Source organism: Dactylosporangium sp. CA-152071, assembly GCF_050936335.1.
GTDB lineage: Bacteria > Actinomycetota > Actinomycetes > Mycobacteriales > Micromonosporaceae > Dactylosporangium > Dactylosporangium maewongense.
In genome coordinates this window covers 6,303,771-6,361,441 of sequence record NZ_JBNJMZ010000001.1, presented here as the reverse complement: position 1 = coordinate 6,361,441, position 57,671 = coordinate 6,303,771, and the positions used below count along the sequence as shown (strand labels likewise).

Here is a 57,671-nt window from a genome sequence, read left to right as displayed (position 1 = left end):
CCGCGGCCAGCTCGAGGTCCGCCCGGCGGCCGACGACCGCTTCGACCCCGGCGTCCTCGTCGACGGCATCCGGCACGCCATCCGGGACGCCCGCGCCGCGGGCTTCCAGGGGCTGCGCCTCACCGGCGAGATGAGCTGGGCCCTGCCCGACACCGTCCGCCTGCACGAGTACGAGTCGGGTGTCGCCTCGACCGTCACCGGCTCCGACGGCGTCGCGGCGGTCTGCCAGTACGACGAGCGCCTCTTCGACAAGGCGGACTTCTCCGGTCTCGTCGCCCGGCACCTCGGGGTGATGACCATCGACCCGCTGCACGACGACCGCCGGCTCCGCATCGTGCCCACGTTCGCACCCCGCGGCCTGCGCGTCATCGGCACCGTCGACGACTCGACCGCCGGGCCGTTCGCCGAGGCGCTCGCCCACACCGCGGGATGGCCCGAGCCGATCGTCGTGATCGACCTCGCCGAGCTGCGCTTCATCGACGTCGCCGGCATCCGCGCCCTGGTCCGCGCCGCCGAGGCGCTGCCACCGGACCGGGTCCTGGAGGTGCGCCACCTCGCGCCGACCCTGCGCAACGTGCTGCGCATCGTCGGCTGGGACACCACCCCGGGCCTCACCATCGGGGACGCGGGGGTGCGGGCGTCGTGACGGGCCTGAAGCGCCGCGAACGGCGCCGGAGCACAACGGGGGCGACGTCGTGACCCTGATCCACCAGGCGCTGCTGTTCGACTCGCCCGAACAGTTCCTCGCGGCGGCCGTGCCGTTCATCGTCGAGGGCGTGCACCGCGGCGACACCGTCCTGGCCGTGACCTCCACCCGCAACACCGGCCTCCTGCACGAGCGGCTCGACGCCGCCGCCGACCGGGTCACCTTCCTCGAGCCGTCCGGCTGGTTCGACTCCCCCGGGCGCACCCTCGACGCCCACCACCGCCGCATCGACGCCCTCGCCGGCGACAGCGCCGTCCTGCGGGTCATCGGCGAGCCGGTCTGGGCGGGCCGCGACGACCTCGAGACGTCGGAGTGGGGCCGGTACGAGTCGGTGGTCAACGTCGCGCTCGCCGACTCCCGCGCCTGGGTCATGTGCGGCTACGACAGCAGCGCCCTCGCCAGCACCATCGTCGACGACGCCCGCCGCACCCACCCGCGGCTCGCGGTCGGCACCGCCAGCGAGATCAGCGCCGACTTCGCCGAGCCGGCCTCCTACTACGCCGCCCACAACACGCCGCTCACGCCGTGCCCGGCCACCGGTGTCGAATGGATCCCGGTCCACCCCGACCTGGCCCCGGTCCGGCAGTTCGTCGCCGACCACGCCCCGCGCCTCGGCGTCGCGAACGACCGGGTCGACGACTATGTGCTCGCCGTCAACGAGATCGCCACCAACGTCCTGCGGCACGGCGGCGGCACGGGCGAGGCCCGCATGTGGGCGACCGACCGCCGGGTCATCTGCGAGATCACCGACTCCGGCACCGCCACCGGCAACTTCCTGGGTTTCCTGCGCGCCGGCCCGCACTCGGAGCGCGGCCACGGGCTGTGGATCGCCCGGCAGATCTGCGACCTGCTGGAGATGCGCACCGGCACCGCCGGCACCACCGTCCGCCTCCACATGCGGCGGGCGGTCTTCTGAGGGCGCAGCGGCGCGCCCCTGGTTGGATGGACACCGTGACCGCTTCCTTCTTCGCCGCCGAAGGTCCGCCGGAGGCGGAGTTCCACCCCGGCATCGCCCGGCGGATGGCCCACAAGACGGTCGCCGCCGGCGCCCTGATCAGGGACCCCGCCGGCCGGATCCTCTTCGTCGTGCCCAACTACAAGCCGTACCTCGACCTGCCCGGCGGCATCGTGGAGACGGGCGAGCCGCCGAGCGCCGCCTGCCGCCGCGAGGTCCTCGAGGAGCTCGGCCTCGACCGGCCCACCGGCCGCCTGCTGGTCGTCGACTGGACGCCCGGTCGCGGCCCCTGGAGCGACCAGGTCCAGTTCGTCTTCGACGGCGGCGTCCTCGACCCCGCCACCGACCTGCGCCCCGCCGCCGACGAGCTCACCGGCGTCCGGTGGCTCCCGCTGGAGGACGCCGCCATCCGCGCGTCCCTGCACCGCCGCCTGTCATTGGCATTGACGGCGCTCACCACCGGCGAGCCGATCCACGCCGAGATGGGCCACCGCCACCAGTAGCGTTACTCAACCCCGGGCACGCCCTACTCGCCCCCGAACGGGGGAAGCTGACCAGCGCAGGACCGGAACCGTTCGCATGCTGACGACTTCGTGTCCGGCCGCGCACACTCTGTTGCGTGACACGGTTCATTGAGGAAGCAGCATGATCGGCCACACGCCCCGCCACCGGGAGCCCGGCCCGACCGTCAAGATGCTGCGCAAGGTGCGCTGGCTCCGGGTGATGCACCCGCGCCTGCCGGCACCGTCGGTGGTCGCCATGGACGCGGGTCTGGACCCCACCTGCGTCTCCCGGCCGTCGGCACTCGCGCTCCCCACCCACATCACATAACCCGCCGACCGCGGGGAGGCCGACCTGTGCGACGGCCCGCCTTCCCCGGTCAGCGGCCGGCACGAAAAACGGCGCCCCTGGTGTCAGAGGCGCCGTTTGCCGGGTGTGTCAGTCGTCGAGCCAGTCCAGCGAGCGCCGGTTGCCGCCGTTGCCGCCGTTGGCGCCGCCGCGAGGGGCGCCCTGCGGGTCGCCGTAGCCGCCGCGCTGCTCGTAGTTGTCGTTGCCGGCCCGTGGGGGCTCGGGAACGCGCTCGTAGCCGTCGCGCTCGTAGCCGGCGGCGGGCTCGTAACCGCCGCGCTGCTCGTAGCCGCCGCGGCCGGCGTACGGGCCGTCGTAGTCGGCCTGGCCGTTGTAGCCGTTGCCGGCGCTCGGGCTGTAGCCACCGCCGGCGCTCGGGTAGCCGTCGCCACCGCCGCCGGGGCCGTAGCCGCCCTGGCCGCTACCGGCCGACGGGCCGTAGCCACCCTGGCCACCGCCCGGGCCGTAGCCGCCCTGGTCGCCGCCGTACCCGTTGGCGCCATTGCCGTTGTAGCCGCCGCCGGACGAGGGGCCGTAGCCGTTCTGACCGCCGTCCGCGCCGTAGCCGTTCTGACCGCCGTCCGCGCCGTAGCCGTTCTGACCGCCGTCCGCGCCGTAGCCGTTCTGACCGCCGTCCGCGCCGTAGCCGTTGGCACCGCCGGAGCCGGGGCCGTAGCCGCCGCCCTGGCCGCCCGCGTAGCCGTTGCCGGCGCTCGGCTCCCAGCGCTGGGTGGAGTCCGCGTACCCGCCGCCACCGCCGCCACCGCCCGAGGGGCCGTAGCCGGCCTGGTCGTTGTAGCCGTTGCCGCCGCCCGCGCCGTATTCGGGGCTGTAGGGGTCGACCGCCGGGCGGGACGAGGGGCCGTAGCCCGCCGAGGGGGCGCCCTGCGCGTAGCCGTCCTGGTCGTTGTACCCGCCGCCGTTCGCCGCGCCGTAGCCCGCACCGGCGGCCGCGGCACCGTAGCCGGAGCCCGCCCGCGGCAGGGGCGCGCCGTACGGGTCCGGCGGCACGTCGTAGTCGCTGGCGCGGCCCGGGCGCACGATCGCGGTCGCGTCGTTCGCGGAGCCACGGTTGATCATCGTGGGCGAGCCGCCCATCGCGCTGACCATCGTCGGGTCGGCCTGGGCCTGGCGGTAGCCGGGGCGCTGGCCTCCGCCTCCGCCGCCGCGCCGCGGGGCCGGCTCCTCCTCGAGGTCCTCTTCGTCGTCGTCACCGCGGCGACGCAGGAGCAGCACGATCGCGACGATGCCGAAGATGACCAGGAGCGCGCCGAGCGCGATCAGGATGTACGAGGAATTGCTGCCGCCCCCGCTGGATGTGTTGGTCGTGTTCTGCGCGCCCGGGGCCGCGGCCGACTGCGAGTCCGCGCCGGCGGGCGTGGTCTCCTCCATGGACGGCGGCGCGATCGGGGAGGCGGTCGAGCCGATCGGCACCAGGGCGATCCTGTTGCCGGTGCTCCCCTTGCCCGCCTGCACGTTGATGTTCTTCAAACCGGCGTCGTACCCGTTCATGGTGACCGAGATCGAGATGCCGCCGGGGGCGATGGGGTTGCTCTCGGTGCCGAGCCAGCGGTAGGCGCCGGCGTCGTTGGTGGTCGTCGAGCGGCTCTTGCCGGCGCCGTCCTCCATGGTGACGGTCGCGCCCTTGAGCGGCTTGCCGGTGGTCGAGTCGTTGACCGTGCCTGAGACCTCGGTCACCGTCTGCGTCGCCGGCGCGGTCGCCGCGGCCGCCTTCAGGGTCACCTTGATCGAGCCGTTCCCGCCGCCCTGGATCTTGAGCTGCCCGTTGACGTCACGCGACTGGCCGGCCGGGATCGAGCTCTGTGCGGGCGGGCTGAAGGAGACGGTGAAGCTCTTCGAGCCCTCCGCCGGCAGGTCGCCCGGCGCGACCGTGCACTCGAAGCCCGTCGAGGTGTTCGAGCACCCACCGGGCGTGTTCATCGAGATGCCCTGGTCACCGACCGGGATGTCGACGCTGAACTTGACGTCGTTGTTCGGAGGGGCGTCGCCGGTGTTCCGAACCGTGATCGTCGAGGATCCCGCGCCGCCACCGACGGTGATCGTCGCGCTGCTCGCACTGATGTTGAGGTTCGCCGCCGCGAACGCCGGCGCGGCTGTCGTGCCGACTAGAGCGCCCGTCACCAGTACGGCCGCCGCCCCCGAGCGGAGCAGCAAGGCTCGTAGGTGGGTAGTCACGTCCACACCCCTCCGGATCTTGACTTCACCCGAGCGTCTCTGCCGAGCATGTCTGTCGATGGTCCATCATGCGAGCGGGGCTCGCTTTGCATGGTGCGCCGCAGCAAACTATGCCTTGTCCACAGGGGTCGGCGAAAGGCGCAGGGTGTTGCGACCGGCCCACAGGCGGTCGTATCGTCCCGTCATGTCCACTCCGCACCGATATTCCGACACGGTGCAGACCGTCCTTGATGCGATGGATGCCGGGCTCGTTCCGGACCGGTTCGCGCTGCGTGACGCTGTGCGCGAGCTTCTGGCTGACCTGCGGTCCCGTGTTCCCGGCCGTTCGGTGGAGGTGCGGGTTCCTCCATACGGTGCGATTCAATGTGTCGAGGGTCCGCGTCACACGAGAGGTACGCCACCCAACGTCGTGGAGACCGATCCAGCCACCTGGCTGGAGATCGCCACGGGTCGGAAATCGTGGCATGAAGCAGTCACCACCGGGAAGATCCGCGCGAGCGGAGTTCGGGCTGATTTATCGGCCTATCTACCCTTGTAACTGCGCAATTCGTACGTGACACTGGTTACGAACCGCGCGTGAACTGTGGCTGTGCGTCATGCCGAATTCCTCGCGTACACTTTGGGGCGCGAAGGCGACCGAATTGCGGCGCCTATCAGGTCGGATTCCCCTCGACCCACACCGCCGACGAACCCCGACGAACTGCGACGACAGGAGCGGCAACGTGCCCCGAGGCGATGGCCGGTTGAGCCACGAGCTCGACCCCCAGCGTCCAGGTCCTCAGGACAAGTGCGGTGTGTTCGGCGTCTGGGCGCCGGGCGAAGAGGTCGCGAAGATGACCTACTACGGGCTGTATGCATTGCAGCACCGTGGCCAGGAAGCGGCCGGCATCGCGGTTTCCGACGGCTCGGGCGTGGTGGTGTACAAGGACCTCGGCCTCGTGTCGCAGGTCTTCGACGAGCCGACCCTGGCGAGCCTGCGCGGCCACATCGCGATCGGCCACGCCCGCTATTCGACCACCGGCGGATCCAACTGGGAGAACGCGCAGCCCACGCTGCGCTCCACCGCCCCCGGCGAGGACCGCGGCGGCACCACGATCGCCCTGGCGCACAACGGCAACCTGGTCAACACGGCCGAGCTGGCCCGCCGCGTCGCCGAGCTCGGCGAGCGCGACCAGATGAACTCGACCAACGACACCGCTCTGGTGACGGCGCTGCTCGCGGCCCGCCCGGACCTGTCGGTGGAGGCCGCGGCGCTGGAGGTGCTGCCGACCCTGCGCGGCGCGTTCAGCTTCGTGTTCATGGACGAGGACACCCTGTATGCGGCCCGCGACGTCAACGGCGTCCGCCCGCTGGTGCTCGGCCGCCTGGAGCGCGGCTGGGTGGTGGCCAGTGAGACCGCCGCGCTGGACATCGTCGGCGCCAGCATCGTGCGCGAGATCGAGCCCGGCGAGCTGATCGCCATCGACGAGCACGGCCTGCGCTCCACCCGCTTCGGCACCCCCGACCCCAAGGGCTGCCTGTTCGAGTACGTCTACCTGGCCCGCCCCGACACCACGATCGTCGGGCGCAACGTGCACGCCGCGCGCGTGGCGATCGGCCGCACGCTCGCCAAGGAGCACCCGGTCGAGGCCGACATGGTCATGCCGGTGCCGGAGTCGGGCACCCCGGCCGCGATCGGCTACGCGACGGAGTCCGGCATCCCGTTCGGCCACGGCCTGGTCAAGAACGCCTATGTCGGGCGCACCTTCATCCAGCCGTCCCAGACGATCCGCCAGCTGGGCATCCGGCTCAAGCTCAACCCGCTGCGCGACAACGTGCGGGGCAAGCGCCTCGTCGTCGTCGACGACTCTGTCGTGCGCGGCAACACTCAACGTGCGATCGTGCGTATGCTGCGAGAAGCTGGTGCGGTCGAAGTGCACGTCCGCATCTCGTCGCCGCCGGTCAAGTGGCCGTGCTTCTACGGCATCGACTTCGCCACCCGGGCGGAGCTGCTCGCCAACGGGCTCGACCTGGAGGGGATCCGCCGGTCGATCGGCGCCGACTCGCTCGGCTACGTGTCGCTGCCCGGCCTGATCGCGGCGACCGAGCAGCCGGCCAACCGGCTGTGCAGCGCGTGCTTCGACGGTCAGTACCCGATCGAGCTGCCGGCCGACAACGTGATCGGCAAGCACGTCCTGGAAGGTGTGGCGCGCGCTGCGGGGGCCGCTTCCACCACGACCGACGGTGGCGCGGTCAGCGTCGCCGCCAGTCCGGGCGGCTCGGGCGCACTGCTGCGCCCGTGACCCGCCCACCCGTAGCACCATGCGGTGGCCGCCGCCAAGGCAATCAAAGGGGAGAAAGTGACGCACGTGGATGAGCGCGCCGAGAAGGCCGGTGAGACCGGCCAGGGCAGCACCCCCGAGCGGCAGTTGTGGACCGCCGGTAACGGCAGGGGCCGCAGGCGCACCGTGACGTACGCCGACGCGGGCGTGTCGATCCACGCCGGCGAGAAGGCCGTCGAGCTGCTCCGCACCAAGGTGCACCGCACGCACCGGCCCGAGGTCATGGGTGACATCGGCGGGTTCGCGGGCCTGTTCCGGCTCGACCTCAAGAAGTACAAGAGCCCGATCCTCGCCTCGTCCACCGACGGCGTCGGCACGAAGCTCGCCATCGCCCAGGCCATGGGCATCCACGACACGGTCGGCATCGACCTCGTCGCGATGGTCGTCGACGACCTGGTGGCCTGCGGCGCCGAGCCGCTGTTCCTGCTCGACTACATCGCCTGCGGCGAGGTCGTGCCGGACCGGGTCGCCGAGATCGGCGCCGGTATCGCCGACGGCTGCCGCTACGCGGGCTGCGCCCTGCTCGGTGGCGAGACGGCCGAGCACCCCGGCGTGATGCGCCCGGACGAGTACGACATCTCCGGCACCGGCGTCGGCGTCGTCGAGGAGGACAAGATCCTCGGCCGCGACCGGGTCGAGGTCGGTGACGTCGTCATCGCCCTGCGCTCCTCGGGCCTGCACTCCAACGGCTACTCCCTGGTCCGGCACGTGCTGCTCGGCGCGGGCCGCATGCGCCTGGACAGCGTCATCGACGAGTTCGGCTCGCAGCGCACCCTCGGTGAGGAGCTGCTCACGCCGACCCGGATCTACGCAAAGGACTGCCTCGACCTCATCACCGAGAGCGAGGTCCACGCGTATGCCCACGTCACCGGCGGCGGTATCCCGGGCAACCTGGTCCGAGTCCTGCCGGAGAACGTGGACGCCGTCGTCGACCGCGCGACCTGGCGGCCGCAGCCCATCTTCGACCTCGTGCGCACCAAGGGGCGCATCGAGGACATGGAGATGGAGAGCACGTTCAACATGGGCATCGGCATGCTGACCGTCGTCTCCGCCGAGGACGCGGACCGCACCCTGGCGTTCCTCGCCGGTCGCGGCCTGGACGCCTGGCAGGTCGGCGAGGTCATCGAGGGCACCGGCCAGGTGCAGATGGTCGGCTCGCACACGCGAGGCTGACCGTCCCCCTGGGGATGCCGGAAGCTGTCGGAATAGGCGGGATTGGGGAAGTCTCGCCTATTCCGATCTCCAGGTCTTACCGCGGAGGGGCAAGAGACCTAGGCTGAAGCGACACGTCCCTACACCCAAAAGGAGGACGGGGCGGTGTCGTGGAGCGGCATGCGCGGCATCTCGCCGGTGCCAGGCTACGTCGTGATGCAGCCCACGACGTTGTGCAACCTTGACTGCACGTACTGCTACCTGCCGTTCCGGTCCCGCAACGACCGGATGAGCCCCGCCGTCGCGGGCGCGGTCGCCGCGTCGGTCAACGGGTGGGCCGCCGGCAACGACCGCTTCTCCGTGGTGTGGCACGGCGGCGAGCCGCTGACCGCCGGGCGGGCCGCGCTCGCCGAGCTGATGGCCCCGTTCGAGGGCGTCGAGCACCACGTACAGACGAACGCGACGCTCATCGACGACGACTGGTGCCAGTTCTTCACCGAGCACCAGATGCACGTCAGCGTCAGCGTCGACGGGCCACCCGAGCTCAACGACCAGCGGGTCGACCGGGCGGGCTCCCCCTCGTACAGCCGGATCCAGCGCGGCATCGAGACGCTGCGGCGGAACGGGATCCCCTTCTCGGCGCTCTGCGTCGTCAGCGCGCCCGGGCCGGGCCTCGCCACCCGGCTCTACGACTACTTCCTCGGCCTCGGCTGCGACGTCCTCGGGATCAACATCGAGGAGCAGGAGGGCGTCAACGCCCGCGCGAACGACCACGGCACCGCCGCGGTCCGCGGCTTCTGGGCCGAGCTCGTCGCGGCGTGGCGGCGCGACCCGCGCATCCACGTGCGGGAGATCGAGTGGACGCTGCGCTACGCGGGCGCGGTCCTGGCCGGCGGCGCCGACGGCGTGCTGCCCGCCGCGCTCGACCCGATCCCGACGATCGCCGCCGACGGGCGCGTCTTCCTGCTCTCACCCGAGCTGGCGGGCTTCACGGACGCGCGCTACGGCGACTTCTCCTCCGGCAGCGTCCTGCAGACCCCGCTGGCCGAGATCCTGGCCGGTGCGGCCGGCTCGGCCGGGTGGGTGCCGGAGTACCTGCGCGGCGTCGAGGCGTGCCGCTCGACGTGCGCGTACTTCGGCTTCTGCGGCGGTGCCCACGCGGCGAACCGCTACTTCGAGCACGGCAGGTTCGACAGCACCGAGACGAATCACTGCCGCAACAGCAAGATTTGCCTTCTGGAGGGAGTGCTGGACCATGCCGGAGCACACTGACCCGGTCACCGAGCGCGTCCACGGAGCCGCTGACGGCCTCCGTGTGCTGCTCGACGAGGCCGCCGTGGCAAGGGCCGCCCGCTCGGAGGCGAGTGGTCAGGACGGCGCGAGCGCCGTCTGCGCCTGGAACCACTTCGAGAACATCCCGACCTTCTACAACTGGAACAACCGTCCCCGTTGAGGGCTGGTCCAGCAGCGTCAGGCTATGACCAGACACCCACGCGGTGTGCCGTCGAGAGAACGGCCACCGCGCGGGTGTCTCGGACATGACGCGGGCACGTGGGGTCGCCACGTGCCCGTCAGCCGGGTAGACCGATGATCAACGACTCCGTGAGCGCCAATCGCTGTCGCTGGAGGAGTCGTCGTAGTTACCGTCGTCCTCGTCGTCGGCCTCATCGTCGACTTGATCGCCGGATCCGGCGTAGTCGTCGTAAGACTTCGGGCTGCCCGCGAGCTCGCGCTGCAACGCGTCGAGGTCGGTGTTTGGGGAGTGATACTTCAACTCCCTGGCCACCCTAGTCTGCTTGGCCTTCGCACGGCCGCGCCCCATGGCTCGACCCCCTCGCACAGAATTACGGGGCAGCCATTACCGGCAGGCCCCGACAACGTCAGGCATCTCTCGTGGCTCTTACGGTACATGTCGAGGGCACCTTTCGGCATCTCGCCCCTGCCGACCAATTCGGTGGCGTTGCTTACCCGACCGGACCGGTTGGGTAAGCACCACCGTCGTACCGTGGTCGTCACGTCCTACAAGAGGATCGTACGGAGCCTTCCGACGTCGGCCATCCGCCGTTCGGCGAGTCGGTCCGCGGCGGCCGCCGGCGGGACCCCCTCGGCCTCCGCGAGCTGCAGGATCTCCCGGGTGGTGTGGAAGATCCGGGCGGCCCGCTGCTGCGCCCGGGCGAAGTTGAAGCCTTCGATCTCGTCGGCCACCTGGATGACCCCGCCGGAGTTGACGACATAGTCGGGGGCGTAGAGCACGTCGCGCTCGGCGAGCAGTTTCTCCACCCCCGGGTGAGCCAGCTGGTTGTTCGCCGCGCCGGCGACGATCTTCGCGCGCAGCACGGCCACGGTCTCGTCGCTGAGCGCCCCACCGAGCGCGCACGGCGCATACACGTCCAGGTCGGCCGCGACGAGGTCTTCGCTGCTGTCGACCACGTCCACCTGCGGATAGGTGGTGCGGACCCACTCCAGGGCGCGCTCGTTGACGTCGGTCGCGACGATCGACGCGCCGTCCTCGATGAGGTGCTCGGTGAGGTGCTTGCCGACCTTGCCGAGCCCGGCGATGCCGACCCGCCGGCCGGCGAGCGTCGGGCTGCCCCAGCGGTGCTCCGCGGCAGCCCGCATGCCCTGGAAGACCCCATAGGCGGTAAGGACCGACGAATCACCCGCGCCGCCGTGCGACTCGGAGCGTCCCGTGACGAACCTGGTCTCCTTCGCCACGACGTCCATGTCCTGCACATAGGTGCCCACGTCGCACGCCGTGTAGTAACGACCGCCGAGCGACTGCACGAACCTGCCGTAGGCCCGCAGCAGCGCCTCACTCTTGTCCTTGTCCGGGTCACCCCAGATGACGGCCTTGCCGCCGCCGAGGTCAAGGCCGGCGAGCGCGTTCTTGTACGCCATGCCGCGGGAGAGGTCGAGCACGTCGTGCAGCGCGTCGTCCTCCGACGCATACGGGTAGAAGCGGGTCCCGCCCAACGCCGGTCCGAGCGCCGTCGAGTAGATGGCGATGATCGCGCGCAGGCCGGACGGCCGGTCGTGACAGTAGACGACCTGCTCGTGGCTGGTGGTGAAGACACCCATGGATGCTCCTGTGTCGGTGGGGGGCCCGATCCTCGTGAGACGGCGCCTGTACACCGACCCTAATACCGGTGGCCGACAGTTTCGTGCGACGATCGGCCCGTGCCGTCGCTCTTCGCGTCATATCTGCGGGTGTACGAGCCGCTGGCCGCTTTCGATCGCGACCACCAGCTGTACTGGCGTCGCTACGTCAAAGAGGGCCGGGCGGTCGCGCTGTCCGACGGCCCCGGGCGGCAGCGGACAGCGGTCATCGAGGCGCTCGGCGCCGGCTGGACGCGCCTGCCCGACCTGCCCGACGAGGCCTACGTCCTGGAGGCCGACGACACCCTGCTCGTCTGCCCGTGGAACCTGCGCATCCGGGTCGCCGAGGCGGCGCTCACCGCCCGCGACGGCGTGCCGAGCGTGATCGCCGACGCCTTCGTCCCGCCGGTGCTCGCCGGCCTGGCGCAGACCGTCGTCGACGACTGGCGCAGCGGCGACCACGTCCTGGAGCGCGGCATGCCCCGGGTGCACGAGCAGGTCGCCACGTGGGGGGTGCCCCTGCGCTGGTTCGTCTTCGTCGACCTGGAGGAGCGCGAGCTGTCGCTGCGCCCCGGGCGGCGGGTGCTGCGCTACCGCACCGAGATCTCCAAGGCCCGCCGGCGGGCACACCGTGCCTATGCGGTGCTGCGCCGGGCCATCGGCGACGCGCCGATCACGGTCGCGGTCGAGGAGACGGCGCGCTGGCTGGAGGAGTTCCACTCCCGCTCGATCGTCGAGCTGGACTACGGCGGCCTGGTCGGCCTGCTGTCCGACGAGACCCTCATCGAGGACGACTCGCCGGGACTGGTGTCGGCGGGCCTGTCCAGCGTGGCCCGCGGCGACGCCGACGAGGCGACCGAGGTGTACGAGAAGCTGGTCGAGCGCTGGCGCGCCGTGCAGCTCCTGGAGCGCTGCAACTAACCCCGGTCCGGCCCTTTCCGGCCATCACACCCCGCACGCATGGCGTCGCGGGGTGTTTTGCCGTGGATTTCGATCACCGTAAATGTCCGAATCCCAACAACCACGAACGGGTGTCACCCTTCGCAACCGAATCGCTCCGAAGTGGTGTCCGTTATGGGTTATTGGGAGGACTTTGTGGGCTACCGCTCACCCGGTCGGGTGAGCTAGATTCGTATCGGCTCACCCACAGAGCGTCACATCCGGTCCCGCTTTATCCCATTTCGTGTCACCAAATTGGGAAAATTCACTTATTCATCATCCGTCCATACAGGGACCTTCAGCCGTTCGGCCCATGTCGGACATCGGGGACTAGCCGGACCATAGGAAACGCGTCGGCCGGCGGGACCCCGTCCGACGTTCCTGGGTACCTGTGGAGGAGTGACCGATGCCATCTCGCACGCATGAGCCTGAGCCGTTGCTAACACCGGCTGAGGTCGCGTCGATGTTCCGCGTCGACCCGAAGACCGTCACCCGATGGGCGAAGGCGGGCAAGCTGAGCGCCATCCGCACCCTCGGAGGCCACCGCCGCTATCGCGAATCCGAGGTGCGCGCGCTGCTCCAAGGACAGATCCCGCAGCAGCGCCAGGGCGACTGAGGCGCAACCCTACCTCGCGCATTCCTCCGGTGCCAAACGACACGCTTGTTCCCGCGACGCGCTCGGATCGTCACCCCCCGGTGATCCGGGCGCGTTGCTTTGTGCGGACTCGGCCGTTCAGCCCAGCGTGATCCGCACCCCGACCGTGCCGTCCTCGCCGCGCCGCCGGACGCTCATCCAGACGAAGAGGCGGCCACGCAGGCCGTACTTGCGCTTGATGAGCTCGCGGGCGGTGCGGCCGCCGTCCGGGCCGAGGATCGTCGCGTGCCCCGGCACCGCCTCGCCGGTCGGCACTCCCCGGACCGTGCACGGCGCCACCGTCACCGCGCCGTCCCGGCGGATCCGCTTCACCTTGCCGGAGTCGGCGACGGTCCAGATCACCAACGCGTCACCGTCGGGCGCCACCCACACCGGCGTCGACACCGCGGTGCCGTCCCGCCGGAACGTCGTCACCGCGATGTACGCTTCGTCGCCCAGCTGCTTCGCCGCACTCGTCATAGGCCACACCGTACGTAGGTGCAAGCGCTCGTGGGGACATCACACGCGCGGGTGATGAAAGGCTAGTCTGATGGTCCCAACCAGAACTCTTCGGAGATCGTGATGAAGCTGTCGATCCTGATGCCGGTCTACAACGAGGAGGTCCGCGTCGCCGACGCCGTCAAACAGGCGCTCGACGTGGACTACCCGACGGAGACCGAGCTTGTCATCGTCGACGACGGCAGCCGGGACCGCACCGCCGAGATCCTCAACGGGCTGCACGACGAGCGCATCCGCGTCGTCATCCACCCGAGGAACAAGGGCAAGGGCGCGGCCATCCGCACCGCGGTCGAGCACGCCACGGGCGACTACATGGTCATCCTCGACGCTGACCTCGAATACGACCCACAGGACATCCCGAAGCTGCTCGAGCCGGTCCTCGACGGCCGCGCGACCGTGGTCTACGGCAACCGCACCTTCGGCAGCCACAGTTCCTTCTCGTTCTGGTATGTCATGGGCAACAAGGCCGTCACCACGGCCGCCAACATGCTGTACAACTGCTACCTCGGCGATCTCGAGACCTGCTTCAAGCTCATGCCCGTCGAGCTGTACCGGTCGCTGCAGATCAAGTCCGCCGGCTTCGGCATGGAGGCCGAGGTGACCGGCAAGCTGCTGCGCAACCGGCACCGGCCCTACGAGGTGCCGATCAGCTACCGCGCCCGCACCCGCGAAGAGGGCAAGAAGATCACCTGGAAGGACGGCGTCGAGGCGCTGTGGATCCTCTCCCGTGAGCGCGTCCGCAAGCCGTCGCACAAGCGCTGAGCCGTATGGCTGAGCTGCTCACGATCGGCGAGCTCTCGGCGCGCAGCGGGGTCGCGCCGTCCGCGCTGCGGTTCTACGAGAAGCTCGGCCTGATCCACTCCACCCGCACCGGCGGCAACCAGCGCCGTTACGAGCGCACCGAGCTGCGCCGGGTCTCGTTCATCAGGATCTCCGCGCAGGTCGGCATCCCCTTGGAGACGATCAAGGAGGCGCTGGCGTCGCTGCCGGCCAACCGCACGCCGACCCGCGCCGACTGGGCCCGGCTGTCCCGCAACTGGCGCGGCCACCTCGACGAGCAGATCGCGCTCCTGGAGCGGCTCCGCGACACCCTGACCGGCTGCATCGGGTGCGGCTGCCTCTCCCTGCGCAGCTGCACCCTCGCCAACACGGCCGACCGCCTCGCCTCCCGCGGCCCGGGCCCGGTGATCCTGACCGACCCTCCGACGGCCGCGCCTCTTACGGCCGAGTCAGAATGATCTTGCCGAAGTGCTCGCTGGACGCCATCAGCCGGTGCGCTTCCGCGGCGTCCGGCAGTGGGATCCTGCTGTGCACGACCGGCCCGACGATGCCCTCGTCCATCAGGGGCCAGACCTCCTCCCGTACACCTCGGATGATCGCCGCCTTCTGCGCCTTCGACCTGGACCGCAGGGCCGTCGCGGACACGCTGCCCCGCTTCGCCAGCAGCGCACCGAGGTCGAGCTCCGCCTTGCGGCCACCCTGCATGCCGATCACCACCAGGCGGCCGCCCTCCTTGAGCGCCTTCACGTTGCCCTTGAGGTAGGCGCCGCCGATGATGTCGAGGATGACGTCGGCCTTCACCGTCTCGCTGAAGTCCTCGGCCGTGTAGTCGATCACCCGCTCGGCGCCGAGCTTCTTCAACGCCTCGTGCTTGGGCGCCCGGGCCGTCGTCACCACGTGCGCCCCGAGCGCCGCGCCCAGCTGCACCGCGAACGTGCCGATCCCGCTGCCACCGCCGTGCACCAGCAGCGTCTCGCCCGGCTGGAGCCCCGCGACCTCGACCACGTTGGAGAAGACCGTCGCCGCCACCTCGGGCAGCGCCGCGGCGTCCTCGAGGCTCACGTTCCGCGGCACCGGCAGCACCTGCCCCGCCGACGCCACCGCCAGCTCCGCGTAGCCGCCACCCTCGATGAGGGCGCAGACCTCCTGCCCGGCCTGCCACTGCGGCGACCGGCTCTCGACGACCCGCCCCGACACCTCCATGCCCGGATACGGCGGCGCCCCCTCAGGCGGCGGATAGAGCCCCTGCCGCTGCAACAGGTCGGCGCGGTTGACCCCCGCCGCACGCACCTCGATCAGCACCTCACCGTCGGCCGGCACCGGATCGGGCACCTCGCTCCAGCGCAGTACCTCAGGACCACCAGCCTGCTCGATCGTGATCGCGCGCATGCCACCCATTTTGCGCCACGCGATGATCGCGCATCCACGCCGTCCACATCGGCCCCGGCTCCGCCGGCGTTGTCCGCGTCGGCCCTGTCGTGGGTCCCGCCGTGGGTCCCCCCGTCGGTTCCCCCGTCGGTTCCGTCGTCGGCTGCGCGGTCGGTCCGCCCGTCGGCCCGGTGGTCGGCTGGGTCGTCGGCTCCGTCGTGGGCTCTGCCGTCGTCTGCGGCGTCTGTACAGCGGGAGCCCCGGCCCTCTCGACGCGCTTCACCGGCTTCTTCGCCGTCTGCACCGGCCGCTGCGGCTGCACGGCCCCCGGCACCGCCCGAACCGGCGGCGTGCCGAGCTCCAGAACCGGCTGGGGCGCGGCGGGCACCCCGTACATGTTGACGTCCACCACCGGCTCGGGCATCGCCATCCCCTGCTCGGCCCGCTGCGGCTGCGGCGCCGGCGCGCCCCGCTGCGGCGACTCCCACCCCGCCGCGCCGATCACCACCCCGAGCGCCGCCACCCCGACCCCACCCGCGACCAGCGCCACCAACGGATGCCTGACGATCCGCCGGTGCCTGGTGACGTACGCTTCCCGTGGATCGTTGAAGAAGAGATGCATCCCTACCGGCCCCCGCCCGTGGTGTGTCTGTCACTTCCCCTGAGTCTGCGCAGCTCCCATTAATGAGATGCGACATTTGGGACGGAGTGTCACGATGTCATCTGGTCGCGGTCGCCCAGTCCGCCACCGCCCCCAGGACATCCGGCCTCCCTCACACGGGTGACCACCACCGCCCCGGGGCGATCTGGCAGACTGTTCGACGTTCCGCTGGAGGGCTCGCCTAGTGGCCGATGGCGCCGGTCTTGAAAACCGGTGAGGCGTTCCGCGTCTCCGTGGGTTCGAATCCCACGCCCTCCGCGCTGTAATTCCCCCCACCGCTCCGCGGCGGGGCCCGGCGGGGATTCTCACCCGCACCCCAATGCTCGCTGCGCTCGCACTGCCAGCGCTGCGCGCGGCAGCCTCACCCGCATGCGCGCCGCATCCCGGTGGTCGCTGTGGTGCCGTGTCCACGAACGTCGGCCGGGGTTTCTGTCGTACCCCTGTGCTTGAGTGTCGGTGAGCCTCGACACCGTGCCGCTGGTGCTGTCCGAGCGGTGCTTCGGGCTGCTGTCTTCGAAGGGGGATGTGTGGGCGTGTGCACCGGAAGTTGATCACTGACGGTCGCGGCATGAGGCTGCACTGATCGTGTCGCAGGCGCTGTTTCGGACGTTGTTCGCTGCCGGGTCTGGCGTGTTCGCTGAGCCGGACTCGACAGGTGCCCGGTCGGTGCGCCGCTGGAAGTGCGATCGCGGATCATGCCACGCGCCGCGATGTGCGTCTGACGTTGCGTCGGAGGGTGTGCGTCGCCGCTGTTGGAGGCAGCGACTGCTGGCTGCAGCGCACGCGCATGAGGCTGCCGCGCACAAACGCCGGCGATGCGAGCACGGGTAGAAGCCCCGCTGGGGCCCACCGCAGAGCGGTGAGGGTGATTGCAGCGTGGAGGTGTGGAGATTCGAGCCCGCGGAGACGTGGAACGCCTCACCGGTTCCTGGACCGGGGAATCCACGCCGGCAAGATGTCTGACATCTTGGCGATGTGTGACATCTGCACGATGTCTGTCAACCACGACTTCGCGGAAGTGCATTGCACACAAGTCGCGGTTCACTGACATCTGCCAGGACCCTGAGTCTGGCACCACGAGCGTCCTGTAGGCGGCGGACAGCACCGGGATGCGGCGCGCACGCGGGTGAGGCTGCCGCGCGCAAGCGCTGGCAGTGCGAGCGCAGCGAGCATTGGGGTGCGGGTGAGAATCCCCGCCGGGCCCCGCCGCGGAGCGGTGGGGGGAATTACAGCATTACAGCACTACTGCGCGGGGGTAAAAGACTGGCCGGTGAGGAGCGGGACGGTGTCGGAGGTGCCGGACTGGATGGCGAGGGTTACGTCGTCGGTGAAGCCGCGGGAGATGAGCTCCTGGCCGCTGACGCAGCGGCGGACCGCGGCTGGGACGTCGCGGACCGCGGCGAGGGCGGCGAGGGTGACCGCGGCCTCCACTGACAGGGGTACGCCGTGCAGGGACAGGCCGTCCAGGACGGCGGCGGCGCCCAGGAGGTCCTCGACGCAGGGGCGGAGGGTGCCGTCGGGCCAGAGCTCGCCGGCGGCGACGACGCCGATGGGGGTGGACGGGGTGCCGTGGCCCTGGGAGTGCAGCCAGCGGGCCACGGCGGGCGCGTTGCGCAGGCAGGCGGCGATGACGGGGACGCCGGTGGAGGCGGCCGCGGAGCAGATGGAGGCGCCGTTGGGGGACGGCAGGACCAGCTCGGCCACGAAGGGGGCGGCCTGGAGGGCGGCCGGCGACAGGGACCACGGGGAGGCCGCGGAGACCTGCTTACGGCCGACGGCGACGGCGGCGCCGATGCGGTCGGCGTAGGCGCGGGCCTGGTCGCTCCAGGGGAACGGGTGGACCCGGATACCGCGGCCGACGGCGATGTCGACCGCGGTGGAGAACGACAGGACGTCGACGACGACCAGGACCGAGCAGACGCGCGCCAGCTCAGCGGCGCCGGCCGGGCCCCAGTCGAACCGGGCGCCCGAGCCGGGCTGGCTGAAGACGCCCTCGGTCATCGTCAGGCGTCGGGCTCGTCCGGCGCGGCGTCCGGGGAGGCGGCGACGGGAGCGCCGGACACCGCGGACGGCACCTCGGGCACCTCGGGTGCGGCGACCGGATCGAAGATCCCCGTCGTCGAACCGCCCGAAGAATCCGAAGAACCCGAATCGTCCGAAGAGGCGGAAGCGGAAGCCGGCGGCTCGTACGCGGGAGCCTCCGTCGACACCTCGCCGAAGAGCGACGGCAGCGTGCCCTTCCACGCGGAGCGCATCTCGTCCAGGGAGATCGTGAACTGCCCCCGCACGTCCAGCGCCCGGCTGCGGCCGTCGACCGTGCCGATGGTGGTCACCGGCAGGCCGTGCTGGGCGCAGAGCGCCGTGAACGCCTGCTCGTGGCCGCGCGGCACCGAGACCAGCGCCCGGGCCGTCGACTCGGAGAAGAGCGCGACGAACGGGTTCAGCCCCTCCGGCAGCGTGATGTTGGCGCCGTGGTCGTAGCGCAGCGTCGTCTCGACGAGGGCCTGGGCCAGGCCGCCGTCGGAGAGGTCGTGCGCCGAGGAGAGGTGACCCCGCTCGCCCGCCTCGGTGAGGACGGAGGCGAGGATGCGCTCGCGGACCAGGTTGACCCTGGGCGGCTGGCCGCCGAGGTGGTTGTGCGTCACCCAGGCCCACTCGGAGCCGGACAGCTCCTCCTGCGTCTCGCCGAGCAGCATGATCACGTCGCTGTCGCCGCCGAAGCCCATCGGGACGCGGTTGCCGACGTTGGAGAGCACGCCGAGGACGCCGACGACCGGGGTCGGGTGGATGGCCTGCGAGCCGGTGGAGTTGTAGAAGCTGACGTTGCCGCCGGTGACGGGGATGCCGAGCTCGGCGCAGCCGTCGGCGAGGCCCCGGACCGCTTCGGCGAACTGCCACATGACCTGCGGGTCCTCCGGCGAGCCGAAGTTGAGGCAGTTGGTCACGGCGAGCGGCGTCGCGCCGGAGGCGGCCACGTTGCGGTACGACTCGGCGAGGGCGAGCTTCGCGCCGTTGTACGGGTCGAGCCGGGCGAAGCGGGCGTTGCCGTCGGTCGACAGCGCGATGCCGAGGCCGGTCTGCTCGTCGATGCGGATGATGCCCGAGTTCTCCGGCTGGGCGAGGATCGTGTTGCCCTGCACGTAGCGGTCGTACTGCTCGGTGACCCAGCTCTTGTCGCACAGGTTGGGGCTGGCGGCCAGGCGCAGCAGCGTCTCGCGCAGCTCCACGCCGGTGCGCGGCCGGGGCAGCGTCTCGGCCCGGTCGGCCTGCAGCAGGATCAGGTCGGCGGGCTCGCGCATCGGCCGGGCGTAGACCGGGCCGTCGTCGACGAGGGAGCCGGGCGGGACGTCGACGACGATCTCGCCGTGCCAGCTGATGACCAGGCGGCCGCCCTCGGTGACGCGGCCGATCGCGGTGGCGATGACGCCCCAGCGCTCGGCGACGCGGAGCACCTCGTCGAGCTTCGACGGCTCGACGATGAGGAGCATGCGCTCCTGCGACTCGCTGGCGAGGACCTCCTGCGGGTCCATCGAGGCCTCACGCAGGGGCACCAGGTTGAGGTTGATGTCCATGCCCGTGCCGGCGGACGCGCTGGTCTCGGTCAGTGCGCACGTGAGGCCCGCGCCGCCGAGGTCCTGCACGCCGACGATGAGCTCCCGCTCGTACAGCTCGAGGCAGCTCTCGATGAGCAGCTTCTCGATGAACGGGTCGCCCACCTGCACGGACGGGCGCCGGGCCGGGCCGTCGCTGTCGAAGGTGGCGCTGGCCAGCACCGACACGCCGCCGATGCCGTCGCGGCCGGTCTTGGCGCCGAGCAGGACCACGACGTTGCCGGGGCCGTGCGCCTCTTTGTTCTGCAGCCGGTTGACCGGCAGCACGCCGACGCAGAGCGCGTTGACCAGCGGGTTGCCCTGGTAGCAGGGGTCGAAGACGACCTCGCCGCCGATGTTGGGCAGGCCGAGGCAGTTGCCGTAGCCCCCGACGCCCGCGACGACCCCGGGCAGGACGCGCTTGGTGTCCTCGTGGTCGGCGGCGCCGAAGCGCAGCGGGTCCATCACGGCGACCGGGCGGGCGCCCATGGCGAGGATGTCGCGGACGATGCCGCCGACGCCGGTCGCCGCACCCTGGTAGGGCTCGACGAAGCTCGGGTGGTTGTGCGACTCGACCTTGAACGTGACCGCGATCTCGTCGGAGATCCGGATGACCCCGGCGTTCTCCCCGATGCCGGCCAGCATCAGGTCCGACTTCGGCGCCTTCTCGCTGAACTGCCGCAGGTGGACCTTGCTGCTCTTGTACGAGCAGTGCTCGCTCCACATGATCGAGTACATGGCGAGCTCGGACGACGTGGGGCGGCGGCCGAGGATCTGCTTGATCCGCTCGTACTCGTCCTCGCGGAGGCCGAGTTCCTCGTAGGGCTGCTCCTCGTCGGAGGTCTCCGTGGCGTGCGAGACGGTGTCGAAACCCGTTGTGGCGGTCATACACGAGCTCCCAGGTGTGCGAGCACGGACGTGAAGATGCCCAGCCCGTCGATCGACGGGCCGGTCAGCACCTCGACCGCGTGCTCCGGGTGGGGCATGATCCCGACGACGTTGCCGGCAGCGTTGGTGATGGCGGCGATGTCGTGCAGCGAGCCGTTGGGGTTGCCGCGGATGTACCGCGCGACGACCCGACCCTCGCCTTCGAGCTCGTCGAGCGTGTGCTCGTCGGCCATGTAGCAGCCTTCGCCGTTCTTGACCGGGATGACGATCTCCTGGCCGTGCTGGAACCCGCCCGTCCACGCGGTCGCGGTGCTCTCCACGCGCAGCGACTGGTCCCGGTTGCGGAAGTGCAGGTGCTGGTTGCGGGTCAGCGCACCCGGCAGCAGGTGGGCCTCGCACAGCACCTGGAAGCCGTTGCAGATGCCGAGCACGGGCAGGCCGTCGCTGGCCGCCTTGATGATCGACTCCATCACGGCGGAGAACCGGGCGATCGCGCCGGCGCGCAGGTAGTCGCCGTAGGAGAAGCCACCCGGCAGGATGACGGCGTCGACGCCGTACAACTCGGAGTCCGCGTGCCAGAGCGAGATCGGCACGGCGCCGGTCAGGTGCACGGCACGGGCGGCGTCGCGGTCGTCGAGCGAGCCGGGGAACGTGACGACACCGATCCTGGCGGTCACTGCTGCTCGCCCTCGGCCGGCGTCTCCTCGACCCGCAGGGTGAAGTCTTCGATCACCGGGTTGGCGAGGAGCTTGTCGGCGATCTCGCGGGCCCGGTCGAGGTCGGCGGCGCCGTCGAACTCGATCTCGATCCGCTTGCCGATGCGGACGGATGCCACGTCGGCGACGCCGAGACGTGGCAGCGCGTTCGCGACCGCCTGACCCTGGGGGTCCAAGATCTCCGGTTTGAGCATGACGTCCACCACGACGCGGGCCACGGGGCACTCCTGACAGTTGAGTCGGGCGCTCGAGGGCGAGCGACACGAGCCTACCGGGCGGGGCTCCGCCGCAGATCACCGGCTCGATGACCGTGCGGCGAGGCCCGAAATATCGCCCGCCACGCATCTTAGCGGCCCGCTCCGCTGTCAAGATCTTCTGCTCACAGGATGGGCGGTGGCACGTAGCTTCCTGCCTGCGGGTGCTCCGCGACGACCGCCTCGATCTGCTCGATCACGGCACTGACCTGGGCGGATGCCGCCCCGACGAACTGCTGCGGGTCGGCCACCAGGGCGTCGATCTCGTCCTGGGTCAACCGTAGCCGCTCGTCGCCGGCCAGCCGCCGCAGGAGGTCGTTGTCCTGGATGCCCTTTTCGCGCATGGCGAGCGCCACCGCGACGGCGTGCTCCTTGATCGCTTCGTGAGCATCCTCACGGCCCACGCCGCGTGAGACGGCCGCCACCAGGACCCGCGTGGTCGCCAGGAACGGCAGGTAGCGGTCCAGCTCCCGGGCGACGACCGCCGGATACGCCCCGAACTCGTCCAGAACGGTCAGGAACGTGGCGAACAGCCCGTCGACGGCGAAGAACGCGTCCGGCAGCGCCACCCGGCGGACCACCGAGCACGACACGTCGCCCTCGTTCCACTGGTCGCCGGCCAGCTCGCCGACCATCGACAGGTAACCCCGGGTGATCACGGCGAGCCCGTTGACCCGCTCGCACGAGCGCGTGTTCATCTTGTGCGGCATCGCCGACGACCCGACCTGGCCCGGCTTGAAGCCCTCGGTGGCCAGCTCGTAGCCGGCCATGAGCCGGATCGTGGTCGCCAGGCTCGACGGCCCCGCGACCGCCTGCGCGAGCGCCGACACCACGTCGAAGTCCAGCGAGCGCGGGTACACCTGGCCGACGCTGGTCAGCACGGTGCCGAACCCGAGGTGCTCCGCCACCCGCCGCTCCAGCTCCGCGGCCTTCCCCGCGTCGCCGCCGAGCAGGTCCAGCTGGTCCGCCGCCGTGCCGACCGGGCCCTTGATCCCCCGCAGCGGATAGCGCCGCAGGAGGTCGTCGATTCGCCGGTACGCGATGAGCAGCTCCTCGGCGGCGCTGGCGAACCGCTTGCCGAGGGTGGTCGCCTGCGCCGCCACGTTGTGCGACCGGCCGACCATGACCAGGTCGTCGTACTGCCGGGCCCGCGCCGCGAGCCGGGCGAGCGCCGCCACCATCCGGTCCCGGACCAGCTCCAGCGACCTGCGGATCTGCAGCTGCTCGACGTTCTCGGTCAGGTCGCGCGAGGTCATGCCCTTGTGGATGTGCTCGTGCCCGGCGAGCGCGGAGAACTCCTCGATCCGCGCCTTCACGTCGTGCCGGGTGACCCGCTCCCGCTCCGCGATGCTGTGCAGGTCGACGTCGTCGAGCACCCGCCGGTAGTCCTCGACCACCCCGTCCGGCACCGCCACCCCGAGGTCCCGCTGCGCGGTGAGCACGGCCAGCCACAGCCGCCGCTCCAACCGCACCTTCTCCTCAGGCGACCAGATCGCCACGAGCTCCGGCGACGCATACCGACCAGCAAGCACATTAGGAATCACGTGCCCTATTCTCTCCCGCGGCCTCAGTACGGACTCATCTGGTCCAGCACCTTCCCGGCCAGCTCGATGATCGCGTCGACCTTGACCCGGTCGACGACCACCTCGTCCGCGGTCAGCGCCGGACGATCAGCCGCGGGGTATTCGGCGTCGTTGCGCCGCCGTCGCATCCGGTCGAACGGCCGCAGCACCCCACCCAGCGGTGGATCAACCTGTGCTCGAACCGCGTCGAGCACTGCGATGTGCCCACCAGCACGGGTCGGTCGGAGTCCCTGGTTTTCGAGCACCGCCGTCAGCGCCTTTCGCGCGGCGTCGTAAGCCAGTTGATACGCACCGATCGGGTCGACGGTCGCGATGACGCCTGCGGCGGCCAGGTGGCGGCGTGCTTGGTCGATCATGGCGTCGGCATGTTCGCGACTGGGCGGAACCCGCTCCAGCAGGCCCTTCGTCAGCATGTCGTCGAGCGTCGAGCGTCCCTGCTCCCATCTCACGTCACACCGCCAGGTCGAGCTCGAAGAGTGGCCTGGTCTGGACCGACTGCAGAAACGGGTCGTCACCCGGCGCGGCCCAGGCCGCCGGTGTCACGATCCGCACGTTGACCTCGCGGCCGAGGCGGCGCTGTGCGGTGCCGGCGGCCTCGAACACGTCGTCGGGATCGGCGGCCCCGACGACGATGACGTCCAGATCACCGGGGACGGGGCCGGGCTCGCCCTGATACCGGGCGGCCCACGAGCCGTAGATGTAGGCGCGGTCGACGCCCCTGATCGGCGCGAGCAGTTCTCCTACTATGGCCATAGGGCCGAATGTTACCGCAAGCAGCTCCGTCAACGGACGAGTCACCACGGTCGACTGGTTGGAACGGATGAGCCGGAGGTTGCCCATCCGGCGTTCGAGCACAAGACCCGAGGAGACGAGGCGGTCCGCCTCGCGGCTCGCGGTCGCGTGCGAGACACCGAGGCGCCGCGCCAGCTCGATGAGCGAGAACTCGCCGTCCGGGTGCAGGAAGAGCCACGCCAGCAGCTCGCCCTGAAACGGCGAGCGCAGCAGCGGCAACAGCATCGACGAAGCTTGCACACCATGCATATTAGCTTGCATGGTGTGCAAGTTCGCTGGTCACGTGCGGGGCGGGTGGTCGCGCTCGGGGAGGCCGACGCGCAGGGCGACGCGGTCCAGGTACAGCAGCTGCGCGGCGACCGCGGCCAGGAAGAGCAGGACGAGCAGCCACAGCGGGAGCAGCTGGGCGTAGGGCAGGGGGGCGTTCGCGCCGCCGCGCATGAAGAGGGACTGCACGAGGGCGTTCTGCGCGGTCGGGTGGTCGCCGGCGGCGGTGACCAGGGGCCAGATCAGGTCCTGGGCCTGGACCAGCCACGTCGCCACGTACGCCAGCGCCAGCATCGGCAGCGCGGGCAGCAGGACGCCGGTCCAGGGGGCGCGGTGGCCCTCCTGCAGCAGGACCTCGCGGCGCTGGGCCTGGCCGCGGAAGAGCAGCGCCAGGATGAACAGGGCCGGGATCGCCACGCGGGACGGCGGGATGAGGCCGATGAAGGAGTCGAGGCGGTCGGCGGTGACGCCGGCGGCGAAGTTGCGCAGCGCGAGCGGGGCGGAGCCGACGAAGAGGAACAGGCCGAAGGGCAGCAGCAGCCACTCGCTGTGCCGGCCGAAGGGGCGCAGGCCGCTGATGCCGAACGCGGCCAGGGCGGCGACGGTGACCCCGACGAGGGTGGAGACGACCGGCGGCAGCCAGGTGTTGACCCAGGTGGAGGGGGCGCCGGGGCGGCCGGTCTCGGTGATGTGCGACAGCCAGGGGCCCAGGCCGGAGATGACCGTGCCGAGCGTGGCGAGCAGCAGGACGCCGCCGACGATCCACGGCACGACCGGCGGGGTCTTCTGCACGCGAGGGGCGGCGGGGTCCACCTCGAGGCGGGTGCCGGGCAGGATCACCAGCAGGGTGGCGGCGAGGCCGAGCAGGATCAGCGGCACGAGGAGCGTCACGGACGCGGCCGCGCCGACGCCGAAGGTCATCGTGCGGAAGGAGGTCTCGTACATGAGGCGGGCCGGGCTGAGGTCGGCCCTGGTGCCGAAGCCGCCGATGAAGGAGTACGTGAAGTCCTGCAGCGCGACCGCGACGACGGTGAGCACGGCCAGGCCGCCGACAACCAGGGCGGCGGGGATCGGGCTGCGGGTGGAGTCGAGGGTGCGGCGGCGCAGCGCGGCCAGGTAGGCGGTCGCGGCGAGCGCGACGACCAGGCCGAACGTGCCCAGCCAGTACGACGCCCGGGTGGACGACTCGCGCAGCGCGACGGCGATCGCCACGGGGGCGAAAGCCACGAGGGGCAGAGCGAGCGCGACCCGGGTGACCCACCGCGCCCACGTGCCGCCGGCGTGCGCGGCCCAGGCGATGGCCGGCGCCAGCAGCAGGACCAGCAGGATCGGCACAACGGCGAGGCTCAGGGTGAACCAGTGCGCGTCGGCGAGCCCGCGCGAATACGCGGTGTCGTAGTTGTCCCAGCCGACGCTGTCGCCGCCCTCGGTCAGCCGCAGCCCGTTGAGCTTGCGGAAGCTGGACGTGACGGTCCAGTACAGCGGCTCGACGTAGGACGTCAGGAGCAGGACGAACGCGGGCAGGGTGAGGATCAGGCCGACGGCGACCTGCCAGCCGGGTCGGGGCGTCGGCGGCCGGAGCATCGTCGGCTGGATCGTCATGCGTCAACGATATGGGTGAATCAGGGCCGCCGCTCACCTGGACAGGATCGCGGTCACCCCTTGCCCACCGGCGGCGCAGATGGAGATGAGGCCGCGCCCGGAGCCGCGCTCCGCGAGGAGCTTGGCCAGGGTCGCCACGATCCGGCCGCCGGTCGCGGCGAACGGGTGCCCGGCGGCGAGGGAGGAGCCGTTGACGTTGAGCCGGGAGCGGTCGACGGCGCCGAGCGGCTCGTCGAGGCCGAGGCGCTCCTTGCAGAACGCCGGGTCCTCCCACGCCTTCAGGGTGGCGAGCACCTGCGACGCGAACGCCTCGTGGATCTCGTAGAAGTCGAAGTCCTGCAGCTTGAGGCCCGTGCGGGCGAGCATGCGCGGCACCGCGTACGCCGGCGCCATCAGCAGGCCGTCGCCGCCGTGCACGAAGTCGACCGCCGCGGTCTCCGCCGTGTCGAACCAGGCGAGGACCGGGAGGTTGCGCGAGGCGGCCCACTGCTCGGACGCCAGGAGCACGACCGCCGCGCCGTCCGTCAGTGGTGACGAGTTGCCGGCGGTCATGGTCGCCGACTTTCCGCGGCCGAAGACGGGCTTCAGCGTGCCGAGACGCTCCAGGGAGGTGTCGGGGCGCAGGTTCTGGTCGCGTTGGAGGCCGAGGTACGGCGTGACCAGGTCGTCGAAGAAGCCGCGCCCGTAGGCCGCGGCGAGCTGCAGGTGCGACGCGAGCGCCAGCTCGTCCTGGGCGGCCCGGGTGATCCCGAACTCCAGTGCGGTCAGCGCGGCGGAGTCGCCCATCGACAGCCCCGTGCGGGGCTCGGAGTTGCGCGGGATGTCGGGCTTGAGCTGGGTCGGGCGCAGCTTGCTGACCGCGCGGAGCCGCGCGCCGAGCGACCGGGCCCGGTTGAGCTCCATGAAGACCCGCCGCATGTCCTCGTTGACGCCGAGGGGCGCGTCGGAGGTGGTGTCGACGCCACCGGCGATGCCGGCGTCGATCTGCCCGAGGGCGATCTTGTTGGCGACGAGGGTGACGGCCTCGAGTCCGGTTCCGCACGCCTGCTGGACGTCGTACGCGGGAGTCCGCGGGTCGAGGCGGGACCCGAGCACGGATTCACGCGTCAGGTTGAAATCGCGGCTGTGCTTGAGCACCGCACCCGCCGCGACCTCGCCGAGTCGCACTCCTGCCAGGCCGAACCGCGCCACGAGTCCGTCTATAGCGGCAGTCAGCATGTCCTGGTTTGATGCAGTGGCGTAGGCACTGCCCGAGCGCGCGAAGGGGATGCGATTACCGCCGACGATCGCCACTCGATTCGGGGCCATCGGATTCTCCTCCAGTGCGACGGGCAGTCCGGCGTTAGCCTACTCATGAGTAGGTTAGCGCGATTGTTGTGACTGGGGAGGCACTGCAATGTCCGATCGTTACGCCAGCTTCGCCCACTCGGGCGCCGGGAAGTTCTTCGTCAGGCGGCTCGGCCTGCCCGACCCGCCGAAGCTGCGGCGGCACGATCCGGGATCGTCGCCCGTCGACGGGCAGGTCGTGGTCAGCGGCGGCGGGCGCCTCGTCGAGCCGGTCCGCAAGCTGCTGGAGAAGCTGGGGGCGCCGTCGGAAGGGCCCACCGCGGCGCTCGTGTTCGACGCCACCGCCATCGTCGACACGGACGGCCTGCGCACCCTGTACGACTTCTTCCACCCGCTGATCCGCACGCTGCGCTCGTCCGGCCGGGTCGTCGTGCTGGGCAGCCAGCCGGAGCTGTGCGCCGACGCCCGTGAGGCCACCGCCCAGCGGGCTCTCGAGGGCTTCGTGCGGTCCGTCGGCAAGGAGGTCGGCCGGGGCGGCACCGCGCAGCTGGTCTACGTCGCGCCAGGCGCCGAGGAGGCGATCGAGTCGACGCTGCGGTTCCTGCTGTCGGGGCGTTCGGCGTACGTGTCGGGACAGGTCATCCGGGTCGGGCCGGCCGCGATCGACGTCCCCGAGGACTGGGACCAGCCGCTCGTCGGCAAGACCGCGATCGTCACCGGCGCCGCCCGGGGCATCGGCGCGGCGATCGCCCGCGTGCTCACCCGCGACGGCGCGCACGTGGTCTGCCTCGACGTGCCCGCGGCCGGCGAGGACCTCACCCGGGTCGCCAACGAGCTCAAGGGCACCGCGCTGCAGCTCGACCTCACCGCCGCCGACGCGCCGCGGCGGCTCGCGGACTTCATCGCGACCCGGCACGTGCACGCCGACATCTTCGTGCACAACGCCGGCATCACCCGCGACAAGACGCTCGGCCGGATGGACGCCGCCCAGTGGCAGTCCGTCCTCGACGTCAACCTCGGCAGCCAGGAGCGGATCAACGAGGTGCTCCTCGCGGAGAAGCTGCTCGGCGGCAACGGCCGGATCGTCGCTGTCTCCTCCGTCTCCGGCATCGCCGGCAACCGCGGCCAGACCAACTACGCCACGTCCAAGGCCGGCGTCATCGGCCTCGTGCAGGCGCACGCGCCGGCGTTCGCCGCGGCCGGCCTGACCCTCAACGCGGTCGCGCCCGGCTTCATCGAGACGAAGATGACCGCCGCGATGCCCATGTTCATCCGCGAGGCGGGCCGCCGCATGAACAGCATGTCGCAGGGCGGCCTGCCCGTCGACGTGGCCGAGACCATCGCGTGGCTGGCGCACCCGGCGTCCGGCGGGGTCAACGGCAACGTCGTCCGGGTGTGCGGGCAGAGCCTGCTGGGCGCCTGAGATGCCGGCTCCGCTCGACCGGATGCCCCGCCTGGGCCCCCTGTACCGCGCCGCGGCGCTACGGCGTGCGGTCGCCGCCGATCCCGTGCTGCCGGAGCGCGAGCTCACGGTCGAGGCCGTCACCGTCGACCGGGCGCACCTGGCGGAGTACAACCGGGTCTGCGGCTTCCGGCTCCGCGACGAGCTGCCCGCCACCTACCTGCACGCCGTCGCGTTTCCCCTGGCCATGGCGCTGATGACCGCGCCGGACTTCCCGTTTCCGGTGCTCGGACTGGTCCACGTGGCGAACCGGATCGAGCTCTTGCGTCCGCTGCCCTCCTCCGCCGCGTTTTCGGTGTCTGTACGAGCCGGCGCGCTGCGACCGCACGACCGCGGCACCCAGCTGGACGTCGTCACGACGGCGACGATCGACGGGGATCCGGTCTTCTCGGACACGTCCACCTACCTCCGCCGGACCGGCTCGGGAGCCTCGGCGGCTTCCGCCCGTCCGGCCGCCGAGCCGCCGGCGCCGAACGCCGTGTGGCGGGTGCCACGACGGGTAGGCACCGACTACGCGGCCGTGTCCGGCGACCGCAACCCGATCCACACCTCACGCCTGCTGGCGAAGGTGTTCGGCTTTCCCCGCACGATCGCGCACGGCATGTGGACGAAGGCCCGCTGCCTCGCCGCGCTGGAAGGGCGCCTGCCCGACTCGTACACCGTGGACGTCGCCTTCAAGACGCCGATCCTGCTGCCGGCCACGGTCGGCTTCACCGCGGTCGCACAGGGTGGTGGGTGGGATTACGGGGTGCATGATGGGCGTTCCGGCAGGCCGCACCTGACCGGAACCGTCAGGTAACCTGCTCAGCGCCAAACGCCATTGTCTCGGGGGGCTCAAGACCGTGCAGACGCCGACCGAAGCCACCGCACCCGCCGCGCCCTCGCCGAGCAGCTCCCCCGGCCCGGACCGCGGCCGGTGGCCCAGCGTCCTGACGTCCGGCTGGCTGCCCGCCGGGCTGCTGTGGCTGGTCACGGTCGCGACCCTGTGGTTCTTCGAGGTCCCGCCCGCCACCACGGCCGTGTTCACGCTGTACCTGGCGGCCGGCATCGCGCTGCCGGGCACGCTGTGGTGGCGCCTCCTCCACCGCGGCGGCGGGTTCTTCGTCGCCGACGTCGCGGCCGGCCTCGCGCTCGGCTACGTCGGCGAGGTCTTCGTCTACATCGGCGCCCGGCTGCTCGGACTGCCGCTGCTGGTGCTCGCCTGGCCGATCGGCACGGTGGCGGTGTTCCTGCTGGTGCCGTCGCTGCGCCGGTACTGGCGGACCGCCGCCGACGCCCCGGTGCCGCCGCTGCTGTGGCGCTGGGCGCTCACGCTGATCGCCGGCATGACGCTGCTGTGGAGCTTCAAGTTCTACCGGCAGTACGGGCTGCGCTACCCGTACAACTCGACCCCCGACACCGACTCCACCTTCCACCTCGCGCTCCTCGGCGAGGCGAAGCACCACATGCCGATGGTGATTCCGTGGATCACCGACGAGCCGCTCTACTACCACTGGTTCGTCTACCCCGAGATGGCCGCGTCCAGCTGGGTGACGGGGATCGAGCCGCAGGTCCTGCTGCTGCGGCTGTCGGTGCTGCCGATGCTGATGGCGTTCGCCGTGCTCGTCGCCGTCCTGGCCCGCAAGGTGACCGGCGGCTGGTGGAGCGGCGTCGCGGCGAGCGTGCTGACCCTGTTCGCGCTGTCACCCACCCCGTACAACTGGGTGGCCTGGGACTTCTTCGTGAACCTCGCGTTCAGCTCGCTGGAGGACGGCTCGTCGCTGCGGCTCACCGTGTGGACCGGCCCGACCCAGACCTTCGGCGCGCTGCTCATGGTGCCGCTGATGATCGTGCTCGTCGACCGGCTCCGGGCCCCGGCCCGGCAGTGGCGCGACCCGCGCGGCTGGATCCTCTTCACCCTCCTGCTGTGCGGGGTGATGGGCGCCAAGGCGATCTACCTGCCGCTGCTGTTCTGCGGGCTGCTGCTGGTCGTCGCCGTCGAGCTGGTCTTCCACCGCACCCTGCACCGCGGCGCCCTGATCGGCCTCGGCATCACGTTCGGCGGGCTGGTCTTCGCGCAGCTCGTGCTCTTCGGCGGCACCAGCCAGGGCACCGAGCTCAAGCCGTTCACCGCGCTCGTCGCCGGCGCCCTCGCGGGCACCACCGGCTACCGGGACAAGCTCGTCCTCGGCATCCTGCTCATCTTCTGCTGGGTGTGCATCTGGGGCGGGCTCGCCGGCCTGGTGCGCCGCCGCCTGCCCGAGCCGGCGGTCGTGGCCATGATCGGGGTCGGCGTCGCCGGCGCCGCCGCCACGCTCCTGACCGGCCAGTCCGGCGACAGCCAGCGGTTCTTCGTCGAGGGCGGCCGGCCGTACCTCGCCGTCGCCGCGATCGTCGGCCTCCACGCGCTGCTGCCCGCCGGGCGGATGACCGTCCGCCGCGCGGGAGCGCTGATCGGCTTCGTCGTGCTCGGCATGGCGATCACCCAGGTCGTCATCCGCGCCGGCCGCGCCGACGTGCCCACCGTCCACAGCACCGGCTCCGAGGCGGCGCTGACCCGTGCCGTCGTCCTGCCCTACGCGGCGCTCGCGGCCGCCGCGGTCGTCGTCGCGGTCGCGCTGCTGCTCGCCCGGCACCGGCTGCCGGCACTGCGGGGCATGACGGTCGCCCTGGTCGTCGCCCTGCTCGCGGGTTTCGCGATCAACACGACGTTCCAGAACTACTACCAGGTCCTCTGGGACTCGAACCACGCCGGCTGGAAGAACGTCGTCAACGCCAAGGGTGAGGTCATCGTCTCCAAGGGCGTCCTGGAGGCCGGCCGCTGGCTGCGCGACCACTCCGACCCCGACGACCTCGTCGCCACCAACGCGCACTGCCAGCTGTGGAACAAGGAGTGCTCGGATCTGCACTTCTCGATGACGGCGTACAGCGAGCGGCGCATGCTCGTCGAGGGCTGGGGCTTCACCACGACCGCCCACGTCGAGGCCGAGCGGCTCGGCATGTGGGTCGGATCCATCCCCTACTGGCGCCCCGAGATCCTCGCGGACAATGACGCAGCGTTCAGCAGGCCGTCACCCCAAACGGTGGGCATCCTGCGCGACCGCTACGGGGTACGCTGGCTGTTCGTTGACGAAAGCCAGAACAACGTTTCACCACAGCTGTCGACCTTCGCTACCGAACGTTACCGGTCGGGGGTCGTCGTGGTGTATGAACTGCCGTCGGCATGACCACACACCATTAGGTAGGCTCCAGCAGTGACCCCCACGAACCAGCTCGCCGTCCCATTCAACAAGGCCTATCTGACGGGTGCCGAGACCGGGTACATCCAGCAGGCAATGACGAATGGGCCGCTCACCGGTGACGGGCCCTACACGAAGCGTGCGAGCGCGCTGCTCACCGAGATCCTCGGCGCCAAGCACTCATTGCTGACCACCTCCTGCACGCACGCGCTGGACATGACCGCGCTGCTGCTGGACCTGGAGCCGGGCGACGAGGTCATCGTGCCGTCGTTCACGTTCTGCTCGACCGCCAACGCCTACGCGCTGCGCGGCGCCGTGCCGGTCTTCGTCGACTGCCGCCCCGACACGCTCAACCTCGACGAGCGCCTGGTCGAGGCCGCCGTCACCCCGCGCACCAAGGCGATCGTCGTCGTGCACTACGCCGGCGTCGCCGTCGAGATGGACGAGATCGAGGCGATCGCCCAGCGGCACGGCCTCGTGGTCATCGAGGACAACGCGCACGGCATCGGCGGCACGTACCGTGGCCGCAAGCTCGGCTCGATCGGCGCGATGGCGACCCAGAGCTTCCACGAGACGAAGAACGTGCAGTGCGGCGAGGGCGGCGCCCTCATCTTCAACGACGACACCTACTTCGAGCGCGCCGAGATCATCCGCGAGAAGGGCACCAACCGCGGCCAGTTCTTCCGCGGCATGGTCGACAAGTACCGCTGGATCGACATCGGCTCGTCCTACCTGCCGTCGGACCTGCTCGCCGCGTTCCTCACCGCGCAGCTGGAGCAGTTCACCGACATCCAGCGCCGGCGCTCCCACATCTGGGACAGCTACCACCAGCGCCTGGCCACCTGGGCCGCCGAGCACGGCGTCACCCAGCCGACGGTCCCCGGCGACCGTTCGCAGCCGGCCCACCTGTACTACCTGCTCCTGCCCGACCTCGAGAGCCGCCAGGGGATGCTCAAACACCTCCTCGGCCACGGCGTCCTGGGCACCTTCCACTACCAGCCGCTGCACTTCGCCCCGGCCGGCGTGAAGTTCGGCCGCACCGGCCCCGGCGGCTGCCCCGTCACCGAGGACGTCGCCGACCGGCTGCTGCGCCTGCCGCTGTACGGCGGCATGTCCGAGGCCGACATCGACCTGGTCGTCACCGCGGTCGAGTCCTACAACCCGCGCGGATGACCGAAACCATGGACGGCGGCCCCGCCCTGCCCGACGCTCTCAACCTGGCGGCGCGGGGCAACACGCCACCGGCGGTCCCCGACGCCCGCGACGCCCGCCTCCCCGAGGCCCTCGACCTCGGGTCACGCCCCGGCGCCCCCTCAGCCGAGCCCCCCGCTTCCCACCGCTCCTGGCTCGTCCGCACCGCGATCGTGCTCTACAACGACCGCCGCATCCGTTACCTCGGCGTCGGCGGCATCTCCGCGGTCACCTACTACGTCAGCTTCGCGGCCGTCTACCTGCTGACCCGCGACCACTGGCACTACCTGGTGCCCACGATCATCGCCAACTTCATCTGCGCCGTCTGCACCTACCCGCTGCAGCGCCACTTCGTCTTCCAGTCGAAGGGCCCGATCATCTCGGGCTTCCTGAAGTTCTACGTGGTCTGCCTGTGGGCCCTCGCGTTCACCATGCTCGGACTCCCCCTCCTCGTCGAGGTCTTCCACATCCCCGTCCTCATCTCCCAGGCGATCCTGATCGTCGTCGCCCCCCTGATCAACTACCAGCTCAGCAAGCTCTGGGCCTTCCGCCGCTGACCCCTCCCCAACGCGGTGATCGAAGGATGGAACGGGTCGCGGGGACGGCCGGCTCCATCCTTCGATCTTGCGGCACGAGGCTCACGCACTCGGGAGCCCACGGCAGTCGGGGCCGCACAGCGCCCGGCGGTGTGGTGATCAAAAGACGGATCCGGTCGCGATCACAGCCAGATCCGTCTCTCGATCAAGCCGAACGGACACCAAGCACCGACGCGACACCGCGGCGCCCGGCGGTGTGGTGATCGAAGGATGGAACGGGTCGCGGGGACGGCCGGCTCCATCCTTCGATCTTGCGGCGTCGGGCGAAGGTGTTGCCGGCGGGTGAGGTTCCACGCGTTCGGGAGGCTGGCGGCCGAGTTCGGCAGTCGGCAGTGCTGCGGTCGTCCGGAGGCGTCGCGCCACTCTCGATCCGGCGGCATCGGCCAGCACACCCGAATCACCTGGCACCGGCGGTGCACCTGATGCAGCAGGCGGAATCCGAACGCGACGCAGCGGCACGGCGGCCGGCCGGATCACGGCGGACCGGGCCTCCGCTGCAACGGACGTGACCGGCGTGACGCCTGCCAAGCCGGACGGTCCAGATCAAGGTTCGCGACCCGGACCACTGACAGACTGGGTTTGCCGCCTGTCCTACCGGACGGTCAGGCGCCGCTCGCCCGGCGCATGCTCTCGCCTGTCTTGCCCGAAAAGTCGGATCTGCCGGAGAAGCCAGGCGCGGCCCGCCCTTCCGGCACAGCAGGACGTGCCCATCCGCTCGGCCGGATGAGTCAGGTGCAGGCCGGCCCGCCTGCCCAGCAATCGGGCGCAACCTGGCCCGCCTGCCCGCCTGGCCTGCGATCGGGCGCAGGCTGGCCGACCTGCCCACCTGGCCTGCGAAAGGCGTGACCCAGCCCGCCGCTGGGCGGGCGTGGCGACCTGCCCTGCGCCAACGACGGTCGGCCGTGCCCGCCCCAGGTGCGGGGCGGGCCGGCGGCGAAAGCGTTGGGCGGGCGTCAGGCCAGGCCTACGCGGTCCAGGACCCAGGCGGTGATGAACGCCTCCTCGCGCCAGGCGTCGTAGCGGCCGCTCGGACCGCCGTGGCCGGCGCCCATCTCGGTCTTGAGCAGGACGTCGGAGTCGGGCGAGAGGCTGCGCAGGCGGGCCACCCACTTGGCCGGCTCGTGGTAGAGGACGCGGGTGTCGTTGAGGCTGGTCACGGCCAGGATCGCCGGATACGGGCGGGCCGACAGGTTCTCGTAGGGGGTGTAGGACTTCATGTACGCGTACACCTCGGGGTCAGCCAGCGGGTTGCCCCACTCCTCCCACTCGGTGACGGTCAGCGGGAGCGACGGGTCGAGAATGGTGTTGAGGGCGTCGACGAACGGGACCTGGGCGACGATGCCCGCGAACGCCTCCGGGGCGATGTTGGCCACGGCGCCCATGAGCAGGCCGCCGGCGGAGCCGCCGCGGGCGATGAGCTTGTCCGACGACGTCCAGCCGGCCTTGACCAGGTGCTCGGCGCAGGCGACGAAGTCGGTGAAGGTGTTCCGCTTCGCGAGCAGCTTGCCCTCGTCATACCAGCGGCGGCCCATCTCGCCGCCGCCGCGGATGTGGGCGACGGCGAAGACGACGCCGCGGTCGAGCAGGGACAGGCGCGGGATGGAGAACCACGGGTCCATCGACGCCTCGTAGGAGCCGTAGCCATACAGGACGGCGGGGGCCGAGCCGTCGCGGGGAGTGCCGGCGCGGGCCACGATGGAGATCGGGACGCGGGTGCCGTCCTCGGCGAGGGCCCACTCGCGGTGCTGCTCGTAGCGGGACGGGTCGAACTCGCCCAGGACCGGCTTCTGCTTGCGCAGGGTCAGCTCACCGTTGTCGAGGTTGCAGTCGAAGACCGAGTCGGGCGTGACCAGCGAGACGTAGTGCAGGCGGAACGAGGTGGTGTCGTATTCGAGGTTGGCCTCGGGGCCCGCGGAGTAGATCGGCTCGGGGAAGGCGATGTCGTAGGACGCGGCGCCCTGCAGCGGCACGACCCGGATGCCGGTGAGCCCGTCGCGGCGCAGCGAGACGACCAGGTGGCCGGAGAACGCGTCGACGCCGAGCAGCCGGGTGCCGGGCTCGTGCTCGATGAGCGTCGTCCAGGCGCCGGGCGCGTCGGCGGACGTGTACGCCAGGGCGAAGTCCTCGGCGCCGTCGTTGTGCAGGATCAGGAACCGGTGACCGTGGTGCTCCACCGAATACTCCACGCCCTGCCGGCGCGGCGCGATCGACTGCGGCGGGCTGGTCGGCGCGTCGGCCGGGATGACCAGGACCTCGCTGGTGACCTTGCTGTGGATGTCGATGAGGATGAAGCGCTCGGAGCGGGTCAGGTCGACGCCGACCCAGAAGCGCTCGTCGGTCTCCTCGTGGACCACCACGTCGACGGAGGAGTCGGTGCCCATGGCGTGCCGCCAGATCTTGTTCGGCCGCCACGCCTCGTCGATGGTGATGTAGAAGAGCGTGGAGCCGTCGGCGGACCAGGCCGAGCCGTAGAACGCGCCCTCGACGGTGTCGGGCAGCAGCTCGCCTGTGTCGAGGTCCTTGACGCGCAGCGTGAAGCGCTCGTCGCCGGCGAAGTCGGTGCTGTAGGCCAGGAGGCGGCCGTCAGGGCTGATGTCGAACGTGCCCAGGGCGAAGAACTCCGAGTCGCCCGCGAGGGCGTTGCCGTCGAGGAGGACGTGCTCGCCGGGCAGGGCGCCGCCGTCGCCGAGGTCGGGCGGGGCGGTCTGGCCGGCCTCCACCGGGACCCGGCAGTGGATGCCATACTGCTTGCCCTCTTCGGTGCGCGTGTAATACCAGAAGCCGCCCTTGCGGGTCGGCACCGAGAGGTCGGTCTCCTTGGTGCGCGACTTGATCTCGCTGAACGCCGTCTCGCGCAGGCTCTCCAGGTGCGCGGTCGCCGCGGTGGTGAACGCGTTCTCCGCCTCGAGATAGGCGACCGTGTCTGGGTCTTCCTTGTCCTGCAGCCAGAAGAACTCGTCGACCACGGTGTCGCCGTGGTGCGTCCGCTCGTGCGGAACCTGCTTCGCCGTCGGCGGCTGAACGCCCGTCACACCTGTAGTCACGCCCAAGACGTTACCCGTACCCCCCGACACTTTCCGGCGCCTCGACCCCTCAAAAACACCCGAGAGACACCGGGCGGAACACGCAACCGGTGGGTGAACTCGGCAGTCTGTCATGTAGGAGAAAGCGACGCCGGTACCGTCATGGTCTCGAAGTTCGGGCGAGCCCATGGAGGAGTGCGGTGCGGCGTCGCGGGGTGTTGCACATCGGGGTGGCGGGACTGGCAGCAATGCTGGTCCAAGCGTGCGCCGGGGAGTCGGATACACCTGACGTGAAGGGCGGCGCGGCGCCGGGCTCCTCCGGCGCGGTCCAGCCGTCCCCCACGTTCGACCCCTCGGCGTACGTGCCCGCCGCCGTGCCGATCGCAGAGCTGAAGAAGCTCTACTCGTACGACTCCAAGGCGACGCTCAACGCCCAGCTGACCGACAAGCGGACGGGCGACGGCGTGATCCTGGAGGACATCACGTTCTCCGACACGAGGGGTCGCGAGGAGATCCCGGCCTACGTGCTGGGTCCGGAGAAGTTCACCGGCCGCCTGCCCGCGGTCGTGTACGCGCACGGCAGCGACGGCGACCGCGACACGCTGCTCAAGGAGGGGATGGCGCTCGCCCGGCTGGGGGCGCTGGTGTGCGTGCCGGAGCTGCCGCTCAAGCCGTCGGGCGACCCGGTCGCCGACAGCAAGGTGGTGGCCGACTCCGTGGTGGCGCTGCGCCGCGCGTACGACCTGCTGATCCGCCGCTCGGACTGCGACGGGTCGAGAGCCGGGTTCGCCGGCCACAGCTGGGGCGCGGCGATGGGCGCCGTGCTGTACGGCATCGACTCCCGCATCACGGCGAGCGTCCTGGCGTCGGGGACCAGCCGGATCTCCCGGTGGATGGTCCGCAATCCGGTGCCGAAGGACTGGCACGCGTACCTGGACGCATTGTCGCGCTTCGACGCGCCGCCGTACACCCAGGTGACCGGCCGCAAGCCGATGCTGCTGCAGTTCGGCAAGCAGGACACCGTCGTCCCGGACGGCGAGCGCACTGAGCTGCTGAACGGCGTGGCCGGACCCAAGGAGCGCAAGGACTACGACACCGGTCACGATCTCGTCGGCTTCGAGGCTGCGGTCACCGACCGGGTGGCCTTCCTGCGGAAGCAGTTGCGACTGAAGTAGGGACCCACTACGCTTCGAACACATGTTCGATGTCGCTTGGTGCAGCATGTGCATCGTCCGCGGCCTCGAGCATATTTGAACGCGTCGTTGGGAAAGCCTGGATCACGCCCTGACCGGCGAGTCCTGGCTTCCGCGAATCCCGCCGGCGAGCACTTCCCCGTGTGGTCGTCTCGTCGGACGGTCCAGCTGAAGCTGGGTCGTGAACAGGGAAGCGTGGGCTGCGGTGAGCGTGATCGAAGTGCTGGCGGAGGCGTGCGGGCCGGAGCACGTGTGGGAGGCCGGCCCGGCCGACAGGGTGGACGGCGTGCCGGCCGGCTGGGTGGTCGCGCCCGGCAGCGCCGAGGAGGTCTCCGGCGTGCTGCGCGCCGCGGCCGCCGCCGGGCTGTCGGTCGTGCCGTCCGGCGCCGGCACCAAGCTCGACTGGGGACTCCCGCCCGCGCACGTCGACGTCCTGATCGACCTCGGCCGCATGTCGGGCGTGCTCGACCACGCCCCGGACGACCTCGTCGCGACCGTCGCCGCCGGCACCCCGATGCGGGCGCTGCGGGCGCACCTGCTGCGGGCGGGGCAGCGGATCGCGCTCGACGTCGCGTCGCCCGGCGCGACCCTCGGCGGGGTCCTCGCCACCAACGAGGCGGGCCCGCTGCGCCACCGGTTCGGCACGCCGCGCGACCTGGTCGCCGGCGTGCGGGTCGCGCTCGACGAGGGCAGCCTGGAGCGGCACCTCGACGGGCACGACCTGGCCAGGCAGATCTGCGGCTCGTTCGGCACCCTCGGCGTCATCACGGAGGCGACGGTCCGGCTCGAGCCGACGCCGACCGCGCGGGCCTGGGTCGTGCGGCCGGTGTCTACCCCGCGCGAGGTGCACCAGCTCACGGAGGCGCTGGTCTCCTCGTCGCTCGGCGCCGCGGCGATCGAGGCCGACCTGCCCGGCGGCACCGGGCGCCCCGCCGAGCTCGCCGCGCTGTTCGAGGGCAGCCGCGCCGGCAGCGCCGCCCGGGCCGAGGCCGCCGCGCACTTACTCGGCGGCGGCGCCTCGGTCGAGCCCGCGCCGCCGGAGTGGTGGGGCCGTTACCCCTTCGACGCCGACGACGTGGCGCTGAAGATCTGGGGTCAGCCCAGTGAACTCTTCGCCGTCGTCTACGCCCTGCGCGACGCCGCCGGCATGCCGGTGCCGGTCCGCGGCTCGGTCGGCGCCGGCATCGCGCACGTGGCCCTGCCCGCCACGACTCCGGCGGACCGGCTCGCGGGCATGCTCAACGCCGCCCGGACGGTGCTCATGGCCCGCGGCGGGGGCGGGTGCACGCTGCTGCGCGCCCCGGCCGACCTGCGCGAGCTCGTGGAGACCTACGGCCCGGCCCGGCTCTGCGACGCGTCCGTCCGGCTGAAGCTCGCCCTGGACCCCGAGGAGCGGATGGCCCCCGGCCGCCTGCCCGCGTGCTAGAGCGACTTCTCGGTCCAGACGACCAGCTGGTCCACGCCGTCGATCTCGGTGGTGTACTCCCGCTCCGGCACCTCTCTGAAGCCGAAGCGGCGGTGCAGGGCGATCACCTGCTTGTTCCACGCCAGGGTGCGGCCGCCGACGGACGTGAGCTTCATCTCGTCGAACGCGTACGCGACGGCGGCCTTCTCCAGCTCCATCCACGCCGGCAGCAGCTCACCGCGCTCCTCCAGACCGTCGACGTCGAGGAAGAAGCCCCACTCCGAGGTCCCGGCCGCCTCGTCGTGGTCGTTGAAGGTCACCACGCCGCAGTCGTTGCCCTTGTACGAGAAGATCAGCACCCGGCGGGACGGATCGGACTGGACCTTCGCCCACCACTGAGCGTGACCCTCCGGTGTGATGAACGCTGTGTAGATGCTGGCGCCGCGCGTCTTCGGGTGATTGCGCCAGCGCCGAATGGTCTCGACGTCCGAATCGTCGGCTTCGCGCAGCACCGTGGTACCTCCCGTGGGCGGGCGTGTGGGCATTGAAAGACCGGCCAACGGTACACTCGCTCGCGGACGCCAGCCGCTTACCCGATCGAACAGGACCTTGAGCTGATGAGCAACCTCGATCGTCTTCGTGTCGCCTTCCGCACCGCACTGGCACTGCCGGAGGACTACGACGTCGACAAGCTTGAATACCGAGGCATCGAGAAATGGGACTCGCTGGCGCATCTCTCCCTGGTCGGCGAGATCGAGGACACCTTCGACGTGATGATCGACACCGATGAGGTGATCGACCTCAGCTCCTTCGGCAAGGCCGTCGAGATCCTCGGAAAGCACGACGTTGAGTTCTCCGGCTGAGGGCAGGGTCGCTCTCGTCACGGGCTCCTCGCGCGGGATCGGCCGGGCCGTCGCGCGCAAGCTCGCTACTGAGGGCTACCAACTCGTCCTGCACGGCATGCGCGAAGGGTCGGCCAAGACCACGGCCGACGAGATCACCGCCGACTTCGGCATCGAGCCGCTCGTCGTGCACGGCGACGTCAGCGACGCCGCCGACGTCAAGGCCATCCTGCGGCTCGTCTTCGAGCGCCACCGCCGCCTCGACGCCCTGGTCGTCAACGCCGGCGTCCACGAGGCGGGCTTCCTCGGCATGATGGGCGACGCCGCGATCGAGCGGCTGTTCGCCGTCAACGCCGTCGGCGCGACGTACACGGTGAACGGCGCGGTCAAACTGCTGCGCCGGGGCACCGCACCCTCGGTCGTCCTGCTCTCCTCCGTCATGGGCACCGCCGGCTCGGCCGGTCAGGTCGTCTACGGCGCGACCAAGGCCGCCGTCGCCGGGTTCGCCCGCGCCGCGGCGAAGGAGCTCGGACCGGCCGGCATCAGGGTCAACGCGGTCGCCCCCGGGTTCATCGCCACCGAGATGCTCGAGTCCCTCGACGACGCCGGCCGCGCCGAGCGGATCGCCGCGACCGCGCTGCGCCGCCTCGGCGAACCCTCGGACGTCGCCGACGTGATCGCGTTCCTGCTCTCCGACGCGTCCCGGTTCGTCACCGGCCAGGTGATCGAAGTCGATGGCGGCCTGGTCGTATGACACACCGTGACGGCTCCCTATACGACAAATCGGACCATTTTTTTGGATCCTGTACGGTGAGAAGCATCTGTGTCCACCTCAACGGCATCAATGCGCCGCGGAGGTGACGCCATGACGTTGTTGCACCCAGACGCCAGACTGATCGATGCGGCGACCGGCGCCGAGCTCAGTGGCGTGCCGCTCCGCGAAGCCGTGCACGCCGCGGTCGCGGGGTTCGCCGAGATCACGCCCGGCGTGGTGTTCCTGCGCACGCCGACCACCGTCGAGGCGATCGTCCGCTACATCGGCGCGTTCGAGTCGGGACGCCCGCTGGCGCTGCTCGACCCGGGCCTGCCCGCCGAGATCCTCGCCGACTTCATCGAGCGTTTCGAGCCCGCCGCCGTCTGCGGCCCCGTGCCGCAGGACGTGCACAAGGGGTACACCCGCCGCGACGACGAACTGTGGGAGCGCGACACACCGTCGGCCACCGTGCCGCACCCCGACCTGGCCACGCTGCTGGCGACGTCGGGCTCCACCGGCAGCCCCAAGCTGGTCCGGCTGTCGCGCACGGCGATCCTGGCCAACACGACCTCGATCATCGAGGCGCTCGGCATCACCGGCGCCGACGTCGCGGTGAGCAGCCTGCCGTTCTACTACAGCTTCGGCATGTCGGTGCTCAACACGCACCTCGCCGCCGGCGCGACCGTCGTGGTGGAGTCCGAGGGGCTGGTCGCGCGGTCGTTCTGGCCGGCGATCACGAAGTTCGGCGTGACCTCGCTCGCGCTGGTGCCGTCGCAGTACGAGATGCTGCGCCGCCTGCGGTTCGACCCGAAGCGTTACCCGAGCCTGCGCACGCTGACGCAGGCCGGCGGCCGGCTGCGGGCCGAGCTGGTGCAGGACTTCCACGACCGCATGGCGACCGTGGACGGGCGGCTGTTCGTCATGTACGGGCAGACCGAGGCCGCTCCGCGCCTGACCACGCTGCCCGCCGGACGGCTCGCGGAGAAGCTCGGCTCGGTCGGGCCCGCGGTGCCCTGCGGCACGCTCGCCATCCGGCTCGAGGACGGCACCGAGACCACCGCCCCCGGCGTCGTCGGGGAGGTGCTCTACCGTGGCCCGAACGTGATGATGGGCTACGCGGAGACCGCCACCGACCTGGCCCGCGGTGACGAGCAGGGCGGGCTGCTGGAGACCGGCGACCTCGGGCACCTCGACGAGGACGGCTACCTGTTCATCGACGGGCGGCTCAAGCGCTTCGGCAAGGTGTTCGGCGTCCGGCTCAACCTCGACGACATCGAGCAGCTGGCGGCCGCCACCGGCCCGGGCGCCGTCGCGGCCGTCGCGGGCGATGACAAGGTCATCATCTTCGTCGAAGGCGACGGGGCGACGGCCGAGGCGCTGGCGCCGCGGGTGACCGAGCTCGCCGACCGGCTGAAGCTGCACTGGTCGGGCTTCGAGATGCGCGGCCTCCCCGCCCTGCCGCTGCTCAGCAACGGCAAGGTCGACTATCGAGCGTTGGAGTCCGCACGATGAGCGTGTTCACCCTGTCGCAGCCGGACCGCGAGGCGCAGCTGCTGCCCCGCCTGGCCGAGCTGACCGAGCAGCACCGGGCGCGGGGCGAGGCGTACGCCAACATCCTCGCCGCGACGGGTCACGGCCCCGGGCGCTCGTACGAGCGGATCAGCGACCTGCCGTGGCTGCCGGTGCGGCTGTTCAAGACGCACCAGCTCAAGAGCATCCCCGACGACGAGGTCTTCAAGGTCCTGACCTCCAGCGGCACCACCGGCGACGTCAGCCGCATCTACCTGGACAAGGCCGCCGCGGCCGCGCAGACCAGGATGCTCGGCCAGACCCTGCAGGCGGTCCTCGGGCCGAAGCGGCTGCCGATGCTCATCGTCGACACGACCGCGATCATCAAGAACCGCCGCTCGTTCAGCGCCCGCGGCGCCGGCGTCCTCGGCATGATCACGTTCGGCCGGGACCACGTCTGGGCGCTCGACGAGGACAGCAAGCCCGACCTCGAGGCCGTCCGCGGGTTCCTCGCCAAGCACGGCGACAAGCCCTTCCTGGTCTTCGGCTTCACGTTCATGGTCTGGCTCTACCTGTACGAACTGGCGCGCGACAACGGCCTGGACCTCAGCAACGGGATCCTCGTGCACTCCGGCGGCTGGAAGAAGCTGGTCGACCAGCAGGTCGACAACGCCGAGTTCCGCCGCGCGTTCCAGGCCGACACCGGGCTGCGCAACATCCACAACTTCTACGGCATGGTCGAGCAGATCGGCGTCGTCTACCTCGAAGGCCCGGACGGCAACTCGCTGTACTGCCCCGACTTCGCCGACGTCGTCATCCGCGACCCGGAGACGTGGGAGCCGCTGCCGCCCGGCAAGCCCGGCCTCGTCGAGGTGATCAGCACGCTGCCGGAGTCGTACCCGGGCCACGTGCTGCTCACCGAGGACATGGGCGTCATCAACGGCATCGACGACGGTGCGTGGCCCGGCAAGCGCTTCTCCATCCTGGGCCGGCTGCCGCGCGCCGAGGCCCGCGGCTGCAGCGACACGTTTGTGGGTGCATCGTGAAAAGCGTCTTTCCCGAAATTTCCGATATTTCGGTGGATCGGCTCCTCGCGGAGATCACCGACGAGCCCGAAGGCGGGCGGCTGACCGTCGGCGACGAGCGGGTCCGGGACTTCCTGATCGCGTTCTCGCGGCGGCTGCTCAAGCCCGACCTCGCCCGCCGCCACCCTGAGCTCGGCTCGCTCGGCTTCTTCCTGCGCAAGGGCGAGCTGGCCCGCGCCGTCGAGCGCCTCGCCGACGGGGCCAACGGCCAGCGCCGCGCCCCCCGCGGCCTGGTGCTGCACTTCCCGCCGGCGAACGTCGACACGATCTTCGTCTACTCGTGGGCGCTGTCGGCCCTCGCCGGCAACCACAACATCGTGCGGGTCTCCGCCCGCGCCGCCGGCGCCGCGCAGACCGTCCTCGAAGCGCTCAACGACGTGCTCGCCGACGCCCACCCGGCGATCGCGCAGACCCAGCGGATGGTCACGTACGACCGCGACGACGCGATCACCGGCGCCCTCATCGGCGCCTGCGACCTGCGCGTGCTGTGGGGCGGCGACCAGTCCGTCAACCAGCTCCGCAAGCACCCGATCCAGCCGCTCGCCCGGGACCTCGCGTTCCCGGACCGCTCCTCGTTCGCCGCGATCTCCGTCGCCGGCTGGCAGAGCTCGACCCCTGAGCAGCGCCGGGCGGCCGTGGACGGGTTCGCCAACGACCTCTACTGGTTCGACCAGGCCGCCTGCTCCTCCCCTCGCGACCTCTTCTGGGTTGGCGAAGGCGGCGTCGAAGAGGCCCGCGCCGAGTTCGACGAGCTGCTCAGCGAGGTCGTCGTGCAGCGCGGGTGGGGCGTGGATCCGGCGATGGCCGTGGAGAAGTACGTCGCCACCTACGGCCTCGCCGCCGCCGGCGCCGCCACCAAGATCGCGTTCAACGGCAACGCCGTCGCCAACGTGTCCCTCGCCGGCCTCGACGACCTGCAGCGGCACTGGCTCGGTGCCGGCACCATCTGCCACGTCACGGTCGGTTCGCTCGGCGAGCTCGCCCCGGCGATCCAGCGCAAGGACCAGACGCTCAGCCAGTACGGCTTCACCATGTCCGACCTCGACGACTTCGTCACCACCCTCGCCGGCCGCGGCATCGACCGGATCGTGCCGTTCGGCCAGGCGCTGACGTTCGCGGGGACCTGGGACGGCTTCAATCTGCTCCACGAGTTCACGCGCATCATCACGATCCAGGCCTGACCTCAAAACGGAGTACTCTCCTCCGTACACGGTTCTGTGAGGAGCTCCACAACGTGTCTCTGTCCGTCGTCGTCCCGTGCTACCGCTCCGCGCGTATCCTCCCCACGCTGGTCGAGCGGCTCAACGGCGTGCTTCCCGGCATCACCCCCGACCACGAGGTGATCCTCGTCGTCGACAGCACCGACAACACGTGGGACGTCGCCAGCGAGCTCGCCGGCAAGTACGAGCACGTCCAGGCGATCCGCATGGCCCGCAACTACGGCCAGCACAACGCCCTCATCGCCGGCATCCGAGCCGCGTCGTTCGAGCGCATCATCACGATGGACGACGACCTCCAGCACCCGCCGGAGGAGCTGCCGAAGCTCGTCGACGCCCTCACCGACGACCTCGACGTCGTCTACGCGATCTCCGAGCAGGAGGAGCACAGCGCCTTCCGCAACCTCACCTCGTGGGGCGCGAAGACCCTGGTCATGGGCCGCACGATGGGCATCCCCAACGCCGATGTCCTCGGCGCGCTGCGCATCTTCCGCACGTTCCTGCGGGCGGGCTTCGAGCAGGTCAGCGGCCCGCACGTCTCCGTCGACATCGTCCTGTCGTGGACCACGACCCGCGTCGGCACCGCGACCGTCCGCATGGACCAGCGCACCGAGGGCCGCTCGGGCTTCACCTTCAAGTCGCTCATGAAGCACGCCGTCAACATGATCCTCGGGTATTCGACGAAGCCGCTGCGGCTCGTGACGTACCTGGGGTTCCTGATCGGCATCTGTGGCCTGATCCTCACGATCCGGCTGGTCTGGCTCTATGTCGTCGGTGACACGACCGTCGCCGGTTTCACCACCGTCGCGTCGCTGGTCACGGTCTTCTCGTCGGCTCAGCTGATCGGCATCGGCGTCCTGGGCGAGTACCTGGGCCGGGTGCACGCCCACGGCATGGGCCGCCCGACCTACGTCGTCCGCGAGCACGTCAACAGCCCGGTGGGCCGCCCCGCGAGCCGCGCCGTGAGCCACGCCGACGTCGCCTGATCGAACACCGTCCGCCCGGCGCCCTCTACGGGGCGCCGGGCGCATTACGCATGGATGTCCCCAACCGGATGTCCCCAGCTGTGGATAACTCCCGCCGAACCTGTGGATGACTGTGCGCGGGGCTGTGGATAACCGTGTGGAATAAACGCGGAGTACACCCTGGATCCACCTGCGTGTAGGCGGTGTGAGACCTAGGACACGGGGGACCTGGGGAGATGATGCCCACAGGGGTTACCCACAGGCTGTGGATAACCGGTCAGTCGGTGAAGAGGCGGGCGGCCAGGCCGGGGTCGATGTTGCCGCCGCTGACGACGGCCACGGTGCGGCCGGCGGGGAGCTCGTCGCGGTGGTGCAGGACGGCGGCGGTGGCGGCGGCGCCGCTGGGTTCGGCGATGAGGCGGCCGCGGCGGGCGAGGACCTTCACGGCGTCGAGGATCTCGTCCTCGGCGACGGTCACGATCGCGTCCAGGTGGGCGCTGAGGTGCGCGAGGGTGAGCTCGGACAGCGGGGTCCGCAGGCCGTCGGCGACGGTGCTCAGCATGCGCTGCTCGGGCCAGACGCGCACGACGCCGGCGGCGAGGCTTTCGGCGGCGTCGGCGGCCACGGCGGGCTCGACGCCGATGACGGCGACGTGCGGGGCGAGGGCCTTGATCGCGGTCGCGACGCCCGAGGAGAGGCCACCGCCGCCGACGGGGACGACGACGACGTCGACGTTGGAGAGGTCCTCGAAGATCTCCAGGCCGACGGTGCCCTGGCCGGCGATGATGTCGGGGTGGTCGTAGGGCGGGATCAGGGTCAGGCCGCGCTCGGCGACCAGCTCGCGGGCGACGGTCTCGCGCTCGGCCTGCCGGACGAGGATGACCTCGGCGCCGTAGCCGCGGGTCGCTTCGATCTTCAGGGGCGTCGAGACGTCGGGCATGACGACGGTGACCGGGATGCCGAGGGAGCGGCCGGCGTAGGCGAGGGCCTGGCCGTGGTTGCCGGAGGAGTGGGTGACCACGCCGGCGCGGCGGTGGTCGAGGTCGAGGCGGTGCAGGGCGTTGGTGGCGCCGCGGAGCTTGAACGCGCCGATCGGCTGGAGGCTTTCGGGCTTCAGCCACAGTTCGTCGGCCCAGGGGCACGGCAGGAGCGGGGTGCGAACCACGAGGCCGGAGATCCGCGCGGCGGCGTCGCGGATGTCGTCCAGCCGGACGAGGTGTTGAGCGGTGGCGGTCACGGGGTCATCTTGACAGCCCACGGGCATGATCACCCTCCTCGCATCCGGCGAATGAGAGATCCATAACGTCGATAATCAGCCGCTGCCGTAGAACCGTGCGGCGCCGGGGTGTAGCGGTACAGGATCGGTGGTCACGGCGCCCGCTTTGTCGTAATTGGCGCCCTCAGGATGTACGCGGCTCAACTCGACCTGATAGTCGAACAGGATCTTGGTGAGGTCGTACGCGAGCTGGTCGGGCATGTCGGGCGACACCAGCAGGAGGTTGCCGATCACGATCGTGTCGACGTCCGCCGGCGTGTCGTAGGTGGACTTGGGGAGCTTGCCCGCCCCGTACACCGTGCCGTAGCGGAACGAGAGCGGCTTGAGCAGCTCGTCGAGCGGCAGCAGGGAGAACTGCCCGGGGGCGCTGGCCAGCAGGTCGGCGATGCCGGGCGTGGGCAGGCCGCCGGTGAAGATCAGCGCGTCGGTGGTGCCGGCCAGCATGCCCTTGGTCGTCTCCGGCAGGGACAGGCGCTGCCGGACGATGTCGGTGTCGGGGTTGATCCCGCCCGCGAAGAGCAGCCGGCCGGCGAAGACGTCGGCACCGGAGCCGGCGGAGCCGGTGGAGATCCGCTTGCCGCGCAGGTCGGCGAACTTCGTGACGCGCAGGTTGTTGCGGACCACGACCTGGGCGTAGCTGCGGTACAGCCGCCCCAGCGCCACGACCTTCTGCGGCCGGCCCTCGAAGGCGCCCTTGCCGGTCACGGCGTCGGCGGCGGTGTCGGCGATGCTGAACGCGACGTCCATGTCACCGGTCGCGACGCGCGTGATGTTCTCGCCGGAGGCGCCGGTCGCCTCGGCGCGTGCCTCGTAGCCGGGCACGTGCTTGGTGATGAGGTCGGCGTAGCCGCCGCCGAACTGGTAGTACACGCCGGTCGTGTTGCCGGTGGCGATGTAGATCCGCCCGCCGTGCCACAGGCCCGCGCCGGCGCGGGGTGGCGCCGTCGAGCCGCAGCCGGCCAGGAGGGCGCACACGAGCAGGACAGCCGCGAGCCGCCTCACCGGAGCATCGCATCCCGCGGGAGGGGGTCGAGCGCGTCGGCGACCCGGTGGACGAGCATGGCCGTCTCGTAGCCGACCTGGCCGAGGTCGCAGCCGGGGGCGGCGAGCACGCCGAGCAGCGCGCGGTCGCCGACCGCCATGACGATCATGACGCCGCCGTCCATGTCGACGATGGTCTGGCGGACCTGGCCGGCCTGCATCACGCGGGCGGCGCCGAAGGTGAGGCTGGCCAGCCCGCTGATGACGGCGGAGAGGTGGTCGGCCTGGTCCACGGGCAGGTCGGCGGAGCAGGCCAGGCGCAGCCCGTCGCCGGAGACGGTGATCGCGTGCGCGACATCGGGGACCTGCCGGGCGAAGCTGGCCATGAGCCAGTCGAGCTGGCCCGCGCCGGTCGGGTTCTGAGCGTCTGGCATCGCCATCATCGGTCCTTCTGTCCAAAGGTTGCGCTGTGGGTCGCGCTGTTGAAGCCGCCCGCGCTGGTCCGGCGGGCAGCGGCCGAGACACCTTCCGCGAACGCCGACAGCCGGGACCGGACGGCGTCCGGGTCGACCGCGTTGCTGCGGGTGGTTTGCGGCTCCGGGTCGGTCACTCCTGGTGCGAGCTGCGCTCCTGGGCGGCGGCGGGGCAGGCCGTCCTCGGTGGAGCCCGGGCCGCCGAGGGGGCTGGACGGGCCCCCCGGCCGTGGCGGCCAGGCACCCGGGGAAGGCGGTGGCGGGACGGACGGGACGGGTGGCCTGGGGGTGTCGCCACCGCTGCTGAGATAGGGGCGGAACCATGGTGCGGGCGCCCCGGACGGAGCCGGCTGGTGTTGCTGCGGTACGCGGGGCCGCCCCAGCGGCGCGCCGACCGTCGAGGGCACGACGACCGGCGGCGGCCCGGGGCGGGGCGAGGCGGACACGGGCACGCCCGAGATCGGCGCCGCCGACACCGGCGCAGGAGACACCGGCGCGGACACAGCGGACGAAACGGACGCAACGACGGCCGGCGCGGAGAAGACCGGCGAGACCGGTGGAAACGGCGGAAGTGCCGCAAGCGGGGGAGCCGACGGAACGGCGGCGGGGGGCGCGGACACGGCAGCGGCAGGGGCTGAGGAGGCGGCGGCCGGTGTCAGCGCCGGCATCCGCTCCAGGGCTCGGTGCGGCAGCGCCACGTAGGCGACGGTGCCGCTGCCGGTGGCGTGCAGCTCCACCCGGATCCGGTGCCGGGCGGCCAGGTGCGACACCACGTGCAGCCCCATCGTGCCGGCCGCCGCGCTGCTCAGCGTCGTCGGCGTCGCCAGCCGCGAGTTGATCTCCGCGAGCCGGCGCGGCGCGATGCCGATCCCGCTGTCGTGGACGCGGATGATGGCGCCGTCGACCGTGGGCCGGGCGTCGACCCGGACCTGCTGCGTCGGCGGCGAGAACGTCGTGGCGTTTTCGAGCAGCTCCGCCAGGAGGTGGACGAGGTCACCCACGACCGGCCCGGTGATCGCCAGGTCGGTGGGCTGGACCTCGACCCGCTGGAAGTCCTCGATCTCCGACGCGGCGGCCGTGATGACCGCGCCGATGCCGACCGCCTGGGTCGCCGGCCGGCCCGGCTCCCCGCCGGAGAGGACCAGCAGGTTCTCGCCGTTGCGGCGCAGGCGGGCCGCGATGTGGTCGAGGGCGAAGAGGCGGGCGAGCACGTCGGGGTCGGTCTCGTCGCGCTCGAACTCGTCGAGGAGCCGCAGCTGGCGGGTGATGAGGGTGCGGATGCGCCGGGCCAGCACCTCGGCCATCCGTGACACGTCGACGCGCAGCTCGGCCTGCTCGCCGGCGAGGCGCAGCGCGGTGCGGTGGACGGTGGCGAACGCGTCGGCGACCTGGCCGATCTCGTCGTTGGTGGCGGCGATGCTCCGGGTGGTGGCGGCGGCCGAGGTGCCGGTCGGCATCGGTGCGCCGGCCGCGACGGAGTGGATCACGTCGGGCAGCTCCTGCCGGGCGACCGTCAGGGCCGCGGCACGCAGCCGCCGGAGGCGCCGGGCCGTCCGTACGGCCAGGGTGATCGCGATCGCGAGGGCGGCGAGACCGATCACGGCGGTGCCGATGAGGGTCGCCCACGCGCGCCGCTGGGCGGTGACGGCGATCTGCTCGGCGCGCCCGTCGAGCCGGTCCGACAGGTCGAGGCTGACGATGTTGAGCCGGCGGATGACGCCGGACTGCGCCACGAACCACGTGTCGGCGTCGACCTTCAGCCCGGCCGGGTCCTGCTCGGCGTTGCGGGCGGCGGCGCTGAGCTTGTCGGCCTTGTCGACGTCGAGGCCGCGGATCTCCTGGTCGTACACGGTGCGCCCGGCGCTGGTCGCGGCCCGCTGGAACTCGGCGGCCCGCTGGTCGCGCGCGCCCCGCAGCTCCGACATGGCGCCCAGGTCGCCGGGCTCGACGGCGCCGCGGGAGAACACCGCGCGCAGCAGGTCCCGCTCGAGGGCGGCGTAGTGCTCGACGGCCGCGACGGCGGCGACGGCCCGGGCGGCGTTGGCGAGCTCGATGTCGGCGATCTGCGCCGGCACGGCGTCCGCGATCGCCAGCAGGGCCTCGGCGAGCGGCCGGTACACGGGGTCGGTCATCAGCGTGATCGCGGGGTTCGTGTCGGCGGCCTCGCGGGTGGCGCCGAGCCGGCTGTAGATCTCGTTGACGGCCCGGACGGACCGGTCGAGTTCGGGCACGGCCTTGACCGCCGCGCGGCTGTCGGCGAGGTAACGGGCCGCGGCCTGGTCGGTCCGCCCGCGCTGGGCGACGACGAGCGACATTCCGGCCTTGCCGCCCCGTTGCCGCAGTGCCGCGGTCTCGGCGACCTCGCGCTCCAGCTCGTGCACGAAGCTGACCGCGCTGGTCGCGGTGGATGCCAATGTACGAGCTCGCGCCGCGTCCCCGGCGGCGGACGTGGCGGTGGCGGCCTGGGCGGTGCTGAGGACGGCGAGCCCGATCATCGCGACGACGATGGGGGCGAGCAGCTGCGTGCGGACCGACCGCAACCGGCTGGGCCGGGTCGCGCCGCCGCGCCGGTGCCCGGCGACCGAGGTGTCAGGCGCGCCCGATCGGCGCTGCCGACCGCCGCCGCCGATCGCGCGGGGCGAGTCGGTGCCGGTCGCTCGGGAGGGGCTGCTGCCTGCCAACCGTCATCCCCTACCGGTGGCGGGGGAGCACGCTGTAGCCGGAAAGCTCGTTAAGGAACACGAAAGGGCACGCTACTGGAAAGGTGCTTCCCCGATAAGTCTTCATTCGCCGAACGGCGGCCGTCACAAGCCAAACGGCCCGCCGTTCGCGACTACGTGTGACGGCGCCGTCGCAGTACGAGGAAGGCGACCGCTCCGGCGATCACGACGACGCCGCCGAGGCCGATCCACCCGGTCGACCGGCGGCTGGTCTCGGTGGTCGCGGGGCTCGGGCTTGAGGTTGCCTTTACGCTCGGCGCGGGCTCCCCCGGCGTGCCGGCGGCGGCGGTCGCGGACGGCGCGATGGACCGGCCGGTCGGTTCGCGGAGCGTCGGCAGGTCACTCAGCGCCGGCAGCGTCGACGGCGGCGCGCCCGGCTCGATGACCGCCGGCGGCCCGGGCAGCGGCGGCCCGGGTGGCGGCGACGGCTTGCCGGTCGCCCCGGCCAGCAGCGCGACCAGCAGCAGCCCGGCGGCGGTGAACGCCCGATGATGCCTCACACCGGACAAAACGGCACCGACCGCCCAGCCTTGAGGCTTTTCGGTGATCCGGTAGACCCGCGCGAGGTCTACCGGATCATGGAAACGGTCAGGCGGGCCGGACGAAGACCGAGACGGTCCGCCCAGGGACGGTGAACGTGCCGTGGGCGCTGTCGAACGTGGCCTGGCGGGCGAGCGGGTCCGCCGAGGCGGCCTGCACCGGATGGAGCACGAACCGCCCACCCGCGTAGGCGCCGACCGTCTGCGTCGCGGCGGCCGGGCCGGCGTTGAAGACCACCACGATCGTCTGGAACCGCTGGTCGAGGCCGCGGGCGTCCAGCGTCATCGTGATCACGCCGGGCGTCGCGGACGCGCCGGACAGCGGGAACGCCATCCGCTGCTGGACCTGCGTCGCGGTGCCCAGCGAGAACGCCGGCGAGCTCGCCCGGATCGTCAGCAGCTCCTGGAAGCGGGCGGCGGCGAGGTCGACGGCGGCGCAGTCGGGGACGAGCGCCGGGTTCGCCAGCAGCGGCTGGGCGTAGGTCCACTTGTCCTGGTTGTCGGCGGCGGGTGGCAGGCCCGCGCCGAAGCCGTTGCCGGCCGCGCAGTCCCAGCGGATCTGGTTGAACCAGTCGCCGGAGTTGAACGAGTTGCGGTCCAGGGACTTGGAGCGCAGCCGGTCGGAGCCGGTGGTGACGAACCCGGTCCCCTGGCCGAGGACGGTCGTGGACAGGGCGAGCACCTGCAGCCTCGCCCGCTGCTCGGCGGTCGTGCCGGTCGGCAGCTTGTAGGCGAGGGCGTCGTAGAGGATCTCGTTGTCGTGGGCGTCGACGTACGTGACCCCCTCGGCGGGCAGGCGCGTGTAGCCGGCGGGTGAGCCGTTGTAGTCGACCTGCGCGCCGGTGACCCGGTGGCCGGTGGAGTCGACGAACTCGTAGGCGGCGAGGTTGCCGGTGAGCCCGACCTGGATCAGGTCCTGGTAGTGCAGGAGCCTGGCCCGCTGCTCGGCCGTGGTGCCGTTGGCCGGGTCGCCGTTGGGCGCGGTGTACAGGCCGGACGCGAACCCCTGGATGCGCGGGTCGCCGTCGAACGGGCCGCCGCCGCGGACCGCGTCGCGGAGCCGGTCGTTGAAGGTGCCGATGCCGGTGCCGGCCATGTTGGCCTGGGTCGCCTGGACGAAGCGGGCGTTGTCGGCGACCTCGCCGAAGTTCCAGCCCTCGCCGTAGATGAGGATCTTCTTGCCGTCGACGCCGTCCTTGCCGAGGGTCAGCTGGTCCAGCGCGGCGCGCACGGCGAGGATGTTGGCCTTCGGGTGGTGGCCCATGAGGTCGAAGCGGAAACCGTCGACCTTGTACTGCTTGGCCCACAGCACGACCGAGTCGACGACGAGCTTGCCCATCATCGCGTTCTCCGGCGCCGTGTTGGCGCAGCAGGTGGAGTTGGCGACGGTGCCGTCGTCGAGCAGCCGGTGGTAGTAGCCGGGCACGATCTGGTCGAGGACCGAGTGCGGGTCGGTGCCGGCGGCGGTGGTGTGGTTGTAGACGACGTCGACGACGACCCGCAGGCCGGCACCGTTGAGCCCGGCGACCATCTGGCGGAACTGGCTGATCCGCGGGGTGCCCTGCGGGTCGGTCGCGTAGGAGCCTTCGGGCGTGGAGTAGTGGAACGGGTCGTAGCCCCAGTTGTAGCCGTCCTGCTCCGCGATCTGGGCGACGCACGCCTGCTGCTGGCTGGAGTCCGGCGGCAGCGTGGTCAGGTCGCACGGCGGCTGCTGCTGGTCGGCCCGCCGCTCGGGGATCGTGGAGATGTCGAAGACCGGCAGCAGGTGCACGTAGGACGTGCCTGCCTTGGCCAGGTCCCGCAGGTGTGTCATGCCGGCCGACTGGGCCTGGGCGAAGGCGAGGTACGTGCCGCGCTGCTGTGCCGGCACGGTGGTGTCGGCGACGGAGAAGTCGCGGACGTGCAGCTCCTGGATCTGCGGCCGGGCCGGCACCGGCGGCTTCTTGACCGCGGACCAGCCGGGCGGCTGCAGGGCGGCGTCGGACAGGTCGACGATCTGGCTGTGGGTGGAGTCGGCGGCGAGCGACACCGAGTAGGGGTCGGTCACCGACGCCGTCGTCACGCCCCGGACCGCGGGCTGCCAGGCGGTGACCCGGAACCGGTAGTAGCGGCCCTTCCAGCCGCGGTCGCCGGTCGCCGTCCAGACGCCGGTGTGCTCGTCGCGCTTCATCGCCGCCAGTACCGGCTGCGCTGACGGGTCGTCGAAGAGCTCCAGCGCGACGTTCTGCGCGGTCGGCGCCCACACGCTGACCGAGACGCGCCCGCCCTCGAAGTGCGGGCCGAGCTTCGCGCCGACGGCGCCGACGTAGAGGTCGTCGAGCGCCCCGGCGACCTGCACGGCGCTGGCCTCGGTGACGGCGCCGGCGGCGTCGCGTTCGACGACGACGACCTGCCCGCGCAGCGCGGTGGCCACGGCGGCGCGGTCGCCGGTGACGTGGAACGCCTGGTACGCCCACAGGTGTGGGAACTTCGCCCGCTGCGGCTCGGACAGGCCGCCGGTGGCGCGCATCGGCAGGGCCTTTGCGACGCCGACGACCTGCCTGTCGACCACCGACAGGCCGCCGTTGGGCGCGGACAGCAGCTCGTAGGAGTGCCCGTCGGTGGGCCCGGACCGCCACGCGATGGTGTCGTGGTCGACCCACACCGCCTTCGCCTTGGTCAGGTCCGTGTCGGGGGTGCCTTGCGGCGGGATCGGCAGCAGGTAGCGCTCCTGCCCGGACAGGATCCAGACCTCGTGCCCGACGGTGACGAGGTCGAGCGCCTGGTCGGCGGGCAGGTCCTTGGTGTCGCCGTTGTGCAGGATGTAGTTGAGCGTCGTGGCGTTGTCCGCCAGCGGCACCCGGAACCGCGCGCCGAACGCGTCGCTGGCTTCGGGGAGCAGCGGGGCGCCCCAGTCGGTGGGGGTCGCCGCGCCGGTCCAGACGTGCAGCCCCCAGCCGGTGTAGTCGCCGGCCGGGCGGCGGTAGTGCAGCACGGCGGTGTGCTCGGCGGCGGCGCGGGTCGGGTGGACGGTCGCCTCGCCGGAGCGCACCCAGGCCTCGCCCTGCCGGCTCGGCAGGACGGACTGGTCGACGCCGGGGTCCTTCACGTCGCCCTTGTGGACGATGAAGTTGACCGGCTTGCCCGGGTCGGTCACCGGCACGTGCCAGAAGGCGCCGTAGCTGTCGGTGCCGTCGGGCGGGCGCGGCGCGGACCAGTCGGTGCCGGTGCCGGGCGCGAGGCCGTCGCCCCACAGGTGCAGGCCCCAGCCGGTGTAGTCGCCGTCGGGCCGCCCGTAGTGCACGGCGACGGTGCCGGTGGCCGCGGCCTGTGAGGTGTAGATGGTCGCGTCTCCTTGCTTGAGCCAGATCTCCGGCGTCTTCGTCGGGTCGAGCGAGCGGTCGACGGCGACGTCCTTCACCCCGCTCGAGTCGACCACGAGGAAGCCGACGTTCGCCGCCCCCGGCTTCAGCTTGACCCATGCGAAGCGCCCGAACGAGTCCTCACCGGCGAACGGGGCGCCGGCCGGCCACGTCATCGGCGACTCGATGTCGCCCCACGCGTAGAGGCTCCACGGCTCATAACCGCCGGTCGGGCGCTGGTAGTGCACGACCGCGTAGTCGGGCGCGGCGGCGCTCGGCGGCGTGCCGACCTTCGCGGTGATTCTCGTCTCTGCGGTACGGCCGGAGCCGTCGCGCACGACCGCCTTGTACTCCAGCGCCGTGCCGGCGGGCAGCCCGTCGAGGTCGTGGGTGACGCTGTACGGCGCGGCGTGGTCGGTGCCGAGCAGCTTCCACGGGCCGTTGCCGACCTTCGCGGCGAACGTGACCGTGGCGAGGGGGTCGCCGGTGACCTCCGCCTTGACCTCGGCCTGGAACTGGGCACCGCCGGGGACGGGCTGCCCGGCGGCGGGCGCGACCAGCGTGACGGTGGGTTTCGCGGCCGGCTTAGCGATCGCGCCGCGGGCCTTGAACACCACGGTGCTCAGCGGCGGCACGTCCAGCTGCAGCCGGCCGTCCCCGGCGGAGGCGGCGATCGCGCCCGTGGACGGGTAGATCCGGTCGAAGGTGGTGCTCGCCATGGCCGTCGGGACGGTGACGGTCTGCGTGGAAGTGGCGTTGTTGGTGGCGACCAGGTACTCCACGCGCTGCTGGGGGTCGATCCGGGAGAACGCGAACACGCCCGCGCCCTGCGCCGCGTACCGGGTCACCTGCACGCCCTGTTTGAGCGCCGGGTGTGCCTGCCGCAGCTGGGCCAGGCCGGCGATCGTGCGGTAGACCGGGTGGCTCTCGTCGTAGTGCGCGACCGCGTGGGTGGTGTCGGTGCCGAGCAGGTCGTCGTCGAGGTAGTCGGGGGTGACGCTCGGGAACATGTCCTGCCGGGCGTCCTTGTCGCCGCCGGCGCCGGTGAAGCCCTGCTCGTCGCCGGAGTAGACGACCGGCTGCCCACGGGTGAGGAACATCAGCTCGTGGGCGAGCTGGTCGCGGCGCAGGTGCGTGGCGGGGTCGGTGCCGCCGCCGGCGACGAACATGCCGATGCGGCCCATGTCGTGGTTGCCCAGGAACGTCGGCAGGGTGCCCGCGGTGGTGCCGGCCGAGGTGTACAGGTCGTCCTGCGCGTACACGCCGGCGAGCCCGGCCGCGGAGCCGCCGCGGGCCGCGTAGTCGGTCGCGGCCTGCTGGAACGGGAAGTCCAGGGTCGCCGGCAGCCGCCCCTTGCGCACGTAGGTCGAGTCGAACCGCGGGTCGGCGTCGTACACCTCGCCGAACATGAAGAAGTCCCGCTTGGCGACCTTGTCGACGCCCTCGACGAACTGCGGCCAGAACTCCATGTTGACGTGCTTGGTGGTGTCGATCCGGTAGCCGTCGATCCCGGTGTCCTTGACCCAGTCGGCGTAGATCTTCGTCATCCCGCGGACGACCTCCGGGCGCTCGGTCCACAGGTCGTCGAGGCCGAAGAAGTCGCCGTACTCGCTGTTCTCGCCGCTGAACGTGGAGTCGCCGCGGTTGTGGTACATGAGCGGGTCGTTGAGCCACGCCGGCTTCTTGGCGGTCTTGTCCGCCTCGCTGCCGAAGACCGGGGTGTACGGGAAGGACTGCGCGTTGACCGGCGGGAAGCCGCGCCGCCCGTCGGCGAAGGCGCGGTCGTCGAACCTGTTGCCGGAGGCGTCCTTGTACGGGTAGTCCGTCTTGCTCCGGTAGGAGTACTGGTCCTGCGCGTACCGGATGACGTCGGCGGTGTGGTTGGTGATGACGTCGAGGTAGACCTTGATGCCCCGGCGGTGCGCGAGGTCGACGAGCCGCTGCAGGTCGGCCTTCGTGCCGAAGTGGGGGTCGATCTGGGTGAAGTCGGTGGTCCAGTAGCCGTGGTAGCCGGCCGAGACGTCGGCGCCGCTGCCCTGCACCGGCCGGTTCTTCAACACGGGGGCGAGCCAGATCGCGGTGGTGCCGAGGTGCTCGATGTAGTCGAGCCGGTCGATGACGCCCTTGAGGTCGCCGCCGTGGTAGAAGCCCTTGTCGGTGGGGTCGTAGCCCGAGCTCAGCCGGCCGCCGGACAGGCCGCCGGTGTTGTTGGACGGGTCGCCGTCGGCGAACCGGTCGGGCAGCACGAAGTAGAACTGTTCGGCGTGCTGCTGGGTGCCGCCGGCGAGGAGGCTGGCGATCGACGGCTCGTTCTCCCACTGGGGCACGCCGCCGGCGTAGCCGCTCGGTGTCCTCGCCTGCTCGGGCAGCGTCGGCACGCTGCCCTGCACCGCGGCCAGCGCGGCCACGGCGAAGGCCGCGGCGGCGATGGTTTGCGTGAGTTTCAGGCGCTTCATGGCGGGGCCCCCATCTCGCGGCAGGCCGTGAACGTATCGACACACAATGATCGACACAAGGCGCAGTGCCCCGCCGGGGGTACTTCAGGGTCTACCTGAGGGCGTTACTTGAGGGAGGCCGTGATCGCTTCGCTGATCTTGCGCAGCTGCTCGACCTGCTCCTCGGTGAGGGCGTCGAACAGGTGCTTGCGCACCGTCTCCACGTGACCGGGCGCGGCCGCCTCGATGGCGGCGAAGCCGACGTCGGTCAGGTCGGCGAACTGCCCGCGC

General features: G+C 71.3%; 49 protein-coding genes, 1 tRNA gene and 1 pseudogene (2 of these 51 cut by a window edge). 27 read left to right on the top strand and 24 right to left on the bottom strand.

Features of this window, described 5'->3' with window-relative positions; genetic code table 11:
- The 4 genes from ACQEVZ_RS28520 to ACQEVZ_RS28505 form a co-directional block, all read left to right on the top strand.
- Positions 1–646, top strand: partial view of an MEDS domain-containing protein gene (locus ACQEVZ_RS28520; protein ID WP_433377040.1) — the 3' portion only. The gene continues 224 nt to the left of window position 1, outside the view; 646 of the gene's 870 nt are visible here — the last part of the coding sequence; its start codon lies beyond the left edge, outside the window; its stop codon occupies positions 644–646.
- 49 nt (positions 647–695) lie between these two features.
- Positions 696–1,622 (top strand): anti-sigma factor RsbA family regulatory protein, encoded by a 927-nt coding sequence (locus tag ACQEVZ_RS28515; RefSeq protein WP_433371974.1) that lies wholly within the window; start codon positions 696–698, stop codon positions 1,620–1,622.
- A gap of 35 nt (positions 1,623–1,657) precedes the next feature.
- Positions 1,658–2,164 carry an NUDIX domain-containing protein gene (locus ACQEVZ_RS28510; protein WP_433371971.1) on the top strand — a complete coding sequence of 169 codons (507 nt, stop codon included), beginning with the start codon at positions 1,658–1,660 and terminating at the stop codon, positions 2,162–2,164.
- 142 nt (positions 2,165–2,306) lie between these two features.
- Positions 2,307–2,492, top strand: coding sequence for a hypothetical protein (locus ACQEVZ_RS28505; RefSeq protein ID WP_433371968.1), 186 nt, complete (start codon positions 2,307–2,309; stop codon positions 2,490–2,492).
- Positions 2,493–2,600: 108 nt separating this feature from the next.
- On the opposite strand, the gene ACQEVZ_RS28500 is transcribed toward ACQEVZ_RS28505, so the two are convergent.
- Positions 2,601–4,706 carry a carboxypeptidase-like regulatory domain-containing protein gene (locus ACQEVZ_RS28500; protein ID WP_433371965.1) on the bottom strand — a complete coding sequence of 702 codons (2,106 nt, stop codon included), beginning with the start codon at positions 4,704–4,706 and terminating at the stop codon, positions 2,601–2,603.
- A gap of 184 nt (positions 4,707–4,890) precedes the next feature.
- On the opposite strand from ACQEVZ_RS28500, the gene ACQEVZ_RS28495 reads away from it, so the two are divergent.
- The 5 genes from ACQEVZ_RS28495 (at position 4,891) to amcA (ending at position 9,632) form a co-directional block, all read left to right on the top strand.
- Complete coding sequence (locus ACQEVZ_RS28495) at positions 4,891–5,244, top strand: sterol carrier family protein (protein ID WP_344501211.1); 354 nt, start codon at positions 4,891–4,893, stop codon at positions 5,242–5,244.
- 184 nt (positions 5,245–5,428) lie between these two features.
- The gene (purF, locus tag ACQEVZ_RS28490) at positions 5,429–6,988 is read left to right on the top strand and encodes an amidophosphoribosyltransferase (protein ID WP_344501210.1); all 1,560 of its coding nucleotides are present in this window, start codon (positions 5,429–5,431) and stop codon (positions 6,986–6,988) included.
- A 57-nt stretch (positions 6,989–7,045) separates the two neighbouring features.
- The gene (gene purM / locus ACQEVZ_RS28485; RefSeq protein WP_344501209.1) at positions 7,046–8,200 is read left to right on the top strand and encodes a phosphoribosylformylglycinamidine cyclo-ligase; all 1,155 of its coding nucleotides are present in this window, start codon (positions 7,046–7,048) and stop codon (positions 8,198–8,200) included.
- Between the two features lie 159 nt (positions 8,201–8,359).
- Complete coding sequence (amcB, locus tag ACQEVZ_RS28480) at positions 8,360–9,451, top strand: cyclophane-forming radical SAM peptide maturase AmcB (RefSeq protein WP_433377037.1); 1,092 nt, start codon at positions 8,360–8,362, stop codon at positions 9,449–9,451.
- The gene (gene amcA / locus ACQEVZ_RS28475) at positions 9,435–9,632 is read left to right on the top strand and encodes a multiple cyclophane-containing RiPP AmcA (RefSeq protein ID WP_433371960.1); all 198 of its coding nucleotides are present in this window, start codon (positions 9,435–9,437) and stop codon (positions 9,630–9,632) included. Before amcB ends, amcA begins: the two co-directional genes overlap by 17 nt.
- Positions 9,633–9,770: 138 nt before the next feature.
- Here amcA and ACQEVZ_RS28470 read toward each other — a convergent pair whose 3' ends face one another.
- The gene (locus tag ACQEVZ_RS28470) at positions 9,771–10,001 is read right to left on the bottom strand and encodes a DUF3073 domain-containing protein (RefSeq protein WP_033365009.1); all 231 of its coding nucleotides are present in this window, start codon (positions 9,999–10,001) and stop codon (positions 9,771–9,773) included.
- Between the two features lie 197 nt (positions 10,002–10,198).
- Positions 10,199–11,257 carry a Glu/Leu/Phe/Val dehydrogenase dimerization domain-containing protein gene (locus ACQEVZ_RS28465; RefSeq protein ID WP_344501207.1) on the bottom strand — a complete coding sequence of 353 codons (1,059 nt, stop codon included), beginning with the start codon at positions 11,255–11,257 and terminating at the stop codon, positions 10,199–10,201.
- 99 nt (positions 11,258–11,356) lie between these two features.
- Here ACQEVZ_RS28465 and ACQEVZ_RS28460 point away from each other — a divergent pair, with 99 nt between their 5' ends.
- Together ACQEVZ_RS28460 and ACQEVZ_RS28455 are read left to right on the top strand one after the other, a co-directional pair.
- Positions 11,357–12,196 (top strand): hypothetical protein, encoded by an 840-nt coding sequence (locus ACQEVZ_RS28460; RefSeq protein WP_344501206.1) that lies wholly within the window; start codon positions 11,357–11,359, stop codon positions 12,194–12,196.
- A 424-nt stretch (positions 12,197–12,620) separates the two neighbouring features.
- Positions 12,621–12,830: a BldC family transcriptional regulator gene (locus ACQEVZ_RS28455; RefSeq protein ID WP_033365012.1), complete on the top strand. Its 210-nt coding sequence runs from the start codon at positions 12,621–12,623 to the stop codon at positions 12,828–12,830.
- A gap of 117 nt (positions 12,831–12,947) precedes the next feature.
- On the opposite strand, the gene ACQEVZ_RS28450 is transcribed toward ACQEVZ_RS28455, so the two are convergent.
- Entirely contained in the window at positions 12,948–13,328 is a 381-nt protein-coding gene (locus tag ACQEVZ_RS28450) for a PPOX class F420-dependent oxidoreductase (protein WP_433371954.1), read from the bottom strand.
- Positions 13,329–13,430: 102 nt separating this feature from the next.
- Here ACQEVZ_RS28450 and ACQEVZ_RS28445 point away from each other — a divergent pair, with 102 nt between their 5' ends.
- Positions 13,431–14,129, top strand: a complete 699-nt coding sequence (locus ACQEVZ_RS28445; protein WP_344501204.1) for a glycosyltransferase family 2 protein — start codon at positions 13,431–13,433, stop codon at positions 14,127–14,129.
- Positions 14,130–14,134: 5 nt separating this feature from the next.
- Positions 14,135–14,605: a redox-sensitive transcriptional activator SoxR gene (soxR, locus tag ACQEVZ_RS28440; RefSeq protein ID WP_433371950.1), complete on the top strand. Its 471-nt coding sequence runs from the start codon at positions 14,135–14,137 to the stop codon at positions 14,603–14,605.
- Here soxR and ACQEVZ_RS28435 read toward each other — a convergent pair.
- Together ACQEVZ_RS28435 and ACQEVZ_RS28430 are read right to left on the bottom strand one after the other, a co-directional pair.
- Positions 14,586–15,536, bottom strand: a complete 951-nt coding sequence (locus ACQEVZ_RS28435) for an NAD(P)H-quinone oxidoreductase (RefSeq protein WP_344501202.1) — start codon at positions 15,534–15,536, stop codon at positions 14,586–14,588. The genes soxR and ACQEVZ_RS28435 overlap by 20 nt on opposite strands.
- A complete protein-coding gene (locus tag ACQEVZ_RS28430; protein ID WP_433371947.1) occupies positions 15,499–16,137 on the bottom strand; it encodes a hypothetical protein in 639 nt (212 codons plus the stop codon). The genes ACQEVZ_RS28435 and ACQEVZ_RS28430 overlap by 38 nt, the downstream gene beginning before the upstream one ends.
- Positions 16,138–16,346: 209 nt before the next feature.
- Here ACQEVZ_RS28430 and ACQEVZ_RS28425 point away from each other — a divergent pair.
- Positions 16,347–16,434 (top strand) — tRNA-Ser (locus ACQEVZ_RS28425).
- A 984-nt stretch (positions 16,435–17,418) separates the two neighbouring features.
- Here ACQEVZ_RS28425 and ACQEVZ_RS28420 read toward each other — a convergent pair.
- The 9 genes and pseudogenes from ACQEVZ_RS28420 to ACQEVZ_RS28380 form a co-directional block, all read right to left on the bottom strand.
- Positions 17,419–18,177, bottom strand: coding sequence for a 2-phosphosulfolactate phosphatase (locus ACQEVZ_RS28420; protein ID WP_344501199.1), 759 nt, complete (start codon positions 18,175–18,177; stop codon positions 17,419–17,421).
- Between the two features lie 2 nt (positions 18,178–18,179).
- A pseudogene (gene purL, locus ACQEVZ_RS28415) lies at positions 18,180–20,639 on the bottom strand (phosphoribosylformylglycinamidine synthase subunit PurL); the annotation flags it as partial.
- A gap of 11 nt (positions 20,640–20,650) precedes the next feature.
- Positions 20,651–21,331, bottom strand: coding sequence for a phosphoribosylformylglycinamidine synthase subunit PurQ (gene purQ / locus ACQEVZ_RS28410; protein WP_354889879.1), 681 nt, complete (start codon positions 21,329–21,331; stop codon positions 20,651–20,653).
- Positions 21,328–21,588 (bottom strand): phosphoribosylformylglycinamidine synthase subunit PurS, encoded by a 261-nt coding sequence (gene purS, locus ACQEVZ_RS28405; protein ID WP_344501196.1) that lies wholly within the window; start codon positions 21,586–21,588, stop codon positions 21,328–21,330. The genes purQ and purS overlap by 4 nt, the downstream gene beginning before the upstream one ends.
- A 161-nt stretch (positions 21,589–21,749) precedes the next feature.
- Positions 21,750–23,177, bottom strand: coding sequence for an adenylosuccinate lyase (gene purB / locus ACQEVZ_RS28400; protein WP_425552160.1), 1,428 nt, complete (start codon positions 23,175–23,177; stop codon positions 21,750–21,752).
- A gap of 14 nt (positions 23,178–23,191) precedes the next feature.
- Positions 23,192–23,620 (bottom strand): hypothetical protein, encoded by a 429-nt coding sequence (locus tag ACQEVZ_RS28395; RefSeq protein ID WP_344501194.1) that lies wholly within the window; start codon positions 23,618–23,620, stop codon positions 23,192–23,194.
- Between the two features lie 37 nt (positions 23,621–23,657).
- Complete coding sequence (locus ACQEVZ_RS28390) at positions 23,658–24,224, bottom strand: helix-turn-helix domain-containing protein (RefSeq protein WP_344501193.1); 567 nt, start codon at positions 24,222–24,224, stop codon at positions 23,658–23,660.
- Positions 24,225–24,278: 54 nt separating this feature from the next.
- Positions 24,279–25,868: a sugar ABC transporter permease gene (locus ACQEVZ_RS28385; protein ID WP_344501192.1), complete on the bottom strand. Its 1,590-nt coding sequence runs from the start codon at positions 25,866–25,868 to the stop codon at positions 24,279–24,281.
- A gap of 33 nt (positions 25,869–25,901) precedes the next feature.
- A complete protein-coding gene (locus tag ACQEVZ_RS28380) occupies positions 25,902–27,176 on the bottom strand; it encodes an acetyl-CoA C-acetyltransferase (protein WP_433371940.1) in 1,275 nt (424 codons plus the stop codon).
- An 88-nt stretch (positions 27,177–27,264) separates the two neighbouring features.
- Between ACQEVZ_RS28380 and ACQEVZ_RS28375 the strand changes: the two genes are divergently transcribed.
- The 5 genes from ACQEVZ_RS28375 to ACQEVZ_RS28355 are packed head-to-tail and all read left to right on the top strand — an operon-like array spanning position 27,265 to position 33,583.
- The gene (locus ACQEVZ_RS28375) at positions 27,265–28,578 is read left to right on the top strand and encodes a 3-oxoacyl-ACP reductase (protein ID WP_433371937.1); all 1,314 of its coding nucleotides are present in this window, start codon (positions 27,265–27,267) and stop codon (positions 28,576–28,578) included.
- Between the two features lies 1 nt (position 28,579).
- The gene (locus ACQEVZ_RS28370) at positions 28,580–29,416 is read left to right on the top strand and encodes a MaoC/PaaZ C-terminal domain-containing protein (protein WP_433371934.1); all 837 of its coding nucleotides are present in this window, start codon (positions 28,580–28,582) and stop codon (positions 29,414–29,416) included.
- A gap of 43 nt (positions 29,417–29,459) precedes the next feature.
- Positions 29,460–31,823 carry a hypothetical protein gene (locus ACQEVZ_RS28365; RefSeq protein ID WP_433371931.1) on the top strand — a complete coding sequence of 788 codons (2,364 nt, stop codon included), beginning with the start codon at positions 29,460–29,462 and terminating at the stop codon, positions 31,821–31,823.
- Positions 31,824–31,850: 27 nt separating this feature from the next.
- Positions 31,851–33,008: a dTDP-4-amino-4,6-dideoxygalactose transaminase gene (rffA, locus tag ACQEVZ_RS28360; RefSeq protein WP_344501187.1), complete on the top strand. Its 1,158-nt coding sequence runs from the start codon at positions 31,851–31,853 to the stop codon at positions 33,006–33,008.
- Positions 33,005–33,583, top strand: a complete 579-nt coding sequence (locus tag ACQEVZ_RS28355) for a GtrA family protein (RefSeq protein ID WP_433371928.1) — start codon at positions 33,005–33,007, stop codon at positions 33,581–33,583. Before rffA ends, ACQEVZ_RS28355 begins: the two co-directional genes overlap by 4 nt.
- A gap of 992 nt (positions 33,584–34,575) precedes the next feature.
- Here ACQEVZ_RS28355 and ACQEVZ_RS28350 read toward each other — a convergent pair.
- Positions 34,576–36,654 (bottom strand): S9 family peptidase, encoded by a 2,079-nt coding sequence (locus ACQEVZ_RS28350; RefSeq protein ID WP_433377033.1) that lies wholly within the window; start codon positions 36,652–36,654, stop codon positions 34,576–34,578.
- Positions 36,655–36,893: 239 nt separating this feature from the next.
- On the opposite strand from ACQEVZ_RS28350, the gene ACQEVZ_RS28345 reads away from it, so the two are divergent.
- Both ACQEVZ_RS28345 and ACQEVZ_RS28340 read left to right on the top strand, forming a co-directional pair.
- Positions 36,894–37,820, top strand: coding sequence for an alpha/beta hydrolase family protein (locus tag ACQEVZ_RS28345; RefSeq protein WP_433371925.1), 927 nt, complete (start codon positions 36,894–36,896; stop codon positions 37,818–37,820).
- Between the two features lie 223 nt (positions 37,821–38,043).
- Positions 38,044–39,264: an FAD-binding oxidoreductase gene (locus tag ACQEVZ_RS28340; protein WP_433371922.1), complete on the top strand. Its 1,221-nt coding sequence runs from the start codon at positions 38,044–38,046 to the stop codon at positions 39,262–39,264.
- Here the strand turns inward: ACQEVZ_RS28340 and ACQEVZ_RS28335 are convergent.
- Positions 39,261–39,755 (bottom strand): GNAT family N-acetyltransferase, encoded by a 495-nt coding sequence (locus ACQEVZ_RS28335; RefSeq protein ID WP_344501183.1) that lies wholly within the window; start codon positions 39,753–39,755, stop codon positions 39,261–39,263. The genes ACQEVZ_RS28340 and ACQEVZ_RS28335 overlap by 4 nt on opposite strands.
- A 105-nt stretch (positions 39,756–39,860) precedes the next feature.
- Here ACQEVZ_RS28335 and ACQEVZ_RS28330 point away from each other — a divergent pair, with 105 nt between their 5' ends.
- From ACQEVZ_RS28330 to ACQEVZ_RS28305, 6 genes are all read left to right on the top strand, one after another.
- Positions 39,861–40,106 (top strand): acyl carrier protein, encoded by a 246-nt coding sequence (locus tag ACQEVZ_RS28330; RefSeq protein ID WP_344501182.1) that lies wholly within the window; start codon positions 39,861–39,863, stop codon positions 40,104–40,106.
- Positions 40,090–40,839, top strand: coding sequence for an SDR family NAD(P)-dependent oxidoreductase (locus ACQEVZ_RS28325; protein ID WP_344501181.1), 750 nt, complete (start codon positions 40,090–40,092; stop codon positions 40,837–40,839). Before ACQEVZ_RS28330 ends, ACQEVZ_RS28325 begins: the two co-directional genes overlap by 17 nt.
- Positions 40,840–40,950: 111 nt before the next feature.
- A complete protein-coding gene (locus ACQEVZ_RS28320) occupies positions 40,951–42,351 on the top strand; it encodes an AMP-binding protein (RefSeq protein WP_433371917.1) in 1,401 nt (466 codons plus the stop codon).
- Positions 42,348–43,394 carry an acyl-protein synthetase gene (locus tag ACQEVZ_RS28315; protein ID WP_354889899.1) on the top strand — a complete coding sequence of 349 codons (1,047 nt, stop codon included), beginning with the start codon at positions 42,348–42,350 and terminating at the stop codon, positions 43,392–43,394. The genes ACQEVZ_RS28320 and ACQEVZ_RS28315 overlap by 4 nt, the downstream gene beginning before the upstream one ends.
- A 26-nt stretch (positions 43,395–43,420) precedes the next feature.
- Entirely contained in the window at positions 43,421–44,614 is a 1,194-nt protein-coding gene (locus tag ACQEVZ_RS28310; RefSeq protein ID WP_433377030.1) for an acyl-CoA reductase, read from the top strand.
- Positions 44,615–44,667: 53 nt separating this feature from the next.
- Positions 44,668–45,636 carry a glycosyltransferase family 2 protein gene (locus ACQEVZ_RS28305; RefSeq protein WP_433371913.1) on the top strand — a complete coding sequence of 323 codons (969 nt, stop codon included), beginning with the start codon at positions 44,668–44,670 and terminating at the stop codon, positions 45,634–45,636.
- Positions 45,637–45,892: 256 nt separating this feature from the next.
- Here the strand turns inward: ACQEVZ_RS28305 and ACQEVZ_RS28300 are convergent, their stop codons facing one another.
- From ACQEVZ_RS28300 to ACQEVZ_RS28270, 7 genes are all read right to left on the bottom strand, one after another.
- Positions 45,893–46,852 carry a threonine ammonia-lyase gene (locus ACQEVZ_RS28300; RefSeq protein ID WP_344501176.1) on the bottom strand — a complete coding sequence of 320 codons (960 nt, stop codon included), beginning with the start codon at positions 46,850–46,852 and terminating at the stop codon, positions 45,893–45,895.
- 75 nt (positions 46,853–46,927) lie between these two features.
- On the bottom strand, positions 46,928–47,893 hold the full coding sequence (locus ACQEVZ_RS28295; RefSeq protein WP_433371909.1) for a TAXI family TRAP transporter solute-binding subunit: 966 nt from the start codon (positions 47,891–47,893) through the stop codon (positions 46,928–46,930).
- Positions 47,890–48,306 (bottom strand): roadblock/LC7 domain-containing protein, encoded by a 417-nt coding sequence (locus ACQEVZ_RS28290; protein WP_344501174.1) that lies wholly within the window; start codon positions 48,304–48,306, stop codon positions 47,890–47,892. Before ACQEVZ_RS28290 ends, ACQEVZ_RS28295 begins: the two co-directional genes overlap by 4 nt.
- Positions 48,307–48,311: 5 nt before the next feature.
- Positions 48,312–51,026 (bottom strand): sensor histidine kinase, encoded by a 2,715-nt coding sequence (locus ACQEVZ_RS28285; RefSeq protein ID WP_433371905.1) that lies wholly within the window; start codon positions 51,024–51,026, stop codon positions 48,312–48,314.
- 152 nt (positions 51,027–51,178) lie between these two features.
- Positions 51,179–51,565, bottom strand: coding sequence for a hypothetical protein (locus ACQEVZ_RS28280; protein ID WP_433371902.1), 387 nt, complete (start codon positions 51,563–51,565; stop codon positions 51,179–51,181).
- Positions 51,566–51,653: 88 nt separating this feature from the next.
- Positions 51,654–57,401, bottom strand: coding sequence for a pullulanase-type alpha-1,6-glucosidase (pulA, locus tag ACQEVZ_RS28275; protein ID WP_433371899.1), 5,748 nt, complete (start codon positions 57,399–57,401; stop codon positions 51,654–51,656).
- Between the two features lie 104 nt (positions 57,402–57,505).
- On the bottom strand, positions 57,506–57,671 hold the final stretch of the coding sequence (locus ACQEVZ_RS28270) for a MarR family winged helix-turn-helix transcriptional regulator (RefSeq protein WP_344501170.1). Its footprint extends 290 nt past the window's final position; 166 of the gene's 456 nt are visible here — the last part of the coding sequence; its start codon lies off the right edge, out of view; it ends in the stop codon at positions 57,506–57,508.

Coding starts and splice junctions, on each gene's coding strand:
- amcA (WP_433371960.1), top strand. CDS start 9,435: ATGCCGGAGCACACTGACCCGGTCACCGAGCGCGTCCACGGAGCCGCT.
- ACQEVZ_RS28370 (WP_433371934.1), top strand. CDS start 28,580: ATGCCGGCTCCGCTCGACCGGATGCCCCGCCTGGGCCCCCTGTACCGC.
- ACQEVZ_RS28315 (WP_354889899.1), top strand. CDS start 42,348: ATGAGCGTGTTCACCCTGTCGCAGCCGGACCGCGAGGCGCAGCTGCTG.
- ACQEVZ_RS28320 (WP_433371917.1), top strand. CDS start 40,951: ATGACGTTGTTGCACCCAGACGCCAGACTGATCGATGCGGCGACCGGC.
- ACQEVZ_RS28420 (WP_344501199.1), bottom strand. CDS start 18,177: ATGACCGAGGGCGTCTTCAGCCAGCCCGGCTCGGGCGCCCGGTTCGAC.
- ACQEVZ_RS28390 (WP_344501193.1), bottom strand. CDS start 24,224: ATGCTGTTGCCGCTGCTGCGCTCGCCGTTTCAGGGCGAGCTGCTGGCG.
- amcB (WP_433377037.1), top strand. CDS start 8,360: ATGCGCGGCATCTCGCCGGTGCCAGGCTACGTCGTGATGCAGCCCACG.
- ACQEVZ_RS28375 (WP_433371937.1), top strand. CDS start 27,265: ATGTCCGATCGTTACGCCAGCTTCGCCCACTCGGGCGCCGGGAAGTTC.
- ACQEVZ_RS28470 (WP_033365009.1), bottom strand. CDS start 10,001: ATGGGGCGCGGCCGTGCGAAGGCCAAGCAGACTAGGGTGGCCAGGGAG.
- ACQEVZ_RS28505 (WP_433371968.1), top strand. CDS start 2,307: ATGATCGGCCACACGCCCCGCCACCGGGAGCCCGGCCCGACCGTCAAG.
- ACQEVZ_RS28430 (WP_433371947.1), bottom strand. CDS start 16,137: ATGCATCTCTTCTTCAACGATCCACGGGAAGCGTACGTCACCAGGCAC.
- ACQEVZ_RS28345 (WP_433371925.1), top strand. CDS start 36,894: ATGCTGGTCCAAGCGTGCGCCGGGGAGTCGGATACACCTGACGTGAAG.
- ACQEVZ_RS28465 (WP_344501207.1), bottom strand. CDS start 11,257: ATGGGTGTCTTCACCACCAGCCACGAGCAGGTCGTCTACTGTCACGAC.
- ACQEVZ_RS28395 (WP_344501194.1), bottom strand. CDS start 23,620: ATGCTGACGAAGGGCCTGCTGGAGCGGGTTCCGCCCAGTCGCGAACAT.
- ACQEVZ_RS28455 (WP_033365012.1), top strand. CDS start 12,621: ATGCCATCTCGCACGCATGAGCCTGAGCCGTTGCTAACACCGGCTGAG.
- ACQEVZ_RS28450 (WP_433371954.1), bottom strand. CDS start 13,328: ATGACGAGTGCGGCGAAGCAGCTGGGCGACGAAGCGTACATCGCGGTG.
- pulA (WP_433371899.1), bottom strand. CDS start 57,401: ATGAAGCGCCTGAAACTCACGCAAACCATCGCCGCCGCGGCCTTCGCC.
- ACQEVZ_RS28495 (WP_344501211.1), top strand. CDS start 4,891: ATGTCCACTCCGCACCGATATTCCGACACGGTGCAGACCGTCCTTGAT.
- ACQEVZ_RS28355 (WP_433371928.1), top strand. CDS start 33,005: ATGACCGAAACCATGGACGGCGGCCCCGCCCTGCCCGACGCTCTCAAC.
- ACQEVZ_RS28330 (WP_344501182.1), top strand. CDS start 39,861: ATGAGCAACCTCGATCGTCTTCGTGTCGCCTTCCGCACCGCACTGGCA.
- ACQEVZ_RS28380 (WP_433371940.1), bottom strand. CDS start 27,176: ATGGCCCCGAATCGAGTGGCGATCGTCGGCGGTAATCGCATCCCCTTC.
- ACQEVZ_RS28445 (WP_344501204.1), top strand. CDS start 13,431: ATGAAGCTGTCGATCCTGATGCCGGTCTACAACGAGGAGGTCCGCGTC.
- soxR (WP_433371950.1), top strand. CDS start 14,135: ATGGCTGAGCTGCTCACGATCGGCGAGCTCTCGGCGCGCAGCGGGGTC.
- ACQEVZ_RS28385 (WP_344501192.1), bottom strand. CDS start 25,868: ATGACGATCCAGCCGACGATGCTCCGGCCGCCGACGCCCCGACCCGGC.
- ACQEVZ_RS28435 (WP_344501202.1), bottom strand. CDS start 15,536: ATGCGCGCGATCACGATCGAGCAGGCTGGTGGTCCTGAGGTACTGCGC.
- ACQEVZ_RS28290 (WP_344501174.1), bottom strand. CDS start 48,306: ATGCCAGACGCTCAGAACCCGACCGGCGCGGGCCAGCTCGACTGGCTC.